51 protein-coding genes, 1 tRNA gene and 1 riboswitch (2 of these 53 only partly in view) are annotated in these 57,028 nt (G+C 72.5%); of the genes, 35 read left to right on the plus strand and 17 right to left on the minus strand.

The window, feature by feature from the left end; genetic code table 11:
• The 14 genes from AMK18_RS04555 to AMK18_RS34815 form a co-directional block, all read left to right on the plus strand.
• Positions 1-667, plus strand: partial view of a glycosyltransferase family 2 protein gene (locus AMK18_RS04555; RefSeq protein ID WP_073861723.1) — the 3' portion only. It extends 206 nt beyond the left edge of the window; only the last 667 of its 873 coding nucleotides appear in the window; its start codon lies off the left edge, out of view; its stop codon occupies positions 665-667.
• Positions 668-773: 106 nt separating this feature from the next.
• Positions 774-1,703, plus strand: a complete 930-nt coding sequence (locus AMK18_RS04560) for an ABC transporter permease (RefSeq protein ID WP_026171138.1) — start codon at positions 774-776, stop codon at positions 1,701-1,703.
• On the plus strand, positions 1,696-2,481 hold the full coding sequence (locus AMK18_RS04565) for an ABC transporter ATP-binding protein (protein WP_018100148.1): 786 nt from the start codon (positions 1,696-1,698) through the stop codon (positions 2,479-2,481). The genes AMK18_RS04560 and AMK18_RS04565 overlap by 8 nt, the downstream gene beginning before the upstream one ends.
• A 442-nt stretch (positions 2,482-2,923) precedes the next feature.
• Positions 2,924-3,844 carry a squalene synthase HpnC gene (hpnC, locus tag AMK18_RS04570; protein WP_018100147.1) on the plus strand — a complete coding sequence of 307 codons (921 nt, stop codon included), beginning with the start codon at positions 2,924-2,926 and terminating at the stop codon, positions 3,842-3,844.
• Positions 3,841-4,794 (plus strand): presqualene diphosphate synthase HpnD, encoded by a 954-nt coding sequence (gene hpnD, locus AMK18_RS04575; RefSeq protein WP_073861724.1) that lies wholly within the window; start codon positions 3,841-3,843, stop codon positions 4,792-4,794. The genes hpnC and hpnD overlap by 4 nt, the downstream gene beginning before the upstream one ends.
• A 146-nt stretch (positions 4,795-4,940) precedes the next feature.
• Positions 4,941-6,329 carry a hydroxysqualene dehydroxylase HpnE gene (gene hpnE, locus AMK18_RS04580; protein ID WP_073861725.1) on the plus strand — a complete coding sequence of 463 codons (1,389 nt, stop codon included), beginning with the start codon at positions 4,941-4,943 and terminating at the stop codon, positions 6,327-6,329.
• Positions 6,326-7,429: a polyprenyl synthetase family protein gene (locus AMK18_RS04585; protein WP_051083889.1), complete on the plus strand. Its 1,104-nt coding sequence runs from the start codon at positions 6,326-6,328 to the stop codon at positions 7,427-7,429. The genes hpnE and AMK18_RS04585 overlap by 4 nt, the downstream gene beginning before the upstream one ends.
• Before the next feature lie 106 nt (positions 7,430-7,535).
• Positions 7,536-9,539 (plus strand): squalene--hopene cyclase, encoded by a 2,004-nt coding sequence (shc, locus tag AMK18_RS04590; protein ID WP_073861726.1) that lies wholly within the window; start codon positions 7,536-7,538, stop codon positions 9,537-9,539.
• Positions 9,539-10,189: a phosphorylase family protein gene (locus AMK18_RS04595; RefSeq protein WP_073861727.1), complete on the plus strand. Its 651-nt coding sequence runs from the start codon at positions 9,539-9,541 to the stop codon at positions 10,187-10,189. The genes shc and AMK18_RS04595 overlap by 1 nt, the downstream gene beginning before the upstream one ends.
• 5 nt (positions 10,190-10,194) lie before the next feature.
• The gene (gene hpnH, locus AMK18_RS04600) at positions 10,195-11,214 is read left to right on the plus strand and encodes an adenosyl-hopene transferase HpnH (protein WP_018100141.1); all 1,020 of its coding nucleotides are present in this window, start codon (positions 10,195-10,197) and stop codon (positions 11,212-11,214) included.
• Between the two features lie 82 nt (positions 11,215-11,296).
• The gene (gene dxs, locus AMK18_RS04605; protein WP_073861728.1) at positions 11,297-13,225 is read left to right on the plus strand and encodes a 1-deoxy-D-xylulose-5-phosphate synthase; all 1,929 of its coding nucleotides are present in this window, start codon (positions 11,297-11,299) and stop codon (positions 13,223-13,225) included.
• A complete protein-coding gene (locus AMK18_RS04610) occupies positions 13,222-14,619 on the plus strand; it encodes an aspartate aminotransferase family protein (protein WP_018100139.1) in 1,398 nt (465 codons plus the stop codon). The genes dxs and AMK18_RS04610 overlap by 4 nt, the downstream gene beginning before the upstream one ends.
• Positions 14,620-14,681: 62 nt before the next feature.
• Positions 14,682-15,290, plus strand: coding sequence for a helix-turn-helix domain-containing protein (locus AMK18_RS04615; RefSeq protein WP_018100138.1), 609 nt, complete (start codon positions 14,682-14,684; stop codon positions 15,288-15,290).
• A gap of 10 nt (positions 15,291-15,300) precedes the next feature.
• Positions 15,301-15,477: a DUF6126 family protein gene (locus tag AMK18_RS34815; RefSeq protein WP_018100137.1), complete on the plus strand. Its 177-nt coding sequence runs from the start codon at positions 15,301-15,303 to the stop codon at positions 15,475-15,477.
• An 11-nt stretch (positions 15,478-15,488) separates the two neighbouring features.
• Here the strand turns inward: AMK18_RS34815 and AMK18_RS04620 are convergent, their stop codons facing one another.
• The gene (locus tag AMK18_RS04620) at positions 15,489-16,301 is read right to left on the minus strand and encodes a tyrosine-protein phosphatase (protein WP_073861729.1); all 813 of its coding nucleotides are present in this window, start codon (positions 16,299-16,301) and stop codon (positions 15,489-15,491) included.
• A 408-nt stretch (positions 16,302-16,709) separates the two neighbouring features.
• Positions 16,710-16,869, plus strand: a riboswitch (cyclic di-AMP (ydaO/yuaA leader).
• Between the two features lie 3 nt (positions 16,870-16,872).
• On the opposite strand from AMK18_RS04620, the gene AMK18_RS04625 reads away from it, so the two are divergent.
• Together AMK18_RS04625 and AMK18_RS04630 are read left to right on the plus strand one after the other, a co-directional pair.
• On the plus strand, positions 16,873-17,796 hold the full coding sequence (locus tag AMK18_RS04625; RefSeq protein WP_073861730.1) for a M23 family metallopeptidase: 924 nt from the start codon (positions 16,873-16,875) through the stop codon (positions 17,794-17,796).
• A 183-nt stretch (positions 17,797-17,979) separates the two neighbouring features.
• A complete protein-coding gene (locus AMK18_RS04630; protein ID WP_018100134.1) occupies positions 17,980-18,804 on the plus strand; it encodes an SGNH/GDSL hydrolase family protein in 825 nt (274 codons plus the stop codon).
• Positions 18,805-18,823: 19 nt separating this feature from the next.
• Here the strand turns inward: AMK18_RS04630 and AMK18_RS04635 are convergent, their stop codons facing one another.
• The 6 genes from AMK18_RS04635 to AMK18_RS04660 are packed head-to-tail and all read right to left on the minus strand — an operon-like array spanning position 18,824 to position 24,967.
• A complete protein-coding gene (locus tag AMK18_RS04635; RefSeq protein ID WP_073861731.1) occupies positions 18,824-19,717 on the minus strand; it encodes an STM4011 family radical SAM protein in 894 nt (297 codons plus the stop codon).
• A gap of 7 nt (positions 19,718-19,724) precedes the next feature.
• Positions 19,725-21,074 carry an STM4012 family radical SAM protein gene (locus AMK18_RS04640; protein ID WP_073861732.1) on the minus strand — a complete coding sequence of 450 codons (1,350 nt, stop codon included), beginning with the start codon at positions 21,072-21,074 and terminating at the stop codon, positions 19,725-19,727.
• Positions 21,071-21,883, minus strand: a complete 813-nt coding sequence (locus AMK18_RS04645; protein WP_073861733.1) for an STM4013/SEN3800 family hydrolase — start codon at positions 21,881-21,883, stop codon at positions 21,071-21,073. The genes AMK18_RS04640 and AMK18_RS04645 overlap by 4 nt, the downstream gene beginning before the upstream one ends.
• 28 nt (positions 21,884-21,911) lie before the next feature.
• Positions 21,912-23,057: an STM4014 family protein gene (locus tag AMK18_RS04650; RefSeq protein ID WP_073861734.1), complete on the minus strand. Its 1,146-nt coding sequence runs from the start codon at positions 23,055-23,057 to the stop codon at positions 21,912-21,914.
• Entirely contained in the window at positions 23,038-24,012 is a 975-nt protein-coding gene (locus AMK18_RS04655; protein WP_073861735.1) for an STM4015 family protein, read from the minus strand. Before AMK18_RS04655 ends, AMK18_RS04650 begins: the two co-directional genes overlap by 20 nt.
• Positions 24,013-24,019: 7 nt before the next feature.
• Positions 24,020-24,967 (minus strand): STM4015 family protein, encoded by a 948-nt coding sequence (locus AMK18_RS04660; protein WP_018100128.1) that lies wholly within the window; start codon positions 24,965-24,967, stop codon positions 24,020-24,022.
• A gap of 174 nt (positions 24,968-25,141) precedes the next feature.
• Between AMK18_RS04660 and AMK18_RS04665 the strand changes: the two genes are divergently transcribed.
• Both AMK18_RS04665 and AMK18_RS04670 read left to right on the plus strand, forming a co-directional pair.
• Entirely contained in the window at positions 25,142-25,468 is a 327-nt protein-coding gene (locus AMK18_RS04665) for a hypothetical protein (RefSeq protein ID WP_018100127.1), read from the plus strand.
• A 90-nt stretch (positions 25,469-25,558) separates the two neighbouring features.
• Positions 25,559-26,563, plus strand: coding sequence for a DUF6745 domain-containing protein (locus AMK18_RS04670; RefSeq protein ID WP_073861736.1), 1,005 nt, complete (start codon positions 25,559-25,561; stop codon positions 26,561-26,563).
• Between the two features lie 42 nt (positions 26,564-26,605).
• Here the strand turns inward: AMK18_RS04670 and AMK18_RS04675 are convergent, their stop codons facing one another.
• Both AMK18_RS04675 and AMK18_RS04680 read right to left on the minus strand, forming a co-directional pair.
• Complete coding sequence (locus tag AMK18_RS04675) at positions 26,606-27,196, minus strand: TetR/AcrR family transcriptional regulator (protein WP_018100125.1); 591 nt, start codon at positions 27,194-27,196, stop codon at positions 26,606-26,608.
• Positions 27,197-27,284: 88 nt separating this feature from the next.
• Positions 27,285-28,493, minus strand: a complete 1,209-nt coding sequence (locus AMK18_RS04680; RefSeq protein ID WP_018100124.1) for a Glu/Leu/Phe/Val dehydrogenase dimerization domain-containing protein — start codon at positions 28,491-28,493, stop codon at positions 27,285-27,287.
• A 245-nt stretch (positions 28,494-28,738) separates the two neighbouring features.
• Here AMK18_RS04680 and AMK18_RS04685 point away from each other — a divergent pair, with 245 nt between their 5' ends.
• The 10 genes from AMK18_RS04685 to AMK18_RS04730 all read left to right on the plus strand — a co-directional run bounded on the left by AMK18_RS04685 (position 28,739) and on the right by AMK18_RS04730 (position 37,818).
• On the plus strand, positions 28,739-29,179 hold the full coding sequence (locus AMK18_RS04685; protein ID WP_073861737.1) for a PPOX class F420-dependent oxidoreductase: 441 nt from the start codon (positions 28,739-28,741) through the stop codon (positions 29,177-29,179).
• A gap of 98 nt (positions 29,180-29,277) precedes the next feature.
• A complete protein-coding gene (locus AMK18_RS04690; protein WP_073861738.1) occupies positions 29,278-30,546 on the plus strand; it encodes an MBL fold metallo-hydrolase in 1,269 nt (422 codons plus the stop codon).
• A 105-nt stretch (positions 30,547-30,651) separates the two neighbouring features.
• A complete protein-coding gene (locus AMK18_RS04695) occupies positions 30,652-31,647 on the plus strand; it encodes an ArsR/SmtB family transcription factor (RefSeq protein WP_073861739.1) in 996 nt (331 codons plus the stop codon).
• Positions 31,648-31,800: 153 nt separating this feature from the next.
• Positions 31,801-32,514 (plus strand): C39 family peptidase, encoded by a 714-nt coding sequence (locus AMK18_RS04700; RefSeq protein ID WP_026171134.1) that lies wholly within the window; start codon positions 31,801-31,803, stop codon positions 32,512-32,514.
• Positions 32,511-33,509, plus strand: coding sequence for an alpha/beta hydrolase (locus AMK18_RS04705; RefSeq protein WP_073861740.1), 999 nt, complete (start codon positions 32,511-32,513; stop codon positions 33,507-33,509). The genes AMK18_RS04700 and AMK18_RS04705 overlap by 4 nt, the downstream gene beginning before the upstream one ends.
• A 322-nt stretch (positions 33,510-33,831) precedes the next feature.
• Positions 33,832-35,706 carry a sensor histidine kinase gene (locus tag AMK18_RS04710; protein ID WP_241836446.1) on the plus strand — a complete coding sequence of 625 codons (1,875 nt, stop codon included), beginning with the start codon at positions 33,832-33,834 and terminating at the stop codon, positions 35,704-35,706.
• 7 nt (positions 35,707-35,713) lie between these two features.
• A complete protein-coding gene (locus AMK18_RS04715) occupies positions 35,714-36,148 on the plus strand; it encodes a roadblock/LC7 domain-containing protein (protein WP_073861742.1) in 435 nt (144 codons plus the stop codon).
• 2 nt (positions 36,149-36,150) lie between these two features.
• Positions 36,151-36,522: a DUF742 domain-containing protein gene (locus AMK18_RS04720; protein ID WP_026171133.1), complete on the plus strand. Its 372-nt coding sequence runs from the start codon at positions 36,151-36,153 to the stop codon at positions 36,520-36,522.
• The gene (locus tag AMK18_RS04725) at positions 36,500-37,234 is read left to right on the plus strand and encodes a GTP-binding protein (RefSeq protein ID WP_073861743.1); all 735 of its coding nucleotides are present in this window, start codon (positions 36,500-36,502) and stop codon (positions 37,232-37,234) included. The genes AMK18_RS04720 and AMK18_RS04725 overlap by 23 nt, the downstream gene beginning before the upstream one ends.
• Positions 37,231-37,818, plus strand: coding sequence for a GAF domain-containing protein (locus tag AMK18_RS04730; RefSeq protein WP_018100114.1), 588 nt, complete (start codon positions 37,231-37,233; stop codon positions 37,816-37,818). The genes AMK18_RS04725 and AMK18_RS04730 overlap by 4 nt, the downstream gene beginning before the upstream one ends.
• Here the strand turns inward: AMK18_RS04730 and AMK18_RS04735 are convergent, their stop codons facing one another.
• The 5 genes from AMK18_RS04735 to AMK18_RS04755 all read right to left on the minus strand — a co-directional run bounded on the left by AMK18_RS04735 (position 37,819) and on the right by AMK18_RS04755 (position 45,967).
• On the minus strand, positions 37,819-39,741 hold the full coding sequence (locus AMK18_RS04735; RefSeq protein WP_073861744.1) for a DUF2264 domain-containing protein: 1,923 nt from the start codon (positions 39,739-39,741) through the stop codon (positions 37,819-37,821).
• Between the two features lie 29 nt (positions 39,742-39,770).
• On the minus strand, positions 39,771-42,182 hold the full coding sequence (locus AMK18_RS04740) for a polysaccharide lyase 8 family protein (protein ID WP_073861745.1): 2,412 nt from the start codon (positions 42,180-42,182) through the stop codon (positions 39,771-39,773).
• A 28-nt stretch (positions 42,183-42,210) separates the two neighbouring features.
• Positions 42,211-43,629: a M60 family metallopeptidase gene (locus AMK18_RS04745; RefSeq protein WP_073861746.1), complete on the minus strand. Its 1,419-nt coding sequence runs from the start codon at positions 43,627-43,629 to the stop codon at positions 42,211-42,213.
• A gap of 158 nt (positions 43,630-43,787) precedes the next feature.
• Complete coding sequence (locus tag AMK18_RS04750) at positions 43,788-44,882, minus strand: LacI family DNA-binding transcriptional regulator (protein ID WP_018100110.1); 1,095 nt, start codon at positions 44,880-44,882, stop codon at positions 43,788-43,790.
• A 95-nt stretch (positions 44,883-44,977) separates the two neighbouring features.
• Positions 44,978-45,967, minus strand: a complete 990-nt coding sequence (locus AMK18_RS04755; protein WP_073861747.1) for a hydroxyacid dehydrogenase — start codon at positions 45,965-45,967, stop codon at positions 44,978-44,980.
• Between the two features lie 340 nt (positions 45,968-46,307).
• On the opposite strand from AMK18_RS04755, the gene AMK18_RS04760 reads away from it, so the two are divergent.
• The 6 genes from AMK18_RS04760 (at position 46,308) to AMK18_RS04785 (ending at position 53,840) form a co-directional block, all read left to right on the plus strand.
• A complete protein-coding gene (locus AMK18_RS04760) occupies positions 46,308-47,330 on the plus strand; it encodes an ABC transporter permease (RefSeq protein WP_073861748.1) in 1,023 nt (340 codons plus the stop codon).
• An 82-nt stretch (positions 47,331-47,412) separates the two neighbouring features.
• Entirely contained in the window at positions 47,413-48,273 is an 861-nt protein-coding gene (locus tag AMK18_RS04765) for a carbohydrate ABC transporter permease (protein WP_073861749.1), read from the plus strand.
• Positions 48,274-48,321: 48 nt separating this feature from the next.
• Positions 48,322-49,995 (plus strand): extracellular solute-binding protein, encoded by a 1,674-nt coding sequence (locus AMK18_RS04770; protein WP_073861750.1) that lies wholly within the window; start codon positions 48,322-48,324, stop codon positions 49,993-49,995.
• Complete coding sequence (locus AMK18_RS04775) at positions 49,992-51,458, plus strand: M1 family metallopeptidase (RefSeq protein ID WP_073861751.1); 1,467 nt, start codon at positions 49,992-49,994, stop codon at positions 51,456-51,458. The genes AMK18_RS04770 and AMK18_RS04775 overlap by 4 nt, the downstream gene beginning before the upstream one ends.
• Complete coding sequence (locus AMK18_RS04780; protein ID WP_073861752.1) at positions 51,455-53,647, plus strand: right-handed parallel beta-helix repeat-containing protein; 2,193 nt, start codon at positions 51,455-51,457, stop codon at positions 53,645-53,647. The genes AMK18_RS04775 and AMK18_RS04780 overlap by 4 nt, the downstream gene beginning before the upstream one ends.
• Positions 53,648-53,766: 119 nt before the next feature.
• Positions 53,767-53,840: transfer RNA gene (locus AMK18_RS04785), tRNA-Pro, on the plus strand.
• A 93-nt stretch (positions 53,841-53,933) separates the two neighbouring features.
• Here the strand turns inward: AMK18_RS04785 and AMK18_RS04790 are convergent.
• Both AMK18_RS04790 and AMK18_RS04795 read right to left on the minus strand, forming a co-directional pair.
• Positions 53,934-54,923 (minus strand): hypothetical protein, encoded by a 990-nt coding sequence (locus AMK18_RS04790; RefSeq protein WP_241836447.1) that lies wholly within the window; start codon positions 54,921-54,923, stop codon positions 53,934-53,936.
• Between the two features lie 137 nt (positions 54,924-55,060).
• Positions 55,061-56,083, minus strand: a complete 1,023-nt coding sequence (locus AMK18_RS04795) for a helix-turn-helix domain-containing protein (RefSeq protein WP_073861753.1) — start codon at positions 56,081-56,083, stop codon at positions 55,061-55,063.
• Positions 56,084-56,194: 111 nt separating this feature from the next.
• Between AMK18_RS04795 and AMK18_RS04800 the strand changes: the two genes are divergently transcribed.
• Positions 56,195-56,800, plus strand: coding sequence for an HAD family hydrolase (locus AMK18_RS04800; protein ID WP_241836448.1), 606 nt, complete (start codon positions 56,195-56,197; stop codon positions 56,798-56,800).
• A 10-nt stretch (positions 56,801-56,810) separates the two neighbouring features.
• Here AMK18_RS04800 and AMK18_RS04805 read toward each other — a convergent pair whose 3' ends face one another.
• A protein-coding gene (locus tag AMK18_RS04805; protein ID WP_073861755.1) for a LacI family DNA-binding transcriptional regulator crosses the window boundary here: on the minus strand, positions 56,811-57,028 show its 3' portion. 841 nt of this gene lie beyond the right edge of the window; only the last 218 of its 1,059 coding nucleotides appear in the window; its start codon lies beyond the right edge, outside the window — the gene reads right to left on this strand; the stop codon is at positions 56,811-56,813.

Here is a 57,028-nt window from a genome sequence, read left to right on the forward strand (position 1 = left end):
CGAGGCGTTCGGGCCCTCCGGCGCCGATGTGGACGCCCTGCTCTTCCTGGACGACGACGGGCTGCTGCCCCTCACCGACACCGCGGAGCTGTGCCGGAAGGCGTTCGCCGAGGACGCCCGGCTCGGCATCATCAGCTTCCGCATCGCGGACCCCGAGACCGGGGTCACCCAGCGCCGGCACGTGCCCCGGCTGCGCGCCGCCGACCCGCTGCGCTCGTCCCGCGTGACGACGTTCCTGGGCGGCGCCAACGCGGTGCGCACCCGGGTGCTGGCCGAGGTCGGCCCGCTGCCGGGCGACTTCTTCTACGCGCACGAGGAGACGGACCTCGCCTGGCGGGCGCTCGACGCCGGCTGGCTGATCGACTACCGCGCGGACATGGTGCTGCACCACCCCACCACGGCCCCGTCCCGCCATGCCGTCTACCACCGCATGGTGGCCCGCAACCGGGTCTGGCTGGCCCGGCGCAACCTGCCCGCGCCCCTCGTCCCGGTGTACCTCGGGGTGTGGATGCTGCTGACCCTGCTGCGCAGGCCGTCCGGCGAGGCGCTGAAGGCGTGGTTCGGCGGATTCCGGGAAGGCTGGCGGACGCCCTGCGGACCGCGCCGCCCGATGAAGTGGCGTACGGTGTGGCGACTGACCAGGCTGGGCCGCCCTCCGGTCATCTGAGAGGCTCCCCTCTGGGAGCATGAGGCGTATTTTTCTTGTCGGGACCTGTCCGCCCTGAGCCGCGCCCGCGACTGGCTGCGCATTTCGAATACGAGAGTTTCTTCTGGTGAGTGACACAACCCATGGCGGCGCGGTTGCGGTGAGCAGCCCGCCCTCAGCCGACGACGGCCTGAGCGCGGCCGAGCTGGCCGCGAAGTACGGCCTTGCGGTCAGCGGTGCCCGGCCCGGACTCCTCGAGTACGTGCGCCAGCTCCAGGGGCGACGCCATTTCATCCTGGCGTTCTCCCGGGCCAAGCTGACCGCCCAGTACAGCCAGGCGAAGCTGGGCCAGCTGTGGCAGGTGGCGACCCCGCTCCTGAACGCGGCGGTCTACTTCCTCATCTTCGGGCTGATCCTCGGCACGAAGAAGGGGATCCCGCAGGAGGTCTTCATCCCGTTCCTGGTGACCGGGGTGTTCGTCTTCACCTTCACGCAGAGCTCCGTGATGGCGGGTGTACGCGCGATCTCGGGGAACCTCGGCCTGGTCAGGGCCCTGCACTTCCCGCGCGCCTCGCTGCCCATCTCCTTCTCGCTCCAGCAGCTCCAGCAGCTGCTGTACTCGATGATCGTGCTGATCGCGGTCACGGTCGGATTCGGCAGCTACCCGAGGCTCTCCTGGCTGCTGGTGATCCCCGCCCTGGTGATGCAGTTCTTCTTCAACACCGGACTGGCGCTCGCCATGGCCAGGATGGGCGCCAAGACCCCCGACCTGGCACAGCTGATGCCGTTCGTCATGCGGACCTGGATGTACGCCTCCGGGGTCATGTTCTCCATCCCGGTGATGCTCGCGGACAAGCCGGCCTGGATCACCGACGTGCTCCAGTACAACCCGGCGGCCATCTACATGGACCTGGTCAGGTTCGCCCTGATCGACGGATACGGCTCCGAGAACCTGCCGGAACACGTCTGGGTGGTCGCCCTCGCCTGGTCGATCGTGGTGGGCATCGTGGGCTTCGTGTACTTCTGGAAGGCAGAGGAACGGTACGGCCGTGGCTGACGACAACACCGCGGGGCGCGTCCCCACCGTGATCGCCGACGACGTGCACATCGTGTACCGGGTCAACGGCGGCGGCGGTGGCAAGGGCAGCGCGACCGCCGCACTGAGCCGGATCATGCGCCGCGAGAAGGGCCAGGAGCGCGGGGTGCGCAAGGTGCACGCCGTGCGCGGGGTCACCTTCACCGCCTACCGGGGCGAGGCGATCGGGCTCATCGGGACGAACGGCTCCGGCAAGTCGACGCTGCTCCGCGCCATCGCGGGCCTGCTGCCGACGGAGAGCGGCAGCGTCTACACGGACGGCCAGCCCTCGCTGCTCGGCGTCAACGCCGCGCTGATGAGCGATCTGACCGGCGAGCGCAACGTGGTGCTCGGCGGCCTCGCGATGGGCATGAGCCGCGAGGAGATCCGCGAGCGCTACGAGGACATCGTGGAGTTCTCCGGCATCAACGACAAGGGCGACTTCATCACCCTGCCGATGCGCACCTACTCCTCCGGCATGGCCGCCCGCCTCCGCTTCTCCATCGCGGCCGCCAAGAACCACGACGTCCTCATGATCGACGAGGCGCTGGCGACCGGTGACCGCAAGTTCCAGATCCGCTCCGAGGCGCGGATCAGGGAGCTGCGCAAGGAGGCCGGCACGGTCTTCCTGGTCAGCCACAGCAACAAGTCGATCCGGGACACCTGCAACCGGGTCCTGTGGCTGGAGAAGGGCGAGCTCCTGATGGACGGCCCGACCGAAGAGGTCCTGCGGGCCTACGAACGGGAGACCGGCAAGTAGGACGCCCCGCGTCGCACGGCACTCGGCCCCCACCGGAGACCCTTCCGGCGGGGGCCGTTCCGCGTCCGGAGTGTGGACCGGAGTCCGGACATCCGCGCCTCGTCGTACGGCGGCCGTCGCGATCTCCTCCCGCCGGATGACGTGAACGCGCTCCCGCGGGGGGAAAGTTGACGCGGGCCCCGGGGCCGGTGCCGCGCGGCCCGTACCCCGGCGTTTGGATGAGCGTTGTACAACGTAAGCTGTACCGGTGCTGATTCGCCGCAAGTGGGGCGATACCGCCTGGGAGGACGGCCGGGAGCCGTCCTCGGCACTCGGAAGGGCGGGCGGCGTGTCCGGAATGGGGTATTTTGGGTCAGCAGTGTAGAACGGGAGTTGTGACGGCTATGACGGAAGATCTCCCGCTCCGAGGTGCTCACGCCGTCCCCGCGCAGGGCGGTCCGCAGTGACCCGTACCCGGCAGGCGCGGCTCGATACCGCCGCATCCGGAACCCTCGGCAAGGCAGCCCACGAGAACTTTCCGGTCGCACCCTTCTTCCTGCCGCGCGCCTGGCGCGACGACCTCATGGCCGTCTACGGCTTCGCCCGGCTCGTGGACGACATCGGCGACGGCGACCTCGCCCCCGGTGGCGCCGACGCCGTGCACCTCGGGCTCGAACCGGCGCAGAGCGACGACCGGCTCGCGATGCTCGACGCGCTCGAGAGCGACCTGCACCGCGTCTTCGCGACCACCGGTGAGACCCCGCACCACCCGTTGATGCGGGCGCTGCGCCCCACCGCCCGGCGCCGCGCGCTCACCCCTGAGCCGTTCATCGGCCTCATCGAGGCCAACCGGCAGGACCAGAAGGTCCGCCGCTACGGCACGTACGAGGAACTGCTCGCCTACTGCGAGCTCTCCGCCAACCCCGTCGGCCGCCTCGTCCTCCAGCTCACCGGGACCGCGAGCCCCGAACGGCTGCGCCGCTCCGACGCCGTGTGCACCGCACTGCAGATCGTGGAGCACCTCCAGGACGTCGCCGAGGACCTCGGCCGCGACCGCATCTATCTTCCGGCCGAGGACATGGCCCGCTTCCACGTCGGCGAGACCGACCTCGCGGCACCCACCGCCAACGCCTCGGTCCGCTCCCTGATCGCGTACGAAGCGGAACGCGCCCGGGATCTGCTGAATGAAGGCACCCCCCTGGTGGGTAGCGTCCACGGCAGGCTCAGGCTGCTTCTCGCCGGATTCGTGGGAGGAGGACGCGCCGCCCTCACCGCGATCGCGGCCGCCGGATTCGACGTACTGCCCGGACCGCCCGGACCCACCAAGCCCAGCCTGCTGCGCGAAGTGGGAGTTGTTTTGCGAAAAGCGCGTAGAGAGGGATGAGCCGGACCGTGGAGGGACAGACGACGTACATGTCGGCACCGGTACAGGCCGCTTACAGTTACTGCGAGGCCGTCACCGGACAGCAGGCGCGCAACTTCGCGTACGGCATCAGGCTGCTGCCGGCCGAGAAGCGGCAGGCCATGTCGGCCCTGTACGCCCTCTCCCGCCGGGTGGACGACATCGGCGACGGCGAACTGGAGCCGGAGACCAAGCGCGTCCGCCTGGAGAGCACCCGCACCCTGCTCGACCGCGTCCGCGCCGGCAAGGTCGAGGAGGACGACACCGACCCGGTCGCCGTCGCGCTCGCCGACGCCGCACGCAGGTTCCCGCTGCCGCTCGACGGGCTCGACGAGCTCATCGACGGCGTCCTGATGGACGTGGACGGTGCCGTCTACGAGACCTGGGACGACCTCAAGGTCTACTGCCGGTGCGTCGCGGGCGCCATCGGGCGCCTGAGCCTCGGCGTGTTCGGCACGGAGCCCGGCGCCCCCGGCGCCGAGCGCGCCCCCGAGTACGCCGACACCCTCGGCCTCGCCCTCCAGCTGACGAACATCCTGCGCGACGTCCGCGAGGACGCGGGCAACGGCCGCACCTACCTCCCCGCCGACGACCTCGCCAAGTTCGGCTGCTCCGCGGGCTTCCAGCGGGCCACCCCGCCGCCCGGCTCCGACTTCGCGGGCCTCGTCCACTTCGAGGTCCGGCGCGCCCGCGCCCTGTTCGCCGAGGGCTACCGGCTGCTGCCGATGCTCGACCGGCGCAGCGGCGCCTGCGTGGCGGCCATGGCCGGCATCTACCGCAGGCTCCTCGACCGCATCGAGCGCGACCCCGAGGCGGTGCTGCGCGGCCGGGTCTCGCTCCCGGGCCACGAGAAGGCGTACGTCGCGGTGCGCGGCCTGTCCGGTCTCGACGCCCGGCACATCTCACGGCGCACGGCCCGAGGGCGTGTCTGAATGCGCCTCAGGTACATCTCGCGCACCATGTGCATCAAGGACGAACGCGGCGGACGGCGGGCAACCCCCGCCCGGGCCGCCGCGTCCCTGTCTGGGCAGGACCGATCCGAGCACGGCCGATGGGCAAGCAGCCGAGAGGGGGACGCATGAACGACGACGCGACGCGTCCGTCCCGCGCGGTCGTGATCGGCGGCGGGCTCGCCGGTGTCACGGCGGCGCTCCGCCTGGCCGACGCCGGGCTTGACGTGACCCTGCTCGAAGGGCGGCCCCGGCTCGGCGGACTCGCCTTCTCGTTCCGCCGGGGCGAGCTGACGGTCGACAACGGCCAGCACGTCTACCTGCGCTGCTGCACCGCCTACCGCTGGTTCCTCGACCGGGTCGACGGCACCCGCCTGGCACCCCTGCAAAACCGTTTGGACGTGCCCGTCCTGGACGTCGGGCGGCCCGCGGGCCCCCGCCTCGGACGGCTGCGCCGCAACGCGCTCCCGGTCCCGCTGCACCTCGCCGCCGGGCTCGCCGGATACCCGCACCTCTCGCTCGCCGAACGCGCCGGTGTCGCCCGCGCCGCGCTCGCCCTCGGCAAGCTCGACCCGGACGACCCGGCCCTCGACGCCGAGGACTTCGGCAGCTGGCTCGCCCGGCACGGCCAGTCGCCGCGCACCATCGAGGCGCTGTGGGACCTCGTCGGCGTCGCCACCCTCAACGCCACCGCCCCCAACGCCTCGCTCGGGCTCGCCGCGAAGGTCTTCAAGACCGGGCTGCTCTCCGACGCGGGCGCCGCCGACATCGGCTGGGCCGCCGTACCCCTCGGGGACATCCACGACACGATGAGCCGCAAGGCCCTCGACTCCGCCGGGGTCCGCACCGAACTGCGCACCAAGGCCCACGGCCTCGCCCGCACCGAGGACGGGCACTGGGTCGTGGACACCGGCGCCGAACGGATCGAGGCGGAGACCGTCGTCCTGGCCGTGCCGCAGCGCGAGACCCACGACCTGCTGCCCGAGGGCGCGCTCGACGCACCGGACAAGCTCCTGGAGATCGGGACGTCCCCGATCCTCAACGTCCACGTCGTCTACGACCGCAAGGTGCTCAAGCGGCCCTTCTTCGCCGCGCTCGGCTCCCCGGTCCAGTGGGTCTTCGACCGCACCGAGGCCTCCGGCCTCACCGGACCCGGGCAGTACCTCGCGGTCTCCCAGTCCGCGGCCGACGAGGAGATCGAACTGCCCGTCGCCGAACTGCGCGCCCGCTACCTGCCGGAGCTGGAACAGCTGCTGCCCGCCGCCCGAGGCGCCGGCATCCGGGACTTCTTCGTCACCCGCGAGCGCACCGCGACCTTCGCACCCGCACCCGGCGTCGGCCGGCTGCGCCCCGGGACGCTCACCCGCGCCCCGGGACTCTTCCTGGCAGGTGCCTGGACCGCCACCGGCTGGCCCGCCACGATGGAGGGCGCGGTCCGCAGTGGCGCGGGTGCCGCGGACGCCGCGCTCCTGGCGCTCGGCCGCCCCCATGAACATCCGCTGCAGGAGGCGGCATGAGCAGTACCACCGGAACAAGAGGAGAGTCAGTGACCCCGGCGAATCCGGCTTCCGACACCGTGGCGGACACCACGGACGTCACCGCGCTTCTGGAGCGCGGACGGGCCCTTTCCACGCCGGTGCTCCGGGCCGCCGTCGACCGGCTCGCACCGCCCATGGACACCGTGGCCGCCTATCACTTCGGCTGGATCGACGCCCAGGGCAGGCCCGCCGACGGGGACGGCGGCAAGGCCGTCCGCCCGGCCCTGGCCCTGCTGTCGGCCGAGGCGGCCGGCGCCGCGGCCGAGGCCGGCATCCCCGGCGCCGTCGCCGTCGAACTCGTGCACAACTTCTCGCTGCTGCACGACGACCTGATGGACGGCGACGAGCAGCGGCGCCACCGCGACACCGTGTGGAAGGTGCACGGCCCCGCCCAGGCCATCCTGGTCGGCGACGCCCTGTTCGCCCTGGCCAACGAGGTCCTGCTGGAGCTCGGCACGGCCGAGGCGGGCCGGGCGGCCCGACGGCTGACCACGGCGACCCGCAAGCTCATCGACGGGCAGGCCCAGGACATCTCCTACGAGCACCGCGAGCGCGTCACGGTCGAGGAGTGCCTGGAGATGGAGGGCAACAAGACCGGCGCCCTCCTCGCCTGCGCCTGCTCCATCGGCGCGGTGCTCGGCGGAGCCGACGACCGCACGGCCGACGTCCTGGAGGCGTACGGCCACCACCTCGGGCTCGCCTTCCAGGCGGTCGACGACCTGCTCGGCATCTGGGGCGACCCCGAGTCCACCGGCAAGCAGACCTGGAGCGATCTGCGCCAGCGCAAGAAGTCCCTGCCGGTCGTCGCCGCGCTCGCCGCGGGCGGACCGGCCTCCGAGCGCCTGGGCGAGCTGCTCGCCGCCGACGCCAAGAGCAGCGACTTCGACAGCTTCTCCGAGGAGGAGTTCGCCGCCCGTGCGGCGCTCATCGAGGAGGCGGGCGGCCGCGAGTGGACCGCCCAGGAGGCGCGTCGTCAGCATGCGGTCGCCATAGAGGTGCTGCACGGTGTCGACATGCCGGAACCCGTGCGGGCGCAGCTCACCGCGCTCGCGGACTTCGTCGTCGTACGAAAGAGATGATCACTATCTGGTCCATATGACTCGCAGTCGCCGGCCGGCGCCCCCACGGGTGCCGGCCGACGGAGACCCCAGCACAGCAGAGGACCACCTGCACGAAGGGGAAGCCATGACAGCGACGACCGACGGAAGCACCGGGGCCGTTGACCCCCGCGCAGCCTCGGCCAGGAGAACGACAACCGAATCAACCATCGCCGCGGACGGTGTACTCGCCGCCGCGCGGCGGGCCGCGGAGCGCTCGGTGGAGCACCTCCTCGGCAGGCAGGACGAGCAGGGCTGGTGGAAGGGGGACCTCGCCACCAACGTCACGATGGACGCCGAGGACCTTCTGCTCCGTCAGTTCCTCGGCATCCAGGACCCCGCCACGGTCCGGGCGGCCGCGGGATTCATCCGCGGCGAACAGCTCGGCGACGGGACGTGGGCGACCTTCCACGGCGGCCCCGCGGACCTCTCCACCACCATCGAGGCGTACGTCGCGCTGAGGCTGGCGGGCGACCGGCCGGAGGACCCGCACATGGTCCGCGCCGCGGGCTGGGTCCGGGAGCAGGGCGGCATCGCCGCGAGCCGGGTTTTCACCCGCATCTGGCTGGCCCTCTTCGGCTGGTGGAAGTGGGACGACCTGCCGGAGCTCCCCCCGGAGCTGATGTTCTTCCCGAAGTGGGTCCCGCTCAACATCTACGACTTCGGCTGCTGGGCCCGCCAGACCATCGTGCCGCTCACCATCGTGTCGGCGAAGCGGCCGGTTCGGCCCGCCCCCTTCGCCCTGGACGAGCTGCACACCGACCCCGCGAACCCGAATCCGCCCAAGCGCCCCGCGCCCGCGCGGAGTTGGGACGGGCTCTTCCAGCGGCTCGACAAGGCGCTGCACGTCTACCACCGGTTCGCGCCGCGCCGGCTGCGCCGGGTCGCGATGAACTCCGCGGCCCGCTGGATCATCGAACGCCAGGAGAACGACGGCTGCTGGGGCGGCATCCAGCCGCCCGCCGTCTACTCGGTCATCGCCCTGCACCTCCTCGGCTACGACCTCGAACACCCGGTGATGCGGGCGGGCCTCGAATCGCTCGACCGCTTCGCCGTGTGGCGCGAGGACGGCACCCGCATGATCGAGGCGTGCCAGTCCCCGGTCTGGGACACCTGCCTGGCCACCATCGCGCTCGCCGACGCCGGGGTCGCCCCCGACCACCCGGCGCTCGTGAGGGCGGCGGACTGGATGCTCGCCGAGGAGATCGTCCGGCCGGGCGACTGGGCGGTGCGCAGGCCCGGACTGGAGCCCGGCGGCTGGGCGTTCGAGTTCCACAACGACAACTACCCCGACATCGACGACACCGCTGAGGTGGTCCTCGCCCTGCGCCGGGTCCGCCACCCCGACCAGGCCCGGGTGGACGCCGCGATCGAGCGCGGTGTGCGCTGGAACGTCGGCATGCGGTCCCGCAACGGGGCCTGGGGCGCGTTCGACGCGGACAACACCAGCCCCTTCCCCAACCGGCTGCCCTTCTGCGACTTCGGCGAGGTCATCGACCCGCCGTCCGCCGACGTCACCGGGCACGTGGTGGAGATGCTGGCCGTCGAGGGCCGCGCCGCCGACCCCGTCACCCGGCGCGGCATCGAGTGGCTGCTGGCCGAACAGGACCCTGCCGGCGGCTGGTTCGGGCGCTGGGGCGTCAACTACGTCTACGGAACGGGGTCGGTGGTCCCCGCGCTGACCGCCGCCGGGCTGCCCCCGTCGCACCCGGCGATCCGGCGCGCGGTCGAGTGGCTGGAGTCCGTCCAGAACGACGACGGCGGCTGGGGCGAGGACCTGCGCTCCTACAGCGAGGAGAAGTGGATCGGCCAGGGGGCGTCCACCGCCTCCCAGACCGCCTGGGCCCTCCTCGCACTGCTCGCCGCGGGGCGGCGGGACACCGTCGCCGTGACCCGGGGCATCGCCTGGCTGACCGAGACCCAGCAGGCCGACGGCTCCTGGGACGAGCCCTACTTCACCGGCACCGGGTTCCCCTGGGACTTCTCCATCAACTACCACCTCTACCGGCAGGTCTTCCCGCTCACCGCCCTCGGGCGGTACGTCCACGGCGACCCGTTCGCGGGCCGCACGCCGACGCGTGAGGGGGCCTGATGGCAGAGGCCGGGCCGGCCGCCCCGCTGCTGATCGCCTGCGCGCTCGGCATCGAACAGTTCGCCCTGCGCACCGGCAGGGGGAGGGCGGTGGACGCCCCGGACCGGGTCACCGTGCTCCGTACCGGCATGGGCCCCAGGGCGGCCGAGACCGCCGTGGCGCGCGCGCTCGGACGGGACGGCGGGGCGCCGGACACCGCGGTCATCGCCTCGGGGTTCTGCGCCGGCCTCGCGCCCGGGATGCACCCGGGCGACCTGGTGGTGGCCGAGGAGACCCGGGCCGCCGGGGACCCCGTCCCGTGCACCGGTGCGGAGCTGCTGGCCGAAGCGCTGGCCAGGGCCGTACCGGGGCGCACCGTACACACCGGCCCGCTCACCGGGTCCGACCATGTCGTCCGGGGACATGAGCGGGCCGAGCTGCGGGCCACCGGGGCGATCGCGGTGGACATGGAGTCCGCCGCCACCCTGCGCACCGCCCTGCGGTCCGGGCCACGCCCGGTTGCCGCCGTACGGGTGGTCGTGGACGCTCCGGAGCATGAGCTCGTCCGCATCGGCACGTTCCGCGGTGGAATATCGGCTTTCCGCGTTCTTCGTGCCGTCCTGCCGGCTTTCTATGAATGGCACCGATCTTTGCTGCTCCCCAGGAGGTGAGCTAGATGGCCATGCCGCTTCGTCAGTCCATCAAGGTTGCGACGTACCTCATTGAACAAAAGCTCCGCAAGCGGGAGAAGTTCCCGCTGATCGTCGAGCTGGAGCCGTTGTACGCCTGCAACCTCGCCTGCGAGGGCTGCGGGAAGATCCAGCACCCGGCCGGAGTCCTCAAGCAGCGCATGCCCGTGGCCCAGGCCGTGGGCGCCGTACTCGAATCGGGCGCCCCGATGGTCTCCATCGCCGGCGGCGAACCACTGATGCACCCTCAGATCGATGAGATCGTGCGCCAGCTGGTGGCGAAGAGGAAGTACGTCTTCCTCTGCACCAACGCGATGCTGCTGCGCAAGAAGATCGAGAAGTTCACGCCCTCGCCCTACTTCGCGTTCGCCGTGCACATCGACGGGCTGCGCGAGCGGCACGACGAATCGGTCGCCAAGGAAGGGGTGTTCGACGAGGCGGTGGCGGCGATCAAGGAGGCCAAGCGGCGCGGCTTCCGGGTCACCACCAACTCCACCTTCTTCAACACCGACACCCCGCAGACCATCATCGAGGTGCTCAACTACCTCAACGACGACCTCAAGGTCGACGAGATGATGATCTCGCCCGCCTACGCGTACGAGAAGGCTCCCGACCAGGAGCACTTCCTGGGCGTCGAGCAGACCCGCGAGCTGTTCAAGAAGTCCTTCGCCGGCGGCAACCGGAGCCGGTGGCGGCTGAACCACTCGCCGCTCTTCCTGGACTTCCTGGAGGGCAAGGCCGACTTCCCGTGCACCGCCTGGGCCATCCCCAACTACTCCCTGTTCGGCTGGCAGCGGCCCTGCTACCTGATGAGTGACGGCTACGTTCCGACGTACCGTCAGCTCATCGAGGACACCGACTGGGACAAGTACGGCCGGGGCAAGGACCCGCGCTGCGCCAACTGCATGGCGCACTGCGGCTACGAACCCACCGCCGTCCTCGCCACCATGGGCTCCCTGAAGGAGTCCCTGCGTGCCATGCGCGAAACCGTCGGCGGCAACGGCTGAGCCTCGACACCCGGCCGGGCTCCCGCGCGGAGCCCGGCCATCACCTTGAGCAGGAACAGGACCACAGAGAGGGGGCCCGGGCATGACGCTGCTGCAGAGCATCCGGGGGCCGCACGATCTGAAGGCACTGAACGCGTCACAACTCGGCGAACTCGCCGACGACATCCGCACGTTCCTGGTGCAGGCCGTGGCCAGGACCGGGGGCCATCTGGGCCCCAACCTCGGGGTGGTGGAGCTGACCATCGCCCTGCACCGGGTTTTCGACTCGCCCGTCGACCGCATCCTGTGGGACACCGGCCACCAGAGCTACGTGCACAAACTGCTCACCGGGCGCCAGGACTTCTCCAAGCTGCGCGGCAAGGGAGGGCTCTCCGGCTACCCGTCCCGCGAGGAGTCCGAGCACGACGTCATCGAGAACTCGCACGCCTCCACCGTCCTCGGCTGGGCCGACGGCCTCGCCAAGGCCGGCGAGGTACGCGGACGCGGCAGCCACGTCGTCGCCGTCATCGGGGACGGGGCCCTCACCGGCGGCATGGCCTGGGAGGCGCTGAACAACATCGCCGCCGCCAAGGACCGCCCGCTGATCGTCGTCGTCAACGACAACGAGCGCTCGTACGCGCCCACGATCGGCGGCCTCGCCCGTCACCTCGCCACCCTGCGCACCACCGACGGCTACGAACGCTTCCTGTCCTGGGGCAAGGGCCTCCTGGAACGCACCCCCGTCATCGGGCAGCCGCTGCACGGGGCCCTGCACGGGGCCAAGAAGGGCTTCAAGGACTTCGTCGCCCCGCAGGGCATGTTCGAGGACCTGGGGCTGAAGTACATCGGCCCGGTCGACGGACACGACACCGCCGCCGTCGAGGCCGCCCTGCACCGTGCCAAGGGCTTCCGGGGCCCGGTTCTCGTCCACTGCATCACGGAGAAGGGCCGCGGTTACGCCCCCGCCCTCCAGGACGAGGCCGACCGCTTCCACGCCGTCGGCGCGATGGACCCCCTGACCTGTGTCCCGCTCGCGCCCGCCGCCGGCCCCTCCTGGACCTCCGTGTTCGCGGACGAGATCGCGGCGATCGGGGCGGAGCGCCCGGACGTCGTCGCGCTCACCGCCGCGATGCGGGACCCGGTCGGGCTGACGAAATTCGCCGAGGCGTTCCCGGACCGCGTCTGGGACGTGGGCATCGCGGAGCAGCACGCGGCGGTCAGCGCGGCTGGGCTCGCCACGGGCGGGCTGCACCCGGTCGTCGCCGTCTACGCCACCTTCCTCAACCGGGCGTTCGACCAGCTCCTGATGGACGTCGCCCTGCACCGGTGCGGGGTCACCTTCGTCCTGGACCGGGCCGGGGTCACCGGGCCCGACGGCGCCTCGCACAACGGCATGTGGGACCTGTCCGTGCTCCAGGTCGTGCCCGGGCTGCGGATCGCGGCCCCGCGCGACGCGGAACGGCTGCGCGAGGAACTGCGCGAGGCGGTCGCCGTGGACGACGCGCCGACCCTGGTGCGGTTCCCGAAGGAGTCGGTCGGGGAGGACATCGAGGCGGTCGGCCGGATCGGCGGGATGGACGTGCTGCGCCGCGACGAGGACGCCGATGTGCTCCTCGTCGCCGTCGGCGTGATGGCCTCCGTCTGCCTGCGCACCGCCGAACTGCTGTCGGGCGCCGGTATCTGCTGCACCGTGGTGGACCCCCGCTGGGTGAAGCCGGTCGACGCGGCGCTGCCACCGCTCGCCGCCGCGCACCGGCTCGTCGCGGTGGTCGAGGACAACAGCCGGGCCGGGGGCGTCGGTTCGGCGGTCGGGCAGGCGCTCCGGGACGCGGGTGTCGACGTACCGCTGCGCACCTTCGGCATCCCCGAGCAGTTCCTCGCGCACGGCAAGCGGTCCGAGGTGCTGGCCGACATCGGACTCACACCGGTCGAGATCGCCGGCCGGATCAGCGCCGTCACGGCCGCCCGGAAGGCGGCCGACGGCACGGGGCAGGACGCTCCGGGCAACGGGCACAAGGAGAGCGGGGCATGAAGGACGACGAGCCCAAGGGCTTCGATCTGGCGCGGCTTCTCGCCGAGCGCGGCGCCGAACGCTACGAGCTGCACAGCAAGCACCTCAACCACCAGCTCCCGCGCATGCTGCACACCATCGGCTTCGACAAGGTCTACGAACGCGCCGAGGGCGCGCACTTCTGGGACGCGGACGGCAACGACTACCTCGACATGCTCGCCGGATTCGGCGTCATGGGGCTCGGCCGGCACCACCCCGTCGTACGCAAGGCGCTGCACGACGTCCTCGACGCCTCGCTCGCCGACCTGACCCGGTTCGACTGCCAGCCGCTGCCCGGGCTGCTCGCCGAGAAGCTGCTCAGCCACAGCCCGCACCTGGACCGGGTGTTCTTCGGCAACAGCGGCACCGAGGCCGTCGAGACGGCCCTCAAGTTCGCCCGGTACGCCACCGGCCGGCCGCGCGTCCTGTACTGCGACCACGCCTTCCACGGGCTGACCACCGGCTCGCTCTCGGTCAACGGCGAGGGCGGCTTCCGGGACGGCTTCGCCCCGCTGCTGCCCGACACCGCGATCCCGCTCGGCGACCTCGCCGCGCTGAGCAGGGAGCTGAAGCGCGGCGATGTCGCCGCCCTGGTGGTGGAGCCGATCCAGGGCAAGGGGGTGCTCGCCGCGCCGCCCGGCTATCTGCGCGAGGCCCAGGAGCTGCTGCGCAAGCACAAGGCCCTCCTCATCGCCGACGAGGTGCAGACCGGCCTCGGCAGGACCGGCGACTTCTACGCGTACCAGCACGAGGAAGGCGTGGAACCGGACCTCGTCTGCGTCGCCAAGGCGCTCTCCGGCGGCTATGTCCCGGTCGGGGCGACACTCGGCAAGGACTGGATCTTCAAGCGCGTCTACTCCTCGATGGACCGGGTCCTCGTCCACTCCGCGAGCTTCGGCTCCAACGCCCAGGCCATGGCGGCGGGGCTCGCGGTGCTGTCGGTGATGGAGGACGAGGAGACCGTCGCGCACGCGCGCCGCACCGGCGACCTGCTCCGCGAGCGGCTGTCCGCGCTCGTCGGGCGCTACGAGCTGCTGCACGAGGTGCGGGGGCGCGGGCTGATGATCGGCATCGAGTTCGGCCGCCCGACCTCGCTGAAGCTGCGCAGCCGGTGGACCATGCTCCAGGCGGCCCGCAAGGGGCTCTTCGCGCAGATGGTCGTCGTGCCGCTGCTCCAGAAGCACCGCATCCTGACCCAGGTCTCCGGCGACCACCTCGAAGTGATCAAGCTGATCCCGCCGCTGGTCATCGATGACGCGGACGTCGACCGCTTCGTGGAGGCGTTCACCGCCGTCATGGACGACGCGCACAGCGGCGGGGGACTGATGTGGGACTTCGGGCGGACCCTGGTGAAGCAGGCCGTCGCCAACCGCTGAGACGTTTTTGCCCCTGAGGCAAGAAATTTGCCTCAGGGGAAAGTCTTTGGCCCAATGGAGGCATGAATCCTCCGGACGACCTGGCGGCCGATGAGCTGCCCGGTGTCGCGCCACGCCTGCGCGATCTGCGCCGAGGCCGTGGTCTCACCCTGGAGACCGCGGCCCAGCGGGCCGGGCTCTCGCCCGCCCACCTCTCCCGGCTCGAAACGGGCCGGCGCCAGCCCTCTCTGCCGATGCTGCTCCAGCTGGCCAGGATCTACGGTACGACGGTCTCCGAGCTCCTCGGCGAGACGCCCCCGGAACGGGACGCCATCGTCCGCGGCCGCCCGTTCGAGGGCGCGGCCGCCGACGGCTGGCTGTACCAGCAGGCCGGCGGCTCCGGCCGGGCCATGCAGGCGCTGCGCGTCCGCGTCCCTTACGGCGCCCAGGGCGACCTGGTCCGCGTCCACCCCGGCGAGGAGTGGCTGTACGTCCTGACCGGCCGCCTCCGGGTGACGCTCGGCGAGACGGTGCACGACCTCGCGCCCGGCGACGGCGCGCACTTCGACTCGCTCACCCCGCACCGGATCGCGGCCCCCGAACCCGAGGGCGCCGAGCTGCTCTTCGTCCACACCCTGCTGCAGAGCCCCGCCGCCGACCTGTGCCTCGGCGGCCGGGTCCACCGTCTCTGAGAGGCTTGTCATGTCCGATTCCGAGCACTACGACCCGCTCACTCCGGCTCCGCGCCCCGGCGCCGACAGCCAGGAGAAGAAGATGCCCCGCGGGCTCGTCATCCGGCTCTTCGCCTACCTCGTGGCCGGGCACGTCATCGCCGCGTTCCTGTATCTGCTCTTCGCGGTCGGCATGCACAACCAGTAGGCCGGGCCGCCTCAGCTCTCGTCGAGGAGCCGTTCGCGCAGCTGCTCACGGGTGGCGGGCGCGAGCTTCAGCCCTTCGGCGAGATAGCGGTCGGTGCCGCCCCAGGTCTCGTCGATGGCGGAGAAGGCCGCGGCGAGGTAGTCGGGCTGGGCGCCGAAGAGCGGGTTGAGCAGCTCCAGCACCTCGGGGGACATCCCGGTCGCCGAGGTGTCGCTGCGCCGGATGCGGTAGCGGCGGTGCGCGTCGTTCGACTTGAGGTAGTCGGCCTCGATGGTCTCCCGCCCGACGCCCACCGCCAGCAGCGTCACCGCGATCGAGAGCCCGGCCCGGTCCTTGCCGGCCGCGCAGTGCATCAGGGCGGGGACGCTGTCCTCGGCCAGGGCGTGCAGCACCCGGCTGTGCTCGGCGGTGCGCTCCAGGATGATCGAGCGGTACGAGGCGACCATGCGGCGGGTCCCCTTGCCGTCGGCCAGGATCGAGCGCAGCTCCGTGATGTTCCCGTCGCGCACCATCCGCCAGAACTCGGCGCCGTCCGCCGGGTCGCTGAGCGGGATGCTCACGTTCCGTACGCCGGGCAGCTCGATGTCCAGGCCGTCCAGCTTGTGGTCCGCCGCGTTGCGGAAGTCGAAGACGGTGTGCAGGCCGAGCCCGCCGAGGAAGGCCGCGTCCTCGGCGGTGGCGTGGGCCAGGTGACCGCTGCGGAAGAGCCTGCCGTGGCGCACCCGGCGCCCGTCGGTGGTGGGCAGACCGCCTACGTCGCGGAAGTTGCGGACGCCGGTGAGAACGGGCTCCGTCGGCGGGGTCTGCGGCAGCTGCTGCGTCACGGTCACTCCTGGAGGCTCTGCCCCGGCGCGTGTCGCCGACGGGTCCACGACCGCGACGATACGACATCGGTTCCTGGGGCAATCATCTCGGCCGTCGGCTCCGCTGCCGGGCAGACGATGGCCATGACATGTCCGTATTGCCGGAATGTATATAACTTGCCCTGTTTGTACGGGAGATGATCACCCGCTCGTGAGCGGGATCATATCCGTGACGGTGTGTGGTGACGCCCCGGCTGGGTACTCCCCGCGTCGCGCGGAAAGCCAAGATCCGTAATCCACGGAGTGTGACCGGAATTCCGCACCGCAATTCCGGTGCGGAATCCGGTGCCGAACCCGTGGCTTGTTTCCGTCGTCCCGGCTCGCTTACGTTCCATGCCATCCGGATGGAACGCCCAATCCTGCCGCCGTCCGGAATTCGCACCCACTCACCGTGTGGCAGGAGCGGGGGAACCAGGTAAGCCGCCGACCGGGACGACCGGACGGCTAGGGGTGAAGTCGCGCCAGGCGCGGCCGGGCATCTCCAGCCCGAACCCGACAGCTCACCTCGCAGGCGCCGGAGAGGAAATTCTTCATGCCCAATTCGGGTAAGCACCGCCGTCCCAAGTCCAGCACCATCGCCCGTGGCGTCGTCGCCGCGAGCGCCGGCGGAGCCGTCATCGCGCTTCCGCTGCTCGGCGCCACCGGTGCCCACGCCGCGGAGCAGTCCGCCCCGGCCACGTCGAAGTCGGTCGCCGCGCACACCGCCCCGGCCAAGCCCGCGAAGAGCGCCGGCACCACCACGTACTCCGTCGTCTCCGGCGACTACCTGTCGAAGATCGCGGCCCAGCACCACCTCAAGGGCGGCTGGCACAAGCTGTACCAGGACAACCGCGAGGTCGTCGGCGAGAACCCGAGCCTGATCTTCCCGGGCATGAAGCTGACCCTCGGCGCCAAGGCGGCCCCCGCCGCCACCACGTCCGAGGCCCCCGCCAAGGCCGCGCCCAAGGCCGCCGCGCCCAAGGCCGAGACGAAGGCCGCGCCCAAGGTCGAGACCAAGACCGAGGCGCAGACCGAGACCAAGACCGAGGCCCCCGCCTCCCAGGACAACGCCTCCGGCTACGTCCACCCGGTCCCGGGCAACCACACCACCGCGTACCGCGCCTCCGGCGCCAACTGGTCCAGCGGCAGCCACACCGGCATCGACTTCCCCGTCTCCACCGGCACCAGCGTGAAGGCCATCACCTCCGGCACCGTCGTCACCGCCGGCTGGGGTGGCGCCTACGGCAACCAGGTCGTCATCAAGCATGCCGACGGCCACTACTCCCAGTACGGCCACATGTCCTCGCTCTCCGTCTCGGCGGGCCAGACCGTGACCGCGGGCCAGCAGGTCGGCCTCTCCGGCTCCACCGGCAACGCCACCGGCCCGCACCTCCACTTCGAGGTCCGCACCGGCCCGGAGTACGGCTCGGACATCGACCCGATCGCCTACCTGGCGTCGCACGGGATCAACGTCTGATCCAGGCAGTACCGGCCCGGTGATCCGGGTCACTGAACGACACAGAGGGACGGCGCACGGCGGTGCGTCGTCCCTCTGCTTATTCCCCCTTTACCGAAAACTGACCGGGTGGTTTATCTCACCACCCGTCAACCCCTTATTACGGTCGCGTAGGTCACATTCCGGGGTGCAGGATATGCGGTTGTGGCAGACGATTCGAACAACCTTCAACAGGGCGCCATCGACCGACAGGGCGCCATCGGGTCGTACGCGGCGATTGGCGACAGCTTCACCGAGGGAGTCGGCGACCCCGGCCCGGACGGAACGTTCGTCGGCTGGGCCGACCGGCTCGCGGTACTCCTCGCGGACCGGCTCCCTGAGCCCGGCCCGGCGACCGGGGACTTCCGGTACGCCAATCTCGCCGTACGAGGACGCCTCCTCGACCAGATAGTCGAGGAGCAGGTGCCCCGCGCCAAGGAACTCGCCCCCGATCTGGTGAGCTTCTGCGCCGGCGGCAACGACATCATCCGGCCGGGCACCGACCCGGACGACGTGGCCGAACGCTTCGAGCGGGCGGTCGCCGACCTCACGCGGTCGGTCGGCACCGTCATGATCACCACCGGCTTCGACACCCGTGGCGTCCCCGTGCTGCGCCATCTGCGCGGCAAGATCGCCACCTACACCGCCCATGTCCGGGCCATCGCCGACCGCTACGACTGCCCGGTCCTCGACCTGTGGTCGCTGCGCTCCGTGCAGGACCGGCGCGCCTGGGACGGCGACCGGCTCCACCTGTCGCCCGAGGGACACACCCGGGTCGCGCTCCGCGCCGCCCAGGTCCTCGGCCTCGACGTGCCGGCCGACCCGGACCAGCCGTGGCCGCCGCAGCCCCCGCGCGGCACGCTGGAGATCCGCCGCGACGACATCCACTGGGCGCGCGAATACCTCGTCCCGTGGATCGGGCGGCGGCTGCGCGGCGAGTCCTCCGGGGACCACGTCGAGCCGAAGCGGCCCGACCTGCTGCCGCTCTGACCGGCCTCCTCCGCTGTCCTCAGTCGCCCCGCGACCGCGTCGCGGCGACCGGGGACAGCGGCAGCGCCGCCGGGACGCGCTCCAGGACCCCGCCCGCGAAGACGTCGTACAGCGGCAGCGTCTCCAGGTGCACATAGCCGATGTGGCAGTCGCAGACGGCGAGCGGGCAGGCCCGCGGCCCCAGCGCCCGCCGGTAGCTCCCGTTGTACAGATTGCCCAGCTCCGCCCGGACGAAGTGGCAGCGGCGCACCGTGCCCTCCCCGTCCACCGAGATCACCGACTCACCGGTCCGGCAGGGCAGCCCCGCCGAGCGGTGCGGATGGCGGCTGTACGGGAACAGCGGGTCGATCGCCGTCCACCGCTCCGCCTCCTCGTCCGTGTAGGTGTGCCCCTCGGCCGCGTTGACCCAGAGGTAGACCTCCTCCGGGAGCGCCGCGCGCAGCCGCCGCGCCTCGCCGAGATGGGCGTCGAACCCCACGACACCCACGCTGTGCCGGACCCCGAGGTCCCTCAGCTCCGCGCACCGGCCGAGGAAACGCTCGTACGGCGTCTGCCCCGGGTGGTACGTGCACCACAGCGCGATCCGTTCGCGGGCCGCCTCCGGAGCCTCGGCCAGCCACCGCGTCCGCCCGCTCAGGTTCGTCTGGATCGCGACCCGGCCCACGTGCGGGAGGCCCGCCAGCTCCACGATCGCCCTGCGGTACCAGGACCGCACCAGCCCCTCGCCCCACGGCGTGAACAGCACCGAGATCCGGTCACCGGTCTGCGCCGCCACCCACGCGGTGAACCGTTCGAGCGCCGCCCGGTCCGCCAGCAGCTGCTCCCGGCTGTCGCGCCGCTTGGCGAACGGGCAGTACGGGCAGTCGTAGTCGCAGGAGGCGAGCGGGCCCCGGTAGAGAATCGTCAGGTCCACGGGTCCCTCACTTCAGCTCGTACGCGGCCATCGCGGCCCGCACGGCGGGGGAGAAGAGCTCCGGGCCCAGCGCGTCGGAGTACGCCAGCCCCTCGGGCGACAGCCGCAGCAGCCCCCGCGCCTCCGCGTCCAGCCAGCCCCGGGCCTCGAACCGGGCCAGCTCCTCCGGGAAGTCCTCGTACGGCGAGGTGCCGAACCGCTCGCGGTACTCGTCCACGGGCATGCCCTGCGCCTGGAGCACCGACTGGAGGAGATGGCGGCGGCACGCCTCGTCCCCGTCGGTGTAGCGCCCGACCTCGGCGCGGGAGAAGTCCGCGGTGGCCGTGTAGGCGTCGATGATGCCCCGCACCTCGCTCATCCGGACCGCGTAGTCGAAGGAGTAGTGCAGCCGCGAGGTGTAGGAGCGGGCGCCGCAGCCCAGGCCGATCATGCCGTCCGTCTGGCAGGCGTAGTCGTCGGGCCCCTCCGCGCGCGGGGCGTCGGCGCGACGGAACATCCGCATCGACACCTGCTCGTAGCCGTGGGCCAGGAGGTGGTCGCGGCCGGCCCGGTAGAGGCGCAGGCGCTGCTCGTCCCAGGCCGCGTCGGCCTCGCTCTTCGCCAGCCGGCCCAGCGCGGTCAGCGGGCGCACGTACAGCGGGTAGAGATACAGCTCCTCCGGCCGCCAGCGCAGCGCCGCGTCCAGCGAGGTCTGCCAGGTCCGCTCGGTCTGGCCCTCTATGCCGTAGATCAGGTCGATGTTGAGCACGGGTATGGAAGTGTCCCGGATGGCTCCGAGGGCCTGCTCCACGTCGGCGGCGTGCTGCGGGCGCACCGCCGCGCGGGCCTCGGCCTCCACGAAGGACTGCACCCCGATGCTGATCCGGGTCGCGCCCCGCTCGGCGAGCACGGCCAGCCGGTCGGCGGTCGCGGTGGACGGGGACGTCTCGACGGACAGCGGGACGGACCGCAGATCGGCGCCCATCCGCTTCTCCGCGATGTCGCACAGCCGCTCCAGCTCGCCCGCCGTCAGGAAGGTGGGCGTGCCCCCGCCGAACGCCGCGGCGGCGAACCGTACCGGCTCCGCGTCGCCCAGCGCGTCCCGTACGGCGCTCGCCTGCCGGTCCAGCGCGTCGAGATACCGCGAGGTCAGCTCGTCGGGGGCGCCGATCCGGGTGAAGAGGTTGCAGAAGCCGCAGCGGACCTCGCAGAACGGGATGTGCATATAGAGGGAGAGCGCGTCCTTGCGTTCCCCCGCCCACAGCTCGCTCAGCCCGGGCCGTCCGCCGGGCTGCCCGGCCAGCGGGCGGTACGCCGTCTTGTGCGGATAGGCGTACACATAGCTCTCGTACGGGCGGACGGTGTGCGTCACGGTCATCGGACGGCCCCCGGTTCCAGGAAGAATTGGGCGTACGGGACGGTCCAGACGGACTCGTGGCCGAGCCGGTGGCCGGTGTAGCCGTCGTCGCCGTAGGCCGTGCCGTGGTCGGAGCAGACGATCGCGAAGGCACGGCGGCGGCTGCTCGCGGCGGCGAAGAGCCGGCCGATGTGGGCGTCCACGTACTCCAGAGCCGCGGCGTGCGTCGCACGGCTGTCACCGGCGTCGCGGGTCGCCCCGTCCTGGTGGAACCAGTTCGGCTGGTGGAGCGCGGAGACGTTGACGAAGAGGAACAGCCGCTGCTCGGGCGGCAGGGCGGCGGCCACCTCCTCGGCGCGGGTCACCTGCGCCTCGAACGAGGTGGGCGAGGCAACCCCGAACTCCGGCTCCCAGTGCGCCTCCTGGAACATCCCGGGGAGCACCGAGCCCAGCGGGCCGCGCAGATTGAAGAAGCCCACACCGCCGACGCACACCGTGCGGTATCCCTCCTTCGCGAGCCCCGACACCAGGTCCGGGGTGTCGAACACGAAGGTGCGCTCCGCCGTGGTCTCGCTCCCGGCGAACCGGGCGGCGAACAGCCGGGGATGCGGCCCGGGCGCGGCCGGGGTGGGCAGGAACCCCGCGAACATCGCCTGGTGCGAGGCATACGTGAAGCTGCCCGGGGCGTGCCTCTTCTCCCAGACACCGCCCGGCAGATGGCGGGCCAGATTCGGGATGCGCCCGGCGGCGGCCAGCTCGGCCGCGACGTCGTACCGCAGGGTGTCCAGGGTGACGAACAGCAGGTCGTGGCTGCCCACGACCTCGCTCATATCGGGGTCGGAGGGGCCGGGGCGGTGCTCAGGGGGTGGTGCTGACACGGTCGTTCCTTGCTCGTTCCAGTACGGCGGCGATCTGCGCCGCGTAGGTGTCCAGGCCCTCGGCGCCGCTGCCGGGCAGGCCGGTGAGCCTGGGCAGCAGATCCCCGAAGGCGTTGACCTCGCCGACGGCGAAGCGCCGCCAGCCGGTCAGGGGCAGCAGGTCGACGCCGACGCACAGGGTGTCCGGGAAGGCGGCGGCGGCCCGCTCGCAGACCGCCAGGGCCTCGCCCCAACTGCCGCCCGCCGCCTCGATCGCCGCCCGCACTCCGGCGAGGTCGCCGCGCGCCCCGCCCAGGTGCAGATTGGTCATCGGCGAGGCGCTGGTGCGCACCACGGCGTGGGTCGCCCGGCCGGCGACCACGACGACGCGCAGGTCGGCGGCCCGGCCGCGCTGGGTGGCCTTGGGCAGCCAGCGCTCGATGTGCAGCCCGTCGGGCGCCAGCGCGTCGACCACCGCCGCGATCTCGCGCTCCGTCGTGCACCGGCGGACCCGCAGCGAGTTGTGGAGCCGGCCGGCCGGGTCCCGCTCGACGGAGGTGGCCGCCCGGATGCGGCCGCCGCCCGCCGTCTCCACGGCCAGCACCCCGGAGGCGGACGAGCCGTGCGCGGGCTTCACGAAGACCCGGGGCATGCGGTGGGCGGCCATCAGGGCCCGCACCTCGTCCCAGCCGTGCACGGGCGCCCCGGCCGGTCCCGAGGTCGGGGACGCGGGGACGGGCACCCCGGCCGCGTCCAGGGCCCCGTGGCACAGCCGCTTGTCGAAGAGCGTGGCGATGTCCGCCGGACCGTCGAGCAGGTGGGCGCCCGCGTCGGCGGCGGCCCGGGCCACCTCGCGTACGGCGGCGGTGAACCGGGCGTACCAGAGGGCGGAACCCTCCACCCGGGTCGGCTCGTCGGCCCCGCGCAGCAGCCGGTCCACCTCCGCGTCCTCGCCGGGTGACTCGATGCGCACGGTCTCCCCGGGCAGGAAGCGCGCCCCGTCCCGCAGCACGTCCAGCCAGGGGACCGTACGCGCCTCGGGCAGACCGGCGGCGGCCACCGCGTCCTGGAACAGGGCGACGCGGCGGCTGCCCGGATTGCCGACGACCGCGAGGCGCGGCGGGCCGCTACTCACTGACCGCGACATAGCGGGAATCGTCCTCGTCGTCCGGATCCCAGTCGTCCGCCTCTTCGAGGTGGACGTGGACCTCGTCGCGCTCGCCCAGCTCCTTGAAGCGCTCCATCACCTCGTCGCCGAGGTAGTGGTGGTGCAGGTCCAGGTAATCCAGGTGGGTGAGCGGCTGACCTTCGAGCAGGGCCCGGCCGCCCGCGTCGCTGAGGGTGCCCATCGACAGCGCCAGGGACTCCAGCTGCGCGACGACCGGGGCGGAGGCGACCGCCACGGCGATCTCGTCCTGGATCTCGCTGTTCTGCAGCCCGAGATGACGCAGCCGGGGGAAGGCGCCCCCGGACAGCAGCGGAGCCATGTCCGCCACCGTCGCGTCCCCCGCGTACCACTGGGAGCCGAACCACAGCTCCAGTCGCTCCAGCGCGGGCAGTTCGCAGGCGCCGACCGCGCGCACGACATGACCGGGCAGCCCGCCGGACTCGAAGCGCAGGGCCTTCAGCGCCTCGTGCCGCACGGGGTGCAGCTCCAGCGTCTCCTCGTTCAGCCCGCTGCCGCCGCCCCGTACCACCAGCTCCTCCAGAAGCGGGAACGCCCGGAGCACCGGCGTGATGTCGCACATCTGGAGCCACGACACCTCGCACTCCTCGCCCACGACATCGGCGAGGAAGAGAGCGCGCAGCGCCGGGAAACGGGCCGCGTCCGAGGCGATCAGCTCGACCACGGGAGCCAGGGAGGTGTAGTCGCCGTTCCACCAGGGGCCGATCACCAGGGCACGGACCTCGACCGGGTCGACCTTCTTCAGGAAGTGCTGCCAGACGGCGGCGAACTCCTGCTCCTCCCAGCCGCAGTCCAGCCGCCAGGCTATGGCGTCCGCCGCAGGCAGCGTCGCGGGCCACGGGCTGTCGTCGCCCGGCTCCGGCAGGGTGAAGACGGGCAGGTCGTGGAAGGAGCAGGGGTGATCGATTCCGGTCATCGCGCCGTCACTCCGAAACCGTGACGTAGCGGCCCGCCGGGCCCCGGTTGTCCCACGGCTCACAGCGCTCCGAGAGGTCCACGCGCACCCCGTGCGGCGCCAGCGCCTCGGTGACGCGCTGTTCCATCGGCTCGGTGAGGAAGTGGTGGTGCAGGTCCAGCACGTCGAGATGGGTCAGCGGCTGGCCTTCGAGGAGGGCGGCCGCCCCCTCGTCGCCGAGCGTGCCGCAGGACAGGTCCAGGGTCTTCAGCCGGGCCACCAGCGGGGCCGAGGCCACCGCGGTCGCGATCTCGTTCTGGATCTCGCTGTTGCGCAGGCCCAGGTGGTGCAGGGCGGGGAAGCGCGTCCCGGCGAGCAGCGGCGCCAGGTCCGGCACGTTCGCGTCGCCGCCGTAGGCCGAGACGCCGAGCCACAGGTCCAGCCGCTCCAGCGCGGGCAGTTCGCTCTCCAGGACACCGCGCACCACCTCGCGCGGCAACCCGCCCGTCTCGATGGTCAGCGCCCGCAGCCGCGCGTGCTTCGCGGGCGGGAACACCAGCTCGGAGCCGCCGCGCACACCCAGCTCCACCAGTGCGGGGAAGGCGTCGAGCAGCGCGGTGACATCGCTCTGCTCGATCCAGGAGATCTCCGCCTCCTCCATCGTCAGATCCCCGACGAACACCGCTTCGAGGGACGTCAGCCGGTCGGCGGCCGCGATGACGAGACCGATCGGATACGAGGACTTCTCCTCGTACGACTCGCCCCACTGCCCGATGATCAGGGCCCGGACGCCCGCCGGATCGACCTCGTCCAGGAAGGCGTTGAACTCCTCCTCCCAGGTGCCCTCGTCCTCGTAGGCGTCGATCGACACCCGCCAGGCGGCGGCATCGGCGGCGGGCCGGGGGCCGCCGTCCGTGCCGGACTGGAAATCGACGGCCGGAAGGCCGAGCAACTCGTGAAGGTGGTCCACGGACATGCCCTGAGCTCCTGATGACGGCGGCGGATTGATGTCCGCAAGGTCTATCAAGGCCCACTGACAATGCCGCGACCGCCCCCGCCCGGGACGGCTCGACGGCCGATTGTCAGACCCCCGCCGTAGCGTTTTCGATGTGGCCGGCACACCGGGTGCCACCACGGAGGGGAGAGGTCTGTGTACCGGCAGGGTGATGTACTGATCGTGCCACTGGAGGAGTCGGCGGTGCCCGCGCACCTTCTGGAGGCGGCGGGCGAACTGCGCGACGCACGGGGCCGCCTGGTCCTCGCGCTCGGCGAGGTCACCGGACACGCGCACGCCGTGCCGGGGCCCGGCCGGCTGATCCGGGAGGGCGGGGTGTTCGGCCCGATGCTGCTCCACCTCCCCGAGGGCGGCCGCGTGGTGCACGAGGAGCACGCGACGATCCCGCTGCCCCAGGGCTGGTTCCGCGTGGTGCGCCAGCGGGAGTACGCGCCGGGGGCGGTCCGCATCGTCGCCGACTGAGCGACGGCCGGGCGCGCGGGACAGCGGGACCGCAGGGTGCGGGATCAGGGAATCAGAGCGGAACAGCGGAAGCAGGGGACGGGGAAACCGATGCAGTACGTGGACTCTTGGCGGGCCGTGGCGGCGGCGACGGGCGCGGCGGACCGGGCGGCCGCCGAGGACGGGGTGCGGCTCGCCTACCGCAGCGCGGGTCTGGCCGAGCCGGAGGAGTTCGTCTGGGCCGGCTCGCCCAGGGAAGCCGTGGAGGCCGTCGGGAAGCTGACCGGCCAGGGGCGCTCGGTCCGGGACGAGGTGCGCACCCGCCCCTGGGCGGAGGAGCGGCGCCGGGTGTACGACGCGCTGGGCCCGGCCGGCTGGTCCGCCCTCTGGTCGGCCACCGGCGCCCAGCTCTGGGAGACCACGGCGGGCCTCGCCGAGCGGATACGGGCCGGGGTGGTCGCCGACCTCGCCGGTGAGGACACCGAGGCCGAGTCCCGGGTGCGCCTGGTCCTGCTCGACGCGGTCCTCGGCCAGCACGACGCGGCGTGGCTCGCCGCCTTCGACGGCCGGGGCGACCGGCTCGACGGACTGGCGGCGGTGGCGCGGAACGCGGGCTGGTGGTGGCCCTACGAGCGGGTCGTGGTGATCTGCGAGCATCCGGAGGCCCTGCACCGCGACGAGGCGGGCCGCCTCGACCGGGGCGACGGACCGGCGCTCTCCTACCCGGACGGCTTCGCGCTGTACGCCTGGCGTGGGATGCCCGTGCCCCGGGAGTTCCTGGACGAGCTGGCCGCGCTGACCCCGCAGCGCATCCGCTCCGAGGAGAACGCGGAGCTGCGCCGCGTGATGCTGGAGTACTACGGCTACGACCGCTACCTCACCGAGTCGGGCGCCGAACCGGTCCACCGCGACGAGACGGGCATCCTCTGGCGGATCGCGCTCGCCGGTGACGAGGACGTCGTCATGGTCGAGGTGGTCAACTCGACGCCCGAGCCGGACGGCACCCACCGCACGTACTGGCTCCGGGTTCCGCCCAGGACCAGGACCGCCAAGGAGGGCGTCGCCTGGACGTTCGGCCTCGACAGCGAGGTCTACGAGCCGCTTCAGCAGACCTGACCGGGGGAGGCGCCCGAGGGGGAAGGAGGGAGGGGAGGGCCGTCAGGCCGTCAGGGCCTCGTGATCGATGCCCAGTTCACGGGCGAGCGCCTGCTCGGTCCACTCCAGCATGGTCGCCCGGGACAGCGGACCGTTGTACGAGGTCATCTGCACGGCCAGCCCGTCCAGCAGGGCGGTCAGCCGCCAGGCCACGGACATCGGGTCGTCGCAGTGGAACTCGCCCGCCGCCGCGCCTTCCTCGATGACCTCGGCCAGCTCGGCCTTCCACTGCTGGTCGAGATCGCCGGCCACATTGCGCAGCGCCGGGTCGCGGAGGGAGGCCGCCCAGCCCTCGATCCACAGCCGCCAGCCCTTGGCCTGGCCCGTCGGCGCGTACCAGCGGACGGCCGCGCGCAGCCTGCGTACGGCGGTCGTGCGGCGGCTCAACAGCTTGCGCAGATGGGCGAGATCGCTCTCGGCGGCGTGCGCGAAGGCGGCCGCGACCAGCTTCTCCTTGGTGGAGAAGTGATACAGCACGAGGGCGTTGCTCACGCCGAGTACGGCCGCGACATCGCCGATCCGCACGGCCGCGACACCGCGCACCTCGATCTGTTCGACGGCGGCACGCAGCAACTCCTCGCGCCGCTCCGCCACTCCCAACCGCACTCTTGCCACCCGGTCACCCTAACCAATGCCCGCCCGGAGCAGGGCGGGCGGACCGGCGGCGGGCAGGCGGTCCAGGTCAGCGGTACCAGCCGAAGCGCTCCGCCATCACCGGCAGCCGGTCGGCGGCCACCGCGTGCGCCGCCGCCCGCGGCGTGCACCCGTCCGCCGCCGCGCGGGCCAGCACCAGGCCGACCAGCTCGCGCATCGCGCGCCGGGTGTGCGCGAACGCCTCGTCCGCGTCGGCCCGGATGTCGCCGAACAGGGTCCACCACCACCAGGCGTTGGTCCCGGAGTTGACCACCACATCGGGCAGCACGGTGATCCCGCGTGCCGCGAGCAGCGCCTCGGCCTCCGGTAGCACGGGCATGTTTGCGGCCTCCACCACCCAGCGGGCCCTGATCCCGGCCTGGTTCACCGCGTCCACGGCGTAGGACACGGCGGCCGGGACGAGCACCTCGGCGTCCTGCACCAGCCAGGCGTCGGCCGGCAGCTCCCGGTCACCGGCGCGCAGCGCACCCCGGTCCACCGTGCCGTGCGCGTCCCGCGCGGCGAGCAGCGCCTCGACGTCGAGCCCGGCCGGGTTCGCGAGGGTGCCCTTGATGTCGGCGACGGCGACCACCCGGAGTCCGGCCCGGGACAGGAAGCGGGCGGTCGCCCCGCCCATGGTCCCGAGCCCCTGGAGCGCCACCCGCGCACCCTCGTACGCGACCCCGTCCCGGTCCAGCGCGGCGAGCACCGCCTCGGCGACCCCGCAGCCGCCGACCAGCTCGTCCAGGCCGATGCCGTCCACCTCCAGGGCGAAGGCGTCGGCCAGTCGGCGCCGGGCCCCGGCCTCGTCGTCGAGCAGCGGGTAGACGGCCTGCACGGTGGAGACGAGACCCGCCTCCGCCGCCGCGCGGTCCACCAGGTCCTGCGAGAGGCCCAGGTCCTCACCGGTCGTCCAGACGCTCTCGATGTACGGACGCATCGCCCGCAGATAGCGGACCAGGACGCCGTAGGCCGCCGGGTCGCGCGGGTCGCAGTCGATGCCGCCCTTGGCGCCGCCCAGCGGGATGTAGCGGGCCCCGGGCCGGTCCGCGTCGAAGTGCAGGGCCTCCTTCATCGTCATGCCCCGGGCGAGCCCCGCCACCTCCTCCAGGGTGCAGCCCGGGCGCATCCGCAGCCCGCCGCTGGACACCCCGCGCACCAGCCGGTCCACCACGAGGTGGCCCCGGCAGCCGGTGGCGTGGTCGGTCCAGGTCAGCGAGATGAGCGGGGCGGGCGGGGACACCGGAGGCGTCGTCATCGGAAGTGCTCCTCGGTCACTGTCGGCGGGCGGTCCTGGGCGCGGTGGGCCGGAGCCCTGCGGCGGCTGGACCAGTTACTGAACCGTCGGTCAGTATCGGGAGACGGGGAGCCCCTGTCAACGCGGCGTCCGGCGTCGCGCGGCCCGGTGGCCGGAACGCGCCGGTGCGCGGACGCGGGCAGGGGAGCGGACCGGATCACGTCCGGAATGCGGAATCCTCCGCCGGGGCTGTTCGTTGCAACGGCATGACCGCATTCGACGCACGGCAGGAAGCGCTGCTCCGGCTCCTGGGCGAGAACGACGGTGGCGTCCTGGTCACCCTGAAGCAGGACGGCAGGCCCCAGCTGTCCAACGTGAACCACTTCTACTACCCCGAAGAGCGCATCGTCCGGGTCTCGGTCACCGAGGGCCGCGCCAAGACGCGCAACCTGCGCCGCGACCCGCGCGCGAGCTACCACGTGACCAGCGACGACCGCTGGGCCTGGACGGTCGCGGAGGGCACCGCCGAGCTGTCCGCGACCGCCGCCGATCCCGCGGACGACACCGTCGAGGAGCTGATCCGGCTCTACCGCGACGTGCAGAGTGAGCACCCCGACTGGGACGACTACCGGGCCGCCATGGTCCGGGACCGGCGCATCGTCCTACGGCTCCATGTCGAGCATGTGTACGGACAGCAACGTGGGTAAGGCGGTCGGGGCGGGAACGCCCTCCCCCGGACGTTCCCCTCTCGCACTGTCGTACCCCTTGTCCATAATGGGACGACCCCGACTCCTCAGGAGACCCCGTGACCGGCGCTGACCACAGGCTTCCGCTCCGCACCCGGCTGCGTGCGCTGCGCCCCGCTGCCTTCGGGGCCGACCCGGACGGCGCACGCATGGAGCGCATCCGCCGTTCGCCCCACTTCGCCGACGGTGTCTTCCAGAACCCGGTGGGCGCGCGGATCAGACCCTCCGGCTCCACCCTGGAGTTCGCCCGGGTCTACTTCCGCAAGGAGGAGCGGGTGCTCCGGGCCCCCGCCGCCCCGGTGCCCGTGCACGCCACGACCGTCGCCGACCTCGCCCGGCCGCCCGCCTCCGGGCTCCGGATCACCTGGATGGGGCATTCCAGCGTCCTCGCCGAGATCGACGGGCGGCGCGTGCTGTTCGACCCGGTCTGGGGCGACCGCTGCTCCCCCTTCGCCTTCGCCGGCCCCCGGCGCCTGCACCCGGCCCCCGTGCCGCTCGGCGCCCTGGGACCGGTCGACGTGGTGGTCATCTCGCACGACCACTACGACCACCTCGACCTCCCGACGATCCGCGCCCTGGCCCGTACGGACACGGTCTTCGCGGTCCCGCTCGGCGTCGGCGCCCACCTGGAGCGCTGGGGCGTCGCGCCCGACCGGCTCCGTGAGCTCGACTGGAACGAGACCACGACGGTCGGCGGCATCAGCCTCACCGCCACCCCCGCCCGCCACTTCTGCGGACGCGGCCTGCGCAACCAGCAGCACACCCTCTGGGCCTCCTGGGCCGTCGCCGGGCCCGTGCACCGGATTTACCACAGCGGCGACACCGGATACTTCCCCGGCTTCCGCACCATCGGCGCCGAGCACGGCCCGTTCGACGCGACCATGATCCAGATCGGCGCCTACAGCCAGTACTGGCCCAAGGACCGGACGGACAGCATGCCGGAGCCGGGCGCCTGGCCCGACATCCACATGAGCCCCGACGAGGGCGTGCGCGCCCACCTCGATCTCCAGGGCGACGACCCCGGCGCGGGCGTCATGCTGCCGATCCACTGGGGGACGTTCAACCTGGCGCTGCACCCCTGGGCCGAGCCCGCGGAGTGGACGATGCGCGCCACCCGGTCGGTGGGCGTCACCATGGCCGCCCCGCGCCCCGGCCAGCCGTTCGAGCCCGCCGATCCGCCGCCCGTCGAGCCGTGGTGGCGCGCCGTCGCCGCCGAACCGGCCCCCGGCTGGGGCAACTGGCCCCCCGTCCACGTACAGCTCCACGAACCGGCCGACCGGCCCGCGCAGGACACCGGCAGGGACCGCGACCGGGCTCCCCAGCCCTGAGATCCCGAGGCGTACGTCCCGGACGGGGCGGGCGGGACGTACGCCGGGCGGTGAGGTGAGCACGGCTTCCGCCGACGACACGGTCACGTCCTCAGGGGGGCGGCGATGCTGCGGGTGCATTTCACCTCCGACGAGCTCGCACGGGTCCGGGTGGCGCCCGGCCCCGACTTCCTCTGGGAGATCAGCAACAGTGTGCAGACCCTCCAGCGGCGCGACGGCGAGCGGGAGTTCGGCGCCTGGCGGCGCTGGGTGCGGCCCCGGCTCTCCGGCAGCCCGCGCCTGCTCTCCCGGCTGCTGCCGCCGCGCGGCTACTCACCCGACTTCCTCACACCCACGACCGGCGACCGCGAATCGCTCCAGGCGTCCGTCGACGTCCTGCTGAGCACCCCGCGCCCACGGCTCCGGGCCGAACTGGCCCGGCTCGCCACCCCCGCACGGCTGCCGGGCTGGCTCGGGGAGCTGGCCGGGGGCGACGCGGACGCCCTGCGCGAGCTGGGCGGAGCCCTGCGTACGTACCAGAGGGAAGCGCTCGCACCGCACTGGCGCCGGGTGCACGCCGACATCGACGCCGACCGCGCCCTGCGGCTGCGCAGCCTCCTCGAAGGCGGCACCGAAGGGCTGCTCGCCGGACTCGGACCGCAGTTCCGCTGGCGGGCGCCCGTCCTCGAAGTGGCCTACCCCGTCGACCAGGACCTGCGGCTGCGCGGCCGGGGCCTCGTCCTCCAGCCGTCGTTCTTCTGCTGGCCCACCCCCGCCACCCTGGCCGACGGCGAGCTGCCCCCCGTGCTCGTCTACCCCATCCACCGCACCCCCGACTGGTGCGTCTCCGCCCGGGGCGCCCGCCCCGCGCCCGGATCCGGGCCCCTCGGACCGCTCCTCGGCCACACCCGCGCCGGCGTCCTGCGCGCCACCCGCACCGGCTGCTCCACCCTGGAGGCGGCCCGGCTCCTCGGCGTGACCCACCCCGCCGTCAGCCAGCACCTGAACGTGCTGCGGGAGGCGGGGCTCGTCACCACCGTGCGCCGGGGCGGACGCTCCTTCCACGTCGCCACCGCCGAGGGGCGCGCCCTGCTGGCGGCCGAGGACCCCGCCCCGGCATGACGGCACGTCACCTGCGCGTGTAAGCACCAGCTTCCGTTCCTTGCGGGCCCCGCGGCGGCGGGACCACCCTGGTGGCCTGAATCGCACGGCCGCGCACACACCCGCGCGGCCGTTCCGCACCCAAGGCCCGTCCCCCCACCCTCAGGAGCCTTCATGCGCAGGAGACTCGTATCCGCCGCCGTCGCCGCGGTCGCCCTCGGAGCCCTCGTCCAGCCCGGCACCGCCTTCGCCTCGGCGGACCCGCACCTCGCCCCCGCCGCCGTCACCGCCCAGGGCACATCGGCCGGAACCGCCGTCGTCAGCGGGCACAACCAGCCCGGCACCCGGATCACGGTGGACGCCGGAAGCACCGCCACCGCGCACTGGCTGGACGTCGACTACCAGGTCCAGGAGACCGGTTACTGGTGCGGTCCCGCCGCCACCCGCATCGCGCTCTCCGCCCGCATCTCCCCGCCGAGCCAGTCCGACCTGGCCTGGCAGCTCGGCACCACCGTCAACGGCACCGACCACATATCCCAGGTCACCGGGGTGCTCAACGCCAACCTCGGCGGCGGCTGGTACGAGACCAAGGAGATGCCCAACGACCCGCCCACCCAGGCCCAGCGCGACCTGCTCTGGTACGACGTCGTCTTCGACATCGACCGCAACTACCCCCTGGTCACCAACATCGTGGCCCCGCCCGGCAACCAGCCGCCCGGCTACCCGTCGAACCAGACGATCTACCACTACTTCACGGTCATCGGCTACGACGACGCCGACCGCACCGTCCTCATCGCCGACCCCGCCTCCTTCGGCGGCAACCAGATCTACTGGCTCTCCTTCGACCAGCTCGCCACCCTGATCCCGCCGAAGGGCTACTCCGCATGAGCACCCGCGCGAACGACCGCCCCAGCCGCAGGAACGTCCTCAGAGCGGCCGGCGGACTCTCCGCCGCGACGGCCCTGAGCGCCGCCGGTCTCCTGGCCTCCGCCGCGCCGGCCGCCGCGGCCGGGGACGGATTCGGCCTGCGCATCGTGGACCGGAACGAGAGTGACCCGCGCATGCGGTACTACCGCTTCGCGACGGACGCCATCGGCTGGAACCCGGGCGTCAACGTCCTGCTCCCCGACGGCTACCACACGAGCGGCCGGACCTACCCCGTGCTCTACCTGTTCCACGGCGGCGGCACCGACCAGGACTTCATCACCTTCGACCGCATGGGCATCCGCGCCTGGACCGCCGGGAAGCCGCTCATCGTCGTGATGCCCGACGGCGGACACGCGGGCTGGTACTCCAACCCGGTCAGCTCCAACACCGGCCCGCGCAACTGGGAGACCTTCCACATCGCCCAGCTCCTCCCGTGGATCGACGCCAACTTCCGTACGTACGCCGAATACAACGGCCGTGCCGTCTCCGGGTTCTCCATGGGCGGGTTCGGCGCGCTCAAGTACGCGGCCAAGTACTACGGGCACTTCGCGTCCGTGAGCGCCCACTCCGGACCGGCCAGCCTGCGCCGCGACGCGGGGCTCGTCACGCACTGGGCCAACGTCTCCTCCGCCGCGCTCGACCTGGCGGGCGGCTCGGTCTACGGGGTGCCGCTCTGGGACGAGGCCCGGGTCAGCGCCGACAACCCGGTCCAGCGCATCGAGAGCTACCGCAACAAGCGCGTCTTCCTCGTCGCCGGCACCAGCCCCGACCCGGTCAACTGGTTCGATCAGATCAACGAGAACCAAGTGCTGGCCGGACAGCGCGAGTTCCGGTCGCTGCTCGGCAAGGCCGGGATTCCGCACGAGTGGCACGAGGAACCGGGCGGCCACTTCGTCCGCCCCGCCCTCTTCCGGAGCGACCTCGACGGAATCATCGCCCGGCTCCGCAAGGCGTAGCGCCTCCGCACCCCGGCACACGAGCCCCCTCGGCCCACGCCGAGGGGGCTCACTCGCGTACGGGAACGGCGACCGCCCCGGAAACCGGCCCGCAGGAATCGGTCGCCTGTGCGAGCGCTCATACCAGAGCGGGACGGATGGCGGGCAAGTTCCACAACTGCCCATCACGCCCGCACTTCTGGCGACTACCGTGTGTGCCCGGTGATCAACGGTGGGCTCATATTCTCCGGGCCTGCCCGGCCGATGACCCGAGAATGCCCGACCACCGTAGGCGCCACCACATGAACGCAGATGCCTGGGGCCCCACGTACCGAGGACGCTGATGTCTCAACTTCGCGCACCCGACGCGCGACCGGACCGACGAGAGGGCGGGCGGCACGGCCGACCGGGCGCCCGTTCCCACTCGGCCGCGGCCAGACCACGTGCCGCCCGCCCGACCCCCGAGGCGCGCATACGCCCTCAACTCCTGCGCACCGCCGTGCTGCCGGCCCTCGCCGTCGCCCTCGCGGGCGCCGCGGCCGTCATCTTCACCGCCCGCGCGGGCCACGCACGGCCGTCCGCGGAGCTCTGGATCGCCCTCGGCTCGGCGGCCGCCCTCGCGCTCGCCGCGATCCTCGCCGCCTTCCTGGCCGCCAACCGGGCCGCCACCACGGTCTTCGGCCGCTGCCTCGCGCTGCGCCGGACCAGCGCCCAGAGCCAGGCCGACCTGCAACGCGTCGTGGAACAGCTGCGCAACGGCGAACCCGTGAACGCCCGCCGCGCCCCGCAGAACCAGCCGCCCGGCGGCGACCCCTTCGAGCTGCTGGCCCAGGAGCTGGGCCGCCAGCAGGAGGCCGCCGTGGCCGCCGTCGTCGAGGCCTCCCGCCTCTCCGAGCCCAGCGGCGAGGACCAGAAGGTCGAGGTCTTCGTCAACCTCGCCCGCCGCCTCCAGTCGCTCGTGCACCGCGAGATCCAGCTGCTGGACGAGCTGGAGCACGAGGTCGAGGACCCGGACCTGCTCAAGGGCCTCTTCCACGTCGACCACCTCGCCACCCGCATCCGCCGCCACGCCGAGAACCTCGCCGTGCTCGGCGGCGCCGTCTCCCGCCGCCAGTGGAGCAACCCGGTCACCATGACCGAGGTGCTGCGCTCGGCGATCGCCGAGGTCGAGCAGTACCCCCGGGTCAAGCTCGTCCCCCCGATCGACGGCACCCTGCGCGGACACGCCGTGGCCGACGTCATCCACCTGCTCGCCGAACTCGTGGAGAACGCCACGGTGTTCTCCGCCCCGCACACCCAGGTCCTGCTGCGCGCCCAGCGCGTCACCGCCGGGCTCGCCCTGGAGGTCGAGGACCGCGGGCTCGGCATGCCGGGCGACGAGCAGAAGCGGATGAACGCCCTGCTCACCGACCCCGACCAGGTCAACGTCGCCCGCCTGCTCCAGGACGGCCGCATCGGCCTCTTCGTGGTCGCCTCGCTGGCCCGGCGGCACGGCATCGCCGTACGGCTCCAGAGCAACATCTACGGAGGCACCCAGGCCGTCCTGGTCCTCCCGCAGACCCTGCTCGGCGCCGACGAGGACGCCCCCGCCGCGGCCGGAGAAGCGCCCGTCCCGCCCACCGGGCCCGTGCACCGCCCGCCGCCCCTGGAGGAGCGCCCGGCACCGCGCGAGCCGGCGCCCGCCCCCGAGCCGGAACGCCGGCCCTACGTCCCCAGCCAGCAGCCCGGCCCGCACCGGACCCCGGCCCAGCCGGGCCCTGCCCGCCAGGACGGGGCCCCGCCCCTGCCGCTGCGCGCCGAGCGCGTGGACCGGCCCGCGGACGACGCCCCGCCCGCGGCCCCGTCCGGCGACGGGACCGCGCCGACGAGCACGGCCGACCGGCCCCTGCTGCCCAAGCGGGCCAACCAGGAGCACCTGGTCCCGCAGCTCAGGGAGGCGCCCGCGCCCCGGTCCGGGGACGAACCCGTCCTGCACGACCCCGGGCTGGTCGCCGCCTTCCGGCGCGGCATCGACCTCGCCGAGGCCCGGGCCGAGGCCGAGGAGGAGCCCGCGCCCGAGGCCCCGGCCGGTACCACGCACATGACGACGGCCGCCCAGCTGGGCGCACCGGCCCGGCCGCTCCCCGTCCGGGGCGCCGCCCGGCCCGCGCAACTGCACGGCGCCGGCGCCCACCCCGGCGACCACGACCCACTCGCAGCGAACCCCATCAAGGAGTAGATGCCCCATGGCGACCGATATGCCGTCCGGTCAGGTCTCGGACCTCGACTGGCTGCTGAGCGGCCTCGTCCAGCGCGTGCCGTACACCCGCAGCGCGGTCCTGCTCTCCGCCGACGGGCTGGTGAAGTCCCTCCACGGCATGGACGCCGACAGCGCCGACCACATGGCGGCGCTGGCGGCCGGCCTCTACTCCCTCGGCCGCAGCGCCGGGGCGAGGTTCGGGGACAACGGCGAGGTCCGGCAGGTGGTCGTGGAGCTCGACTCGACGCTCCTCTTCGTCGCCACCGCCGGCTCCGGCACTTGTCTGGCCGTCCTCGCGGGCCGCAACGCCGACGCCGCCGTGCTCGGCTACGAGATGACCATGCTGGTGAAGAGCGTGCGGCCCTATCTGATGACCCCGGTGAGACAGACGGCCGGGGCACCGGGCACCGCGGGGCTGTGACCATGGCGGTCACCCAGGACGGGCCGCTGCTCGACGACGCGGCGGGCCGCCTCATCCGCCCCTACACGGTGAGCAACGGCCGTACCCGTCCCACGGCCGTGCTCGACCTGCTGTCCCTGGTGATGGCCACCGGAAGCGTCCCGCAGACCCACCTCGGCCCCGAGCACTCGGTGGCCCTGGGACTCTGCGAGGGCCCCACCTCGGTGGCCGAGATCGCCGCCCATCTGCGGCTGCCCGCGGTCGTCACCAAGGTCCTCCTCTCGGACCTGGTCGACTGCGGCGCCGTCACCGCCCACGCGCCCGCCTTCCAAGACATGCCCACCGACCGACATCTGCTGGAGGCAGTGCTCGATGGCTTACGACGACAGCTCTGACGGCTACGGCCACCCGGACGGCACCGGCTATGGCTACGGCTACGCGGACGACGGCTCCGGTGGCGGATACGGGCAGGACACCGCCACTGCCGAGTACGCCGCCCCGCAGGCCGCGCCCGAGGGCTTCCCCGTCGCGTTGAAGGTGCTGGTCGCCGGTGGATTCGGCGTCGGCAAGACCACGTTCGTCGGCGCCGTCAGCGAGATCGCGCCGCTCAGCACGGAGGAGCTGCTGACCCAGGCGAGCGCCGCGACCGACAGCCTGGAGGGCGTCGAGTCGAAGACCTCCACCACCGTGGCGATGGACTTCGGCCGCATCACGCTGGACGACCAGCACGTGCTGTACCTGTTCGGCACACCGGGCCAGGAACGCTTCTGGTTCATGTGGGACGAGCTCTCGCAGGGCGCTCTGGGAGCGGTCGTGATCGCGGACACCCGCAGGCTGGAGGAGTGCTTCGCGGCCGTCGACTTCTTCGAGCGGCGCGGCATCGGGTTCGTCGTCGCCGTCAACGAGTTCGACGGCGCCTACCGCTACGGCCCCGAGGAGGTCCGCGCCGCGCTCGACCTGTCGCCGGAGGTGCCGGTCGTACTGTGCGACGCCCGCATGGCCAGCTCCGGCACCGGCACGCTGGTGACGCTGGTCCAGCACCTCATCAACGCCACCGACGACGCCGTGCCGCTCCCCGGGCACGCCGGATTCGGGGCCCGGCCGTGATCCCGCGCGCCGCCGGGCGGCTGCTGCTCACCCCCGTCGACGGTGAGGCACCCGCCCGTACGCGGCGGCTGCGGAGCCTGGGACTCGGGGAGCGGGACGACGCCTCGTTCGACAACTTCGACGCCTTCGCCGACAGGGTGGCCGAAGTGACGGACGTGCCGTTCTCGATGGTCAACTTCATCGACGGGAACCGCCAGTTCTACGCCGGACTGCACACCCCCGCCGGGACCCGCAGGGGCTCGGACCTGGGGGCCACCGCGGCGGGCAGTGGCCGCAACGGCCGGTACGTGGCCCTCGACCACGGCTACTGCCCGCACGTGGTCGTCCGGCGCAAGGCGCTCGTCCTGGAGGACGTCTGCGACTACCCCCGCTTCGCGGGCAACCCGGTCGTGGACGACATAGGCATCCGCTCCTACCTGGGGGCACCGCTCATCGACCGCACCGGGATCGCCCTGGGCGCCGTCTGCGCCGTGGACACCGTGCCCCGCCCCTGGGGAAGGGCGGGGCTCGACACCATCAAGTCCCTGGCGCGGGAACTCGTAGGACATCTCGACCGCAGGGAGGACCACAGCCCCCGCTTCTGATCAGACCTCGACCGTGCGGCCGTCCAGGAAGCCCAGCGTCACCGCGTCCCCGGCCACCCGCACCCGTACGGCCGAGCGCAGCGCCTCCGGGTGCACGCTGTCCCGGGACAGCACCACGAGCGTGACATGGACGCTCTGCCCGCCCGGGTGGGGAGCGCTGCGCAGATACGGGACCGCCGAGTGCGGTCCGTACGCGTTGGACTCCACGTCCCGCGCCACCTCGGCGTCCTCGGGCCCGCCGTCCCAGCCGTACAGCCCGACCACCGCGCTGGACAGGCCGTCGGCGGTCCGGGCGAGCGCCCAGCCGGGACCCGAGGTGGCGAACGGGCTCGACCGGTGCGCGACGGCGTGGCCGCCCTCCCGGACCACGGCGCCCTCCGGCGCCTCGACCCGGTGCACCCGGATCTCCCACGGCCCGTGCAGCACGCTCGTCGTCCCGATCCGATACGCGTGCTCGTCGCCCGGCAGCCGGGCCGCCGACCAGGACCCGGCGACGCGGTCCTCGCAGCGCACCGGGTGGATGCGGCGGCGCCGGGACGGGGTGCCGTCCGGGGCGAGCAGCGCCAGGTGGTTGTCGATGTTCCGGGCGAAGGCGTGCGGCGCGGACTCCGGGGCGGTCGCCGTCGAGTACGCCAGCTTCGCGTAGTGCGGATCGTCCTCGCCCGCCCCCGCGTCCGGGTCGGTGTCGCCCGCTTCCGGGAGCGGGTTGTGGTCGCTGCCGTGGTTGACCAGCCGGACGATCCCGTCGTGCCGGGTGCCGTGCAGCAGCCAGCCGGGCGCCGGGAGCGCCGTGCAGGTGTCGGACTCCTCGACGGGCAGCGGCAGTTCGCGCGCCGTCCACACCTCGTGGTCGGCCGGGAGCAGCAGCCCGAGGAAGCCCTTGCTCGCCCAGTACGGGGACGCCGGACCGGAGTACGGCTGGGTGGTGGGCAGGAACGTGTCGTACCAGCCGAGCGTCAGCAGCCCCCGCTCGTCGGGCACCCCGCGCTCCGCGAAGTGGCGCAGCGCCCCGGAGGCGAGGCGGCGGGTGAGCCCGGGCGCCAGCGGGGTGCAGTCCGCGACGGCGCCCATCCAGACCGGGGCCAGCGAAGCGAAGCGGTAGCAGAGCGACCGGCCCTGGTGGACCGGGGCGCCGTCGGCGCCGAAGAAGTGGGGGTACTCCTCCAGGAAGCGGCTCAGGCGCTCCCGGTAGACGGCGGCCCGGCCGCCGTCGCCGTCCGGGCCCGCGATCCGCGCCCAGAGCAGCGGGTACAGGTGCATGGCCCAGCCGATGTAGTAGTCGAAGTTGCGCCCGCTGCCGTCGGTGTACCAGCCGTCACCGACGTACCAGTCCTCGATACGGTCGAGCCCGCCCTCGATGTCGGCCTTGCTGTACGGGGCGCCGACCGATGCCAGGAACTGCTCCGAAACCACCTGGAACAGGCGCCAGTTGTTGTCCCAGGTGCGTCCGCCGACGAAGCCGGAGAACCAGTCGGCGACCCGCTCCTGCACCCGGGCGTCGAGCCGGTCCCAGATCCACGGCCGGGTCTCGTGCAGCGCGATGGCGACGGACGCCGCCTCCACCAGTTGCTGCGAGCAGTCCGTCAGACGCGGCCACGCCTCACCGCTCGCCGGGTCGGTCCCGGCCGCCACCCCCGCCGCGTACCGCTCGATCAGCGCGGGGTCGACCGCGCCGCCCGCGCCCGCGATCCGGAACGCGGCCAGCAGGAACGACCGGGCGAAGCCCTCGAGGCCGTCCGACACGACACCGGACCAGCTGTTCCGGCCGGGCAGCCGGTACTGGGCGAAGCCCGGTGTCGCGTACGGCGTCAGCGCGTCCAGCATCCGGTCGGCCGTCGCCTCCCAGTGGGCCCGGGTCCAGCCCGTGCGGGAGGACAGGATCCGGTCGGTGGGCGGCAGGTGCAGATGCGGGGCGACGGACATGGCGGTGGTGCTCCTGGTGTGTGCGGTGGTTACTGGATGAGTTCGGCGCGGTGGCTGTGGCCCCGGGAGCCGCCGACGGCGACGGTGAGCAACGGCCTGCGGCCCGGGGTGAGTTCGACGGTGTCGTCGGTCTCGGTCGCCTTGCGGACGGCGAACGGCAGGCCGACCGTGACGGAGGTCCCCATCCGGCCCGGGTCGGCGACCGCCACGGAGACCCGGCCGCCGCGCCGCCGCACCAGGACCGTCGCGGGACCGGACGCGGTGATGCCCGCGACCGTACCGGCGGCCCAGAAGTGCACAGCGGTCAGACCGGTCCTGCGGTCCTCCACCGCCTGCGCGGTGGCGTCGTTGGCGAGGACGCGCACCGGCCGGGACGCCGACCAGATGGCGGTGGCCGCCGCCGAGGCACCGGGCAGCAGCACATAGGCGTACCCGGCGTCGGTGGGGGAGGGGCCGTGGTCGAGCCAGAGGGTGAGGTAGCGGCGGGTGACGGGGTCGGTGCTGCCGCCGGTGTCCGCGCCCGTGTCGATGGCCCGCCAGGTGCCGGTGCGCTCCTCGCGCAGGGTGCGCAGGGCGGCCCCGCCGGGCAGCACATAGCCGCCGACCCCCTCGATGTGCGCCCAACGGGCCCGGCCGGAGGCGCTGTTGTGCCCCGGCTCCGCCGCGTGCGGGATGCCGTCCACGAGCAGCCGGTTGCGGCCGTCCGCGCCCAGGTTGCGGTTCTCGATCACCGTCTCGACCGGGTGGCCGTCGCCCGAGGTGATCCCCGCGCCGAGCGCCACGACCGTGTTGTCGAGCAGGAACCACGCCTTCCGGGCCCGCAGGCTGCTGCCCGGGGCGCCGGTCAGGTCCATCGCCGCTGCGCTGTACCGGCCGTCCAGCACGGCGCCGCCCGCCACCGCGTTCGGCGGCCGGTAGGTGGAGGTGCCCGCGCCGGTGCCGAGGTCGTCGCGCGGGCGGGTGTCCACCGTGGTGCCCGGCAGGCGGTACGGATCGACGGTCGGCCAGAACCCGTCGTTGTACTGCCCGAGGTCGTCGCCGTCGTACAGGTACGTCATGCCGTCGCCGGTGTACCAGCCGTGCAGGTTCTCGCCGTTGCCCGCCTCGTACGCGGAGATGCGCTTCGAGGACAGCGACAGGGTGCAGGCCCAGCCGGGGCGGCGGTGGACGACGCGGTCCATGTCCGCGAAGACGAAACTGCCCGTGGTGCGGGCTGCGGGCCGGATCTCGCGGTCGGCCAGCACCGCCTTGGCCAGGGCGAGTTGGGGCAGGGTGGCCAGAGCGGTGAACGGGGTGGTGCGATTGCGGCCGAGCCAGCCCTTGACCAGTGAGCGCCAGCGGTCCGCCAGGTCGTCCGGGGCGCCCGTCGCCAGGAGCAGGATCGCGGCGACGGCCGCCGCCCCGTCCCGGTGGTCGCCCGCCCGCTCCCGGGAGATGGCGCGGCCGCGCACCGCGTCCATCATCAGCCCGTCGAAGATCACCGGGACGAAGCTGCGCTCCACGGCCTCGTACATCACCGACACCTTCGGGTCGGCCACCGCCCAGGCGGAGCCCGCCAGAAGCGAAAGCAGCCAGGCCGCGCCGCCGAGCAGCACGGTGCCGTAGGAGCCGGTGTACGCCACCTCCGAGTGCTGGACGAACGAGCCGTCCTCGTAGAAGCCGTCGCCCGAAGTCGTATAGCGGAAGAGGCTGTTGCGGCCGGAGTCGCGTACGTCGGAGAGCGCGTCGCGGGCCGACGCCACCTTGTCGGCGTCCTTGCCGAGCAGCCCGCGCAGCGCCACGATCACCGCCTTGTCGGTGCGGTTGGCACCGGTCTCGGGCAGCGTGGGGGAGTTGGTGCGGCGGTCCGCGTCCGGGCAGAACCGGTCCACGACGGCCAGATAGTCCGCGAGATCGGCGGCCGGCAGCCGCTCACGCAGCAGGACACAGCAGTCCATCAGGGCGCGCGGCGCCCCGATCTCCCAGAACCACCAGTTGCCGGCCTCGGGCGCCGAGGGGTGGTACGCCGTGTCGTACGCGAACCGCAGCGCCCCGAGCAGCGCGTCGGCCGTCTCCGCGCTTCCGGAGAGCGCGGTGCCGGGGGTGGACCACGCGACGGCGAGGGTGCGCAGCCGCGTGTAGCTCTGACCGAAGTTGCCCGGGTCGGTGAGCGGCGAGAGGTCGGACCACAGGGCGGTCCGCCCGGCGCTCCGGTCCAGGGTGTCCCAGAGACCGCCCGCCGTGGTGTCCAGGGCCGCGATACCGGCCGCGAAGTCGGGGTCCGAGGCGTCGAACGCGCCGCCGGTGAGCAGGGTCGCGGCCCGCTCCAGGAGAACGTCGAAGTCGTTGACCGGTTCCTCCTCGGTCGCTCCGGCCCCCGCCGCCCTGGCCGGACCCGTCGTCAGGACCACCGACGCCGCGGCACCGCTCGCGGCGAGAAGGGTCCTTCTGCTCAACTGCATGATGACTCCTTTCCTCGTGGTCGCGGGCTCAGTCGGAGAGCGTGCTCGGGTCGACGGGCGGCTTCGGGAGATTCAGCGCGGCGAGCTCGGCGCGGCCCGTGGCGTCGATGGGGAACGCCCAGGTGTTCACGAAGAAGTCGGTGAGGTCGTAGCCCGCGATCCGGCTGGAGTAGGTGGCCAGGGCCCGGTAGCGCTTGGCGTCCTCGGTGTAGTCGGACTGCGGGTTCTCCTCGCGCACCAGCTTGTGCAGGCGCGGCCAGAAGCCCTCCCCGAAGGCCAGTTCCAGCTGGCGCAGCGGCACCAGCTTCTCGTACGCCCCGAAGGACTTCTCGTACGTGAGACCGGGCGTCCCGAACTTGTCCCGCGAGCTCTGGAACACGGTCTGACCGGTCGCCGGGTCGACCGTGAGCAGGTTCGACGGCTGCTTCAGGGTGCGCTGCGCGGCCAGCGAGTAGATGTTCACCGTGACCTCGGTGAGGCCGCCCGGCTTGTACGCCATCTGCTGATGGAGGTGGCCCAGCTCGTGGTACAGCCCCCAGCCCCGGGTCCGCAGGCCCTCGACGGTGGTGGCCCGGTCCAGGTAGGCGCGCGGGAAGCCGTTGTAGCCGTGCGTGGCGTAGGCCCCGACGCCGGTCGGCACCTTGCTGACCTCGGTGAAGTGGTACGGCCCCGCCTTGCGCCGGTGCACCGGCTTCGAGCCGTCGAGGCCGCTGATCCGGGCGTGCGAGTCGACGATGGTCTCGACCAGGCGGAGCAGCGCCGCGTGGTCCTCGTCGCGGTACAGCAGGGCGCCCTCGCGGGTCAGCGTCATGATCGTGTGCGGGGCGTGCAGCTCCACCCAGGGCGAATCGGTCAGCGTGTCCAGCTGGCGCTGGTAGTCCGCCTCGCCGGTCCGGCCCAGCGTGAACACCGGCATCCGGACCGCCCCGGACCGGAAGAGCACGCCCGCCCGCTCGCCGTCGCCGGTGAGCGTCAGGTAGACCGGGCCGCCGTGCGGGTCGGTCACCGTGTTGGCGCCGGAGGTCAGCGGGTAGCTGCGGGGCTCGGTGATCTCGCCGTAGTAGTCCCAGGCGCCGATCCAGAGCGTGGGCACGAGGCCGTCGTGCGGCTGGACGGTCAGCGAGAGCGGGGTGCCGGCGGGCACGTACAGGCCGGTCGGCTGGAACTCCGAACCGCGCAACGCCTGGGCGAGCCGCAGCCGTTCAGCTTCGGCGGCGGGGCGTCCGGTGACGGTCACCGAGACGGGGCCACCGGCGGGGCGTCCGGTGGGCCGGCCGGTCGCGGGCCGGGCCTGGGCGGCGGTGGCGGTGAGGCCGAGGACCGCCGCGGCTCCCGCGCCCGCCGCCGCGCCGAGGACGGCGCGGCGGCCCACGGAGGAGGCCGAATCGTTGGCGGAGTCGGTGGCGGGGGAGGCGGCCGGGGCGGCGGACAGGGTGTGCTTACGCATGCGGAACTCTCCCTGCAGTCATGAACGAGGGGCGAAGGTGTCCGGAACGGTGGGGGGTGCTCCGTCAGCATGTAAGCGGTTGCTGTCGAGCCGCAAGGGGGGTCGGGAAGTTACTGTGATTTTCTATGGCCAACTGCGGACAGGCGGGAAGTAACCGGTCACTTGCGGAACGGTCTGCCGGTCCGGGGCGCCACGGAATCGCGTACCACGATGTGGGTGCCGAGCCGCAACGCCCCGGTGGTCGGCTCCCGCCAGTCGTCCTCGTCCCCGCCGGACACGGCGAGCCGCACCGCCTGACGGCCCATCTCCTCCAGCGGCACATGGACGGTGGTCAGCCGGGGCCGCAGCTCCTGGGCGACCGGGATGTCGTCGTACCCCACCAGCGAGACGTCCTTGGGCACCCGCAGGCCCGCCTCCTCCAGGGCCTGCGCGGCCCCGGCCGCCACCATGTCGTTGGCCGCGAACACGGCGGTGAACTCCGGCCCGTCCCGAAGGAGTTCCGCCATCCTCCGGTACCCGAAGCCACGGCTGAAGGCGCCCGGCTGGGCCAGCTCGGGATCGACCGGCACGCCCCGCAGCTCCAGGGCGCGGCGGTGCCCGGCGAGCCGGTCGCGGGTGGTGGAGAGCTTGGGCGGACCGCCCAGGTAGAGGATGCGCTCGTGACCCTGCATCAGCAGGTGGTCGGTGATCGCGAAGGCGCCGCCCTCGTTGTCGTACTCCACGGCGGCGGTCGGCGCGGACTCGCCGAGCGGGGGCCGGCCGCACAGGACCAGCTTCGAGCCGCCCGCGTCCAGCTCGCGCGCCCGGCGGGCCAGCTCCGAGGTGTAGCCCCGGTCCGCGATGGAACCGCCGACGACCACGACCGCGTCCGCCCGGCGCTCGTGCATCAGGTCGATGAAGGCCAGCTCGCGCTGCGGGTCGCCCTGGGTGCAGCAGACCAGGCAGAGCCGTCCGCCGAGCGCCGCCTCCCGTTCGACCCCGCGCGCGATGTACGCGTAGAAGGGGTCGATGACCTCGTTGACGATGATGCCGACGGTGCGGTTGGAGACGCCGGCCAGGGCGCGGGCGTGCGCGTTGACCACGTAGCCGAGCTCGCGCATGGCGGACTCGACGCGCTCCCGGGTCGCGTCGGCGACGGGGTAGTTGCGGTTCAGGACGCGTGAGACGGTGGCCGTCGAGACGCCCGCGCGCCGGGCGACATCGGTGACCGTCGCCCGCCGCTGTCCGTCCCCGGCCGTGCTCTGCCGGCGCATCCGGCTCACCCCCTGAAGGCTGTTGTGTGACGACGAGCCTAGTGCCGCGGCGGGCCCGGTCCGGCGCGGTCCCGGAGCCCGCGGCGGAAGGGCGGTCACGCGATCCTCCCCAGGTCGGCCCGGTGCACGGGGTGCCCGAACGGCTCGCCCCGCGCGTACCGTGCCAGCTCGTCCACGGCGAGCGCGCCCAGCCGCCCCACCTCGTTGCCCTGGGCGCCCGCCAGGTGCGGGGTCAGGAACACGTTGGGCAGGTCCCACAGGGGGTGGCCGGGCGGCAGCGGCTCGGGCGAGGTGACGTCGAGGACCGCGTCGAGCCGGCCGCTGACCAGGTGCGGGGTGAGCGCCTCGGTGTCCACGAGCGGGCCGCGCGCGGTGTTGACGAGCAGCGTCCCGGGGCGCATCAGGCCGATCCGCCGGGCGTCGATCATGTTCCGGGTCTCGGGCGTGTCCGGGGCGTGCAGGGTCACCACGTCGCTCGTCGCCACGAGGGTGTCCAGGTCGGTGGGGGTCACGCCGAGGAGGGCGGCCTCGGCCGCGCTCACGTACGGGTCGTGCAGCAGGATCTCCGCGTCCAGCGCCGTCCGCAGCAGCTCGATCACGCGGCGGCCGATGCGGGAGGCGCCGACCACCCCCACGGTCAGACCATGGGTGCCGAGCCAGTGGTGGCGGTCCAGGTCGGCGGCGGTGCGATGGGTGCGGCGGGCCCGGTAGAGGCCCGCGAACGGGAACACCCGCTTGGCGCCCATGATGATCGCCGCGAGGGTGTACTCGGCCACCGGCACGGCGTTGGCGGCGGCGGCCGACGAGACGACGATCCCGCGGTCGAAGGCGGCCGGTGACAGAAACGTCTTCACCGTGCCCGCCGCGTGGACGACGGCCCGCAGCGCGGGTGCCCGGTCCAGCAGCGCCGGGTCCACGGGCGGACAGCCCCATCCCGTCAGCAGCACCTCCGCGGCGGACAGGGCCCGGGCGGCGGCGGGGGAGTCGAACTCGCTGATCACCGCCGGGTCGAGCAGTTCGGCGGTCTCCTCGAGACGCGACCGGACGGCGGGCGGGAAGACGTCGTCCAGCAGCCCCGTGCTCATGACCAGAACCGTGCGCGGCCGCCTCCCGGGCGGGTCCGCTGCCTCGGCACCGGAACGGGCCGGCGCCTCTTCGGTGGTTCGCACCCTGCCTCCGGATAGTAATCGTGTTCTATCGAATGACCGGCACGCTAGGGACGTCCACGGTCGACCGTCAAGCGCGCGACCAGCCTGAATGGGCAGCTAGGGGCGCTTTGTTGAGATATGCCGCCCCGGAATTCGCCTCGAAGGGCGACGCCTGGTGAAGACGTTCGCCCAGATCCCTTGACGCTTGGGTTAACCGCTTACTAACTTGCCGCCGCAGAAGGCACACCACGCGCCACCCAGCCGAACAGGACCCACCATGGCTGACACAGCACCCCCGCTGCCGCGCGAAAAGCGGCGAACGCGGCGAAAGCAGGCCGATGAGCCTGCCCCGCCGCCCGGCCCGGCCCTCGCCGCCCCGCACCGGCTCACACTCGGACAGCGCCTCAAACGCGACCGGGTGATGCTGCTGCTCACCCTGCCCGGCCTGCTCTACTTCATCGTCTTCCACTACGTGCCGCTGCTCGGCTACGTGGTGGCGTTCCAGGACTACCAGCCGTACCTCGGCTACATGCACAGCGTCTGGGTGGGCTTCGCCAACTTCACCGCCGCGTTCAGCGAACAGGCCTTCTGGAGCGCGACCTTCAACACCCTGGAGATCGCCCTCGTCCAGCTGGTGTTCTTCTTCCCGGTGCCCATCGCCCTGGCCCTGCTGCTCAACAGCATCGCCAGCGACCGCATCCGGCGCTTCGTGCAGAGCGTGGTCTATCTGCCGCACTTCATCGGCTGGGTCATCATCGTCTCGATCTTCCAGCAGATCCTGGGCGGCGCGGGCGTCCTGCCCGACTTCCTCGGCAGCATGGGACTGCCCCGCTACGACATGATGAGCGACCCGGACGCCTTCCCCTGGCTGCTCACCCTCCAGGTCGCCTGGAAGGACGCCGGCTGGGGCACGATCATCATCCTCGCCGCCCTCCTCAACATCGACCGGCAGCAGTACGAGGCCGCCGCGATCGACGGAGCCGGACCCCGGCGCAGGCTGTGGCACGTGACGCTGCCGGGCATCGCGCCGGTGCTCATCCTGCTGCTCATCCTCAACCTCGGGCAGATCCTCTCCGTCGGCTTCGAGCAGATCCTGCTCCAGCGCGACGCGGTCGGACCGGATGCCGGCGAGGTGCTCGACACCTACGTCTACTACCACGGCATCAAGGACAACGACTGGGGCGTCGCCGCCGCCGTCGGACTCGTCAAGGCGGTCATCGGCACCGCACTCGTGCTGGGCGCCAACAAGTTCGCCCACCGACTCGGCCACGAAGGGGTGTACCGCGGTGCTGACCGCTGAGAAGACGCGCGCCACGGCCCGGACCGCCGCGCCCAAGTCCCCGCCCGCCCCCGTACGCAAGTCCGACGGCCGCCCGCCGTGGATGGAGCGCCCGACCCGCATCGGTCAGACCGCGAAGGCCGTCGCCGTCGTCGTGGTCGTCCTGGCCGTCGCGTATCCGCTCGTCGGCGTCATCGGGACGAGCTTCGCCTCGCAGACCGACATCATCAAGAGCTCCGGCCTCGTCCTGTGGCCGGACCACCCCACCCTCGACGCCTACCGCACGATCTTCACCGGCGGCGTCGTCAGCCGGGCCCTGATCGTCTCCGTGGGCATCACCGTCTTCGGCACCCTCGCCAGTCTGCTCGTCACCGTCGGCATGGCGTACGGGCTCTCCCGCCGCGAGGTCACCGGCTCCCGCTTCATCCTGATGACGGCCCTGTTCACCATGCTGTTCAACGCCGGCATCATCCCGAACTTCCTGCTGGTCAAGGGCCTCGGCCTGTACGACACCTACGCGGCGCTCGTCATGCCCACCCTGGTCAGCGCCTTCAACCTGGTCGTCCTGCGGTCCTTCTTCATGAACCTGCCGGAGGAGCTGTACGACGCGGCCAAGGTGGACGGCGCCGGGGACTTCCGCATCCTGGTCCGCGTCGTCCTCCCGCTGTCCAAGGCCGTCCTCGCCGTCATCAGCCTCTTCTACGCGGTGACGTACTGGAACGCCTTCTTCAACTCGCTCCTGTACCTCAACGACTCCGACAAGTGGCCGCTGCCCATGGTGCTGCGGACCTACGTCCTCCAGGGCCAGAGCCTCGACTCCGCCTCCGCGGGCGAAGTGCTCGCCCCGCAGCAGGCCGTGCAGATGGCGGTCCTGGTCATCGCCGTCGTCCCGATCCTCTGCGTCTACCCCTTCCTCCAGCGCTACTTCACCAAGGGCGTGCTCACCGGAGCCATCAAGGGCTGACCGCCGCCGTCCCGCACTCCTTCCCTTCCCTCTTCCAAGGAGATCCAGGTGTCGAGCTCCACCCCCATCAACCGCAGATCGCTCTTCCGCCTGGGCGCAGGCGTCGGTCTCGGACTGGCCGCGGCCCCGCTGCTCGCCGCCTGCGGCGACGGCGGCACGACCGCGAAGGCCGAGGCCAAGAGTGCGTCCCTGCTCCCGCGCAGCGCCGTCCGCAACATCGGGCTGAAGCCCGACCTGGAAGGCACCGCGGCCGGTGTTCCGCAGGGCTTCTTCAGCTACCCGGCCAAGCCGCTGCGGGCCACGAAGACCACCCCGCTCAAGGGGGCGAAGCCGATCAGCGCCGCCATGGAGACCTTCTCCCCGCCGCCGCCCTCGCGCGGCAAGAACGCGGCCTGGCAGGAGATCGAGAAGCTGCTCGGCGGCCAGGTGAACATCACGGCCGTCCCCGCCGACGACTACGGCACCAAGTTCTCCACGATGGTCGCCAGCGACAGCCTGCCCGACCTCTTCATGTACCCGGAGAGCGGCGGCGTCGACAACAAGGCCGCCTTCCTCCAGGCCAAGTGCGCCGACCTCACCCCGCACCTCGCCGGGGACGCGGTCAAGGACTACCCCAACCTCGCCGCCATCCCGAAGGGCGCCTGGCAGGGCGCGATCTTCGGCGGCAAGCTCTACGGCATCCCGATCGCCCGCACCGGCACCGCGGGCGCGGGCGTCTACCGTCACGACCTCTTCGAGGAGGTCGGCGTCACCAGCCTGGACCAGATCACCGACCTGGACCGGTTCGTCGAGGTCTGCAAGGAGCTGACCCGCCCCAAGGAGGACCGGTACGCCATCATCGCGGGCGTCACCACCATGCTCGCCATGTCCGCCGGAGCGCCCAACTTCTGGCGGCTGGACGAGAAGACGGGCAAGTTCACCCTCGACCTGGAGACCCCGGAGTACCGCAGGGCGGTCGAGACGGCCCGCACGCTGTACAAGGCCGGCTGCTACTACCCGGGCACCCTCCAGATGTCCGGGGCGCAGAAGGCCCAGTACACGGACATGTTCAAGAACGGCAAGGGCGCGTACGTCTACGACGGCATGCCCACCTACCTCGCGCCGGGCGTCGGCTACATCGCCGCGATGAAGGCGATCAACAAGAAGTTCGACCCGCGCCCCTTCGTGCCGGTCGGCAAGGACGCCGTCGCCTGGATGGACAACGTCGCGCTGCAGAACACCCACATCAGCAAGGCGTCCGGGGACCGCGTCAAGGAGATCCTGCGGTTCGCCGACTTCGCGGCCTCGCCGTTCGGCAGCCTCGAATACACCCTCATCAACTACGGCGTCGAGGGCAAGGACTTCACCCGCGACGACAAGGGCAACCCGGCCCTCACCAAGCAGGGCACCCAGGACGTCACCGTGCCCTGGAAGTTCGCCGCGTCCGCGGTCCCGGCGATCTTCAGCGCCGACTCCGAGCAGGGCGTGCGCCACGTCCACGACACCTTCACCAAGATGATCCCGATGATGGTGCCGGACCCGACGCTCCAGTACTCCTCGCCCACCTGGGACTCCAAGAGCGCTGGCAGCCTCGGCACCCTGAAGGGCGACGTGCTCAAGGACATCATCTCCGGCCGCAAGCCCATGTCCGCCTACGACCAGCTGGTCAAGGACTACCTGGCCAAGGGCGGCGAGCAGGCCCGCGGCGAGTTCGAGGAAGCCTTCCAGAAGGGGAAGAAGTGACCACTCGACGCTCGGTCCTCGCACTCGGCGGCGCGGCGGTGGCGGCAGCCGTCACCGTCCCCGCCCTCTCCGCACCCGCCGCCGCCGACCCGCACGGCTTCCACCCCGAGCCCGGCTCCGACGGCGTCGGCGACCCCCTCTTCCCGACCCTCGGCAACGGCGGCTACCAGGTCACCCACTACGACCTGACCTTCGACTTCACCCCGGTGACGTACGACTTCACCGCCACGGTGAGGATCAGCGCCAGGGCCACCCAGGACCTGTCCGCGTTCAACCTGGACACCGACGGCCACACCATCGACGCCGTCACCGTCGCCGGACGTCCCGCCACCTGGCAGCTCACCCCCGGCCAGAGCGGCCAGGAGCTGACCGTCACCCCGGCCCGCCCGCTCCGCGACCATCAGGCGTTCACCGTCGAGATCCGCTACCGGGGCAACGGCAAGGCACCCCGGCTCGGCCTCACCGGCTGGCGGTTCGGCAGCGACGGCGGCTTCGCCTCGGCCGCCCAGTCCTCCCGCGCCGACACCTTCCTGCCCTGCAACGACACCCCCTCCGACAAGGCGACGTGGACCTTCCACATCAGCGCACCCGAGGGCTACGTCGCCACCGCGAACGGCGAGCTGACGCACCGTACACCGCGCGCCGACGGCTCCACCGTCTGGCACTTCGCCCTCCGCGAGCGCATGGCCACCGAGCTCATCGGCATCGCCGTGGTCAAGGGCACCTACCTGTACGGCAGCAGCCACCGCGGCCTGCCCCTGCGCCACATCGTGCCCCGGGGCCAGGAGGACACGTACGCCCCGGTCGTCGCCCGCACCGCCGACCATCTGGCCTGGCTGGAGGCGAAGTTCGGCCGCTACCCGTTCTCCGTCTACGGGGTGCACATCTACGACGGGTACACCGACGCGCTGGAGAACCAGACGCTCTCCCTCTTCGGCACCAACTGGTTCAAGCTCAACGCCGAGGGGCAGCCCGGCTACGAGACCACCATGGTCCACGAGCTCGTCCACCAGTGGTTCGGCGACTCCGTCACCCCCGACAACTGGCAGCAGGCCTGGCTCAACGAGGGCCCCGCCGTCTACTACGCCGGTCTGTACGGCGAGGAGCGCGGCTGGTCCGTCCTCGAGGACAAGATGAAGGCCACGTACGAGAAGCTCGACGCCGTCCGCGCCGCCGACGGCCCGCCCGGACTGCCCAAAGCGCTCGGCGGCACCAACATCTACGACGGCGGCGCCCTCGTCCTCTACGCCCTGAACCAGCGCATCGGCCGGCGCTCCTTCGACACCGTGATGCGCGAGTGGGTGAGGCGCTTCAAGGACTCCACGTACACCTCCGAGCAGTTCATCCGGCACACCGTCGACACCACCCGCGACCGCTCCCTCGACCCGTTCCTGCGCGACTGGCTCTTCGGGGCCGTCAACCCGCCCATGCCCGGCCACCCCGACTGGAAGGCCACCGCGTGAACCGCCCCCTGAACGTCGTACGAGCCACCGCCGCATCCGCCACCGCCGCCCTCCTGACCGCCCTGCTCGCCGCCCCGGCGGTCGCGGCGCCCGGCACCCGCACCCTGTACGCCGCCCCGGACGGCCGCGGCTCGGCGTGCACCAGCGCCCGGCCCTGCACCCTGGAGGGCGCCCGTGACCTGGCCCGCACCGAGCACCGCCGCGCCGTCCGCGTACTCCTGAAGGACGGTACGTACCGGCTCGACGCGCCCCTGAAGCTCGGCGCCGCCGACTCCGGCACGACCTGGGCCGCCGCCCCCGGCGCCCACCCGGTCCTCTCCGGCGGCCGGGACCTCACCGGCTGGCGCGAGAACGCCGACGGCACCTGGACCACCTCCGTCCCCGCCGGGGTCACCCCGCGCCAGCTCTTCGTGGACGGCCACCGCGCCACCCGCGCCCGGGGCGAGGCGTGCGCCGCGAGCACCTGCGACGCCACCGCCACCGGCATGACCGGCGCCACCGCGACCGGCATCGACCACTGGGCGCGCCCCACGGACGCCGAGGCCGTCATCCGCATCCGCTGGCGCAACTACCACTGCCGGATCGCGGGCGTCAGCGGGGACACCCTCACCTTCGCCCAGCCCTGCTGGACCAACTCCGCGAGCGGCACCGACCGCACCGGCCCCGCCTGGGACACCACCGCCGTCGACTCCACCCGCTACAGCGGTGTCGCGTTCTTCGAGAACGCCGCCGAACTCCTCGACGAACCGGGCGAGTTCGTGTGGAACTCCGCCGACCGCACCGTCACCTACCTCCCGCGCGAGGGCGAGAACATGCGCCGCGCGCGGGCCGTCACCCCGCACACCGAACAACTGCTCACCGTGGACGGCGCCCACGACCTCACGGTCAGCGGCATCGGCTTCGCGTACGCGGCCTACCGGCAGCCCGACACCGACGAGGGCTACGCGGGGATGCAGGCCGGTCTCACCCTGACCGGAGCCACCGGCCCCGTCGACCACGCGGGCCGCTACTACACCAAACCGGCCGCCGCCCTCACCGTGCGCGGCGGCCGGGGGGTCACCGTCGACTCCGCGCGCTTCACCCACCTCGGCGGCGCCGGAGCGGTCCTGGAGGCCGGCACCAAGGACAGCGCCCTCACCCGCTCCACCTTCACCGACCTCTCCTCGGGCGCGGTGTACGTCGGTGACACCGAGCCCCTGCCGGAGGCCGCGCTCACCGGGGAACGCAACACCGTCGCGTACAACACGATCAGCCGCACCGGCGTCGAGTACACCGACGCGGTCGGCATCTGGGCCGGTTACGAGGCGGAGCTCACCGTCGACCACAACAGCCTGGACCACCTCCCGTACTCGGCGATCTCCGTCGGCTGGGGCTGGAACCAGCCCGAGGCGCAGAAGTCCGTCCTGCGCGACAACAAGGTGACGAACAACCGCATCACCGACGTCATGGAGGTCGCCCGGCAGCAGCACGACGGCGGCGCCATCTACACCCAGGGCGCCCAGCCCGGCACGGTCGTCGGCGGCAACTACATCAACCGCTCCGCGTACGGCAACACCGAGCGCGACGGCAACGGCATCTACCTGGACGAGCAGTCCTCGTACATCACCGTGGAGAACAACGTCATCACCCGCATCGGCTACAAGTGGGTCTCCAACTGGGCGGACTACGGCATCCGGAACACCGCGCGCGGCAACTGGACCGACACCGCCGCCCCCGCCCTCGGCGGCACCGGCTCCGTCATGACCGGCAACCACACCGGCCTCGACCGCCTCCCGGCCGCCGCCCTGGCCGTCGCCGCCCGCGCCGGAGCCCATGGCGGCCCGGTCGAGCAGCTGCGCACCGACCTGGCCCGCACCGGCACGGCCACCCAGTCCTCGACGGACGGCACCGCCACCGCCGCGCTCGCCCTGGACGCCGACACCAACACCGACACCCGCACCCTCGCCGAGGACGGCGCCTGGTGGCAGGTGGACCTCGGAGCCACCCGGCACATCCGCCAGGTCGAGGTCTGGAACGACGCCGCCACGACGACGGCCGACTTCGACATCGTCACCGACGACGGCACCGTCCACGTCAGCGGCAAGGCGCTGCGCCCCACCGTCGTGGACCTGGACAGCCGTACCCGTACGCTTCGGATCGTGAAGACCGGCACGGGCCGGATCGCCCTCTCCCAGGTCCTGATCCACTGAGGGTGCCCGCCCGGACACGGAGCGCGTCGCGCGGGAAAGCGGTTCGTGACCACCCGATGAAGTGCGGTATTGTTCTCATGCGCGTTCAGCCAGGGGGAAACCCCAGGTCAGACGGGCATCGGGACGTGGCGCAGCTTGGTAGCGCACTTGACTGGGGGTCAAGGGGTCGCAGGTTCAAATCCTGTCGTCCCGACTGGTGACAGTCGTAGGTCGAGGGCCGGTCTCGGAGAAATCCGAGACCGGCCCTCGACCGTTTCAGTCCGGGTGCCGCACCCGGAACCGGCGGTCAGGCGTTCTGGGCCCGCTGGGCGCGGTCGGCGGTCACCGTGGCCAGCTGCTCGAATTCCGCGGTCCACTCCTCGTCCGTGGAGAGCGCAGGCCCGTAGCGGAGTTCGATGAGTACCGTGCCCACACGGATCGTGGCACGTGCCGTCGTCTCGTCCATGGCGGCATCGTGCGTGGTCGTCGCGGCACGTTGATCGCCGACTTCCGCAAGAGGGAGTTCGTCCGCCTCAGCGGTCAGGGCCGCCCGGCTCTCCTCGAAGGCCTTCGCGCTCGCCGCCGCGCTGGAGCAGGACCAGACCCGGAACATGCTGCGGACCAGTGTTCCCGAGCTGTCGCGCCCGTAGGCGGAGACGAAGCTCCCCTCGGCCCACGAGCAGCTGACGCTCTTGTTCCGGCCGGAAGTGACGGACCCGTCTCTCTTCCAGTCGCCGGGCATGCTCGCGAGGTCCGGGACGACCCGCCTGACCTCGTCGGCGTTCAGGGCACGCACGGCGTTGTGGTCGCCGCTCCGGGACGACCCGGGAGAGTCGTCCGGTACGAGCAGTTCCACGCCTCCGTACACGGCCAGCGCGACCACGGCGACCAGCAGGGCGGCGAGCAGGGCGATGACGGCCCGCCCGGCCCGGGTGTTGTTCACGGTCAGCGGGCCCAGGGCGATGGAACTGCGCGAAACCTTGCTGCCGCTGATCATCAGGCTGCCCATGGTCTGTGTCGAGGGCGCGGTCAGCCGCACGTGCAACTGGTGCGACAGTTCCGGGTCCGCCTCGATCTCCTCCTGGATCGCGGACCTGGCCGAGGCCACTGCGGCGAGGTCGTCCGGGGCCCGGTCCAGCGTGTCCAGGGCCGTCCGCCCCCGTTCCGTCGCGGCGAGCCGGGCACGCAGGGCCTCGGCGAGCGCGTTCCCCGCTCCCTGACCGACTGCGCCCGCCGCCTCGGTCGCCGTCGCGGTGATGACCGCGACGACCATGGCCGCCAACGCGGATGCCTCCATGCGCTCCCCCCGGCTCCGGTGCCCGGCCCCCGCGAGGCGCCACGCCCGGTTCTCGTCGTCCCCCCACGACGTGCGGCGTGGTGGGGGACCAATGTGGCCCGCCCCGGCGCGTCCTGTCTTTGGCGGACAGCGCAGAGTTACGGCGCATTCAGCGCATGCCCCGCCCGGACCTCGCTCGGCGGGACCCCGTAGGCCTTGCGGAAGGCCCGGCTGAGGTCGGCGGGGTGCCGGAAGCCCCGGCGCAGGGCGATCTCGCCGACCGTGAGGTGCCGCAGGCCGGGCTCGGCCAGGTCGCTGCGGCACCGTTCCAGTCGCCGGCGCCGGATGGTGGCGGCGACTGACTCCCGCTCGTCGCGGAAGAGATGGTGAAGGGTCCGTACGGACATGTGGTGGTGGGCGGCGACGGCCGCCGGACCCAGGGCCGGGTCATCGAGGTGCTGCTCGATGAAGGCGTCGATCCGGGCGAGGAGCACTGTTCTGCGCGACCGGGCGGGCAGCGCACTCCGGTCGTCGAGTCGCGCCGCGAAGAGAGACGTGGCCAGGTCCACGGCGATGGTGCCCAGCCTCGCGAGTTCGGCGGGGCCCGCGGTGCGGGCGGCCTTCGGCAAGGAGGTCAGATACGGGACCAGCAGTGCGCCGGAGGCGGTTCCGGCCGGGAGCGGCTCGGCCAGCAGGCGGTCGGCGCGGTTCCCGGACAACGGGAGGAGGGTCAGTGGGAGACGGAGAAGGGTGATGCGGACGGGGGCACCCGTGTCCACGAAATCGCAGGCCAGCGGCTTCGAACTGGAGAACAGGGACATGTCGCCCGGCCCGAGACCGATGTCGTTGCGCCCCTGCTCCAGACGGACCCTGCCCTCCCGAACCAGCACCAGGAAACCGTCCTCGGGATCTTCCCTGCGGATCTGAGCCGGGGAGCGCCGCGCGGTCAGGGGGGAGAAGCCGAAGGCCGCGAGTCGGCTGCGGGGGAGTTCCACGGCCTCCGCCCAGCCCCGGAAACGTCGAGCGTGCGGACTCCGGATCGAGACGGGCATGACTTCCCGGCCGACCATGTCGCTCCACCAGCCGAACCGGTCCGGGAGCGCGATGCCGTCGGTGTCCACGGTCGCCACCGGCCCCGTCTCCGCCGGCTCCTTCCCGGGCTTACCCCTGAGGCTTGGCATACAACGATGTTGCCTGGTGCGGGAGTTGGGACGGAAGGTGGTGCCCGGCCATCTCGCGGCGGCCTGCGTGGAGACGGGGAGCGGCGGGGGCCCGGGGCTAGGCTGCCATCCATGAAGAAGCCTCGGGTGTTTCTCTTCGATCTCGGTGGGGTCGTCTGCCGCTTTCACCGTGAGCGGCGGCTCGAACGGCTCGGGGCCGCGTGTGGGCTCTCCGCGCGGCGCGTCGAGTCGGAGCTGTACGGGGCCGGGCTGATCGCGGCCTGGGACCGGGGGCAGGGGAGCGCCGAAGAGGTGGAGGGGGAGATCAGGCGGCGACTGGGGTTCGCGGGTACGGCGGAGGAGCTGCGCCGCATCTGGTGCGGGGCGTTCGAGCCCGACCCCGAGGTCCTGGCCGCGGCCGACCTCGTGCGGGACCGGCCGACGGCCCTCTTCACGGACAACGACGCGTTGCTGCGCGCCGGGCTGCCCGAGCGGCTGCCCGAGGTGAACGACCGCTTCGACGTGCTCGCGTTCTCGTGCGCGCTCGGGGCGACCAAGCCTTCCGAGGAAGCCTTCGCGGGCGCGCTCGGGCTGCTCGGGGCCGTCCCCGGCGAGGCGTTCTTCGTGGACGACCGGGAAGCCAACGTCCGGGCCGCCCGCGAGCTCGGGCTCACCGCCGAGCTCTTCGAGGGCGGGGCCGCGCTCCGGCGGACCCTGGAGCGGCTGCTCACGGGCTGAGGCCCGCCGCTCACCAGACCCCGTCGCGCCCGGCCGCCCCCTCCGTGGACTCGCGCAGGACCAGGCGGTGCGCCACCACCCGGTCCTGCGGGTGCTCCGAGGCCGGGCTCCCGGAGGCGTCCGGGCGCGTGGCCTCCTCGATGTGGTGGAGCAGCAGGTCCACCGCGACCCGGGCCACCGCCTCCTTGTCCGGGGCGACCGTGCTCAGCGACGGCACGCTGAAGCGGC

This window comes from Streptomyces sp. CB01249 (genome assembly GCF_001905735.1).
Lineage (GTDB): Bacteria > Actinomycetota > Actinomycetes > Streptomycetales > Streptomycetaceae > Streptomyces.

Bases quoted from the DNA above. Each gene is read 5' to 3' on its own strand.
- hpnD (WP_073861724.1), top strand. From the start codon at position 3,841: ATGAGCCGGACCGTGGAGGGACAGACGACGTACATGTCGGCACCGGTA.
- hpnE (WP_073861725.1), top strand. From the start codon at position 4,941: ATGAACGACGACGCGACGCGTCCGTCCCGCGCGGTCGTGATCGGCGGC.
- AMK18_RS04585 (WP_051083889.1), top strand. From the start codon at position 6,326: ATGAGCAGTACCACCGGAACAAGAGGAGAGTCAGTGACCCCGGCGAAT.
- shc (WP_073861726.1), top strand. From the start codon at position 7,536: ATGACAGCGACGACCGACGGAAGCACCGGGGCCGTTGACCCCCGCGCA.
- AMK18_RS04595 (WP_073861727.1), top strand. From the start codon at position 9,539: ATGGCAGAGGCCGGGCCGGCCGCCCCGCTGCTGATCGCCTGCGCGCTC.
- hpnH (WP_018100141.1), top strand. From the start codon at position 10,195: ATGGCCATGCCGCTTCGTCAGTCCATCAAGGTTGCGACGTACCTCATT.
- dxs (WP_073861728.1), top strand. From the start codon at position 11,297: ATGACGCTGCTGCAGAGCATCCGGGGGCCGCACGATCTGAAGGCACTG.
- AMK18_RS04610 (WP_018100139.1), top strand. From the start codon at position 13,222: ATGAAGGACGACGAGCCCAAGGGCTTCGATCTGGCGCGGCTTCTCGCC.
- AMK18_RS04615 (WP_018100138.1), top strand. From the start codon at position 14,682: ATGAATCCTCCGGACGACCTGGCGGCCGATGAGCTGCCCGGTGTCGCG.
- AMK18_RS34815 (WP_018100137.1), top strand. From the start codon at position 15,301: ATGTCCGATTCCGAGCACTACGACCCGCTCACTCCGGCTCCGCGCCCC.
- AMK18_RS04625 (WP_073861730.1), top strand. From the start codon at position 16,873: ATGCCCAATTCGGGTAAGCACCGCCGTCCCAAGTCCAGCACCATCGCC.
- AMK18_RS04640 (WP_073861732.1), bottom strand. From the start codon at position 21,074: ATGACCGTGACGCACACCGTCCGCCCGTACGAGAGCTATGTGTACGCC.
- AMK18_RS04645 (WP_073861733.1), bottom strand. From the start codon at position 21,883: ATGAGCGAGGTCGTGGGCAGCCACGACCTGCTGTTCGTCACCCTGGAC.
- AMK18_RS04650 (WP_073861734.1), bottom strand. From the start codon at position 23,057: ATGTCGCGGTCAGTGAGTAGCGGCCCGCCGCGCCTCGCGGTCGTCGGC.
- AMK18_RS04655 (WP_073861735.1), bottom strand. From the start codon at position 24,012: ATGACCGGAATCGATCACCCCTGCTCCTTCCACGACCTGCCCGTCTTC.
- AMK18_RS04660 (WP_018100128.1), bottom strand. From the start codon at position 24,967: ATGTCCGTGGACCACCTTCACGAGTTGCTCGGCCTTCCGGCCGTCGAT.
- AMK18_RS04670 (WP_073861736.1), top strand. From the start codon at position 25,559: ATGCAGTACGTGGACTCTTGGCGGGCCGTGGCGGCGGCGACGGGCGCG.
- AMK18_RS04680 (WP_018100124.1), bottom strand. From the start codon at position 28,493: ATGACGACGCCTCCGGTGTCCCCGCCCGCCCCGCTCATCTCGCTGACC.
- AMK18_RS04685 (WP_073861737.1), top strand. From the start codon at position 28,739: ATGACCGCATTCGACGCACGGCAGGAAGCGCTGCTCCGGCTCCTGGGC.
- AMK18_RS04695 (WP_073861739.1), top strand. From the start codon at position 30,652: ATGCTGCGGGTGCATTTCACCTCCGACGAGCTCGCACGGGTCCGGGTG.
- AMK18_RS04700 (WP_026171134.1), top strand. From the start codon at position 31,801: ATGCGCAGGAGACTCGTATCCGCCGCCGTCGCCGCGGTCGCCCTCGGA.
- AMK18_RS04705 (WP_073861740.1), top strand. From the start codon at position 32,511: ATGAGCACCCGCGCGAACGACCGCCCCAGCCGCAGGAACGTCCTCAGA.
- AMK18_RS04710 (WP_241836446.1), top strand. From the start codon at position 33,832: ATGTCTCAACTTCGCGCACCCGACGCGCGACCGGACCGACGAGAGGGC.
- AMK18_RS04715 (WP_073861742.1), top strand. From the start codon at position 35,714: ATGGCGACCGATATGCCGTCCGGTCAGGTCTCGGACCTCGACTGGCTG.
- AMK18_RS04720 (WP_026171133.1), top strand. From the start codon at position 36,151: ATGGCGGTCACCCAGGACGGGCCGCTGCTCGACGACGCGGCGGGCCGC.
- AMK18_RS04725 (WP_073861743.1), top strand. From the start codon at position 36,500: ATGGCTTACGACGACAGCTCTGACGGCTACGGCCACCCGGACGGCACC.
- AMK18_RS04735 (WP_073861744.1), bottom strand. From the start codon at position 39,741: ATGTCCGTCGCCCCGCATCTGCACCTGCCGCCCACCGACCGGATCCTG.
- AMK18_RS04740 (WP_073861745.1), bottom strand. From the start codon at position 42,182: ATGCAGTTGAGCAGAAGGACCCTTCTCGCCGCGAGCGGTGCCGCGGCG.
- AMK18_RS04745 (WP_073861746.1), bottom strand. From the start codon at position 43,629: ATGCGTAAGCACACCCTGTCCGCCGCCCCGGCCGCCTCCCCCGCCACC.
- AMK18_RS04750 (WP_018100110.1), bottom strand. From the start codon at position 44,882: ATGCGCCGGCAGAGCACGGCCGGGGACGGACAGCGGCGGGCGACGGTC.
- AMK18_RS04755 (WP_073861747.1), bottom strand. From the start codon at position 45,967: ATGAGCACGGGGCTGCTGGACGACGTCTTCCCGCCCGCCGTCCGGTCG.
- AMK18_RS04760 (WP_073861748.1), top strand. From the start codon at position 46,308: ATGGCTGACACAGCACCCCCGCTGCCGCGCGAAAAGCGGCGAACGCGG.
- AMK18_RS04765 (WP_073861749.1), top strand. From the start codon at position 47,413: ATGGAGCGCCCGACCCGCATCGGTCAGACCGCGAAGGCCGTCGCCGTC.
- AMK18_RS04790 (WP_241836447.1), bottom strand. From the start codon at position 54,923: ATGGAGGCATCCGCGTTGGCGGCCATGGTCGTCGCGGTCATCACCGCG.
- AMK18_RS04795 (WP_073861753.1), bottom strand. From the start codon at position 56,083: ATGCCAAGCCTCAGGGGTAAGCCCGGGAAGGAGCCGGCGGAGACGGGG.
- AMK18_RS04800 (WP_241836448.1), top strand. From the start codon at position 56,195: ATGAAGAAGCCTCGGGTGTTTCTCTTCGATCTCGGTGGGGTCGTCTGC.